The following is a 57,671-nucleotide window of genomic DNA, read 5'->3' as shown; positions in this document are numbered from 1 at the left end:
GTCATTTTCTTGAGCAATTCAGTGACAAACGCGTCCCGTGCTTCAGGCGTGAGCGGGTGATTACCAAACAAATCCTCTGCCAGCGCAGGTTGCAGCGCCAGGCTGACGGCGACACCTACAGAACATAGCCATTTCATGTCGTTTTACTCTCTCATCAATAACCGCCGGACGATCTCGGCCATACCGTGCGAAAAGCGCAGTGTGCCACAAACCCTCGAAACGTTGCAGGGTTATTCTCTGATTTTTCTCGTGAATACTCGACCGCTTAACAGTTAATCGCGCTATGCTTTACAGCGAGAAATTTGCCCCACCACAAGGAGTGGAAGATGACTTCTGTTCGAAGAAACGATAACACGGCTTTTATTAACGAACTGTCGCGCCTGGTTGGCTCCTCTCACCTGCTTACCGACCCGGCCAAAACCGCCCGCTACCGCAAAGGTTTCCGCTCCGGTCAGGGTGAGGCGCTGGCGGTGGTCTTCCCCGGCACGCTGCTGGAGCTGTGGCGCGTGCTGAGCGCCTGCGTCGCCGCCGACAAGATTATTTTAATGCAGGCCGCCAATACCGGCCTGACCGAAGGCTCCACGCCGAACGGCAACGATTACGATCGCGACATCGTGATTATCAGCACCCTGCGCCTCGACAAGCTGCACCTGCTGGATAAAGGCGAGCAGGTGCTCGCGTTCCCCGGCACGACGCTCTACTCCCTGGAAAAAGCGCTTAAGCCGCTGGGCCGTGAGCCGCACTCGGTGATTGGCTCCTCCTGCATTGGCGCCTCGGTGGTCGGTGGGATCTGCAACAACTCCGGCGGCTCGCTGGTGCAGCGCGGCCCGGCCTACACCGAGATGTCGCTGTTTGCCCGTATTGACGAAAACGGCAAGCTGACGCTGGTGAACCATCTGGGAATCGATCTCGGCGTGACGCCAGAGCAGATCCTCAGCAAGCTTGACGACGATCGCGTGAAGGACGAAGACGTGCAGCACGACGGCCGCCACGCGCACGATCACGACTACGTGACCCGCGTGCGGGATATCGACGCCGATACGCCGGCGCGCTACAACGCCGACCCGGACCGCCTGTTTGAATCCTCCGGCTGCGCCGGGAAGCTGGCCGTGTTTGCCGTGCGTCTGGATACCTTCCCGGCGGAGAAAAAGCAGCAGGTGTTCTACATCGGTACCAATCAGCCTGAGGTTCTGACCGAAATTCGTCGTCATATTCTGGGCGAATTCACCCATCTGCCGGTGGCGGGCGAGTACATGCACCGGGACATTTACGACATCGCCGAGCGTTACGGCAAAGATACGTTCCTGATGATCGACAAGCTCGGCACCGACAAAATGCCGTTCTTCTTCACCATGAAGGGACGCACCGACGCGATGCTGGAGAAAGTGTCGCTGTTCAAACCCCACTTCACCGACCGCTTTATGCAGAAGCTGGGCAACGTTTTCCCGGCGCATCTGCCGGAGCGAATGAAAACCTGGCGCGATAAGTACGAGCATCACCTGCTGCTGAAAATGGCCGGAGACGGAATTACCGAAGCGCAGTCCTGGCTGACCGAATTCTTCAAAACCGCCGAAGGGGATTTCTTTGCCTGCACGCCTGAAGAGGGCAGCAAAGCGTTCCTGCACCGTTTTGCCGCCGCAGGTGCCGCCATTCGTTATCAGGCGGTGCATTCCGAAGAGGTGGAAGATATTCTGGCGCTGGATATCGCCCTGCGACGTAACGACACCGAGTGGTTTGAGCACCTCCCGCCGGAAATCGACAGCAAGCTGGTGCATAAGCTCTATTACGGCCACTTTATGTGTTATGTCTTCCATCAGGATTACATCGTCAAAAAAGGGGTCGATGCGCACGAACTGAAGGAGCAGATGCTCGCCCTGCTGCGTGAACGCGGCGCACAATATCCTGCGGAACATAACGTCGGGCATCTTTATAAAGCCCCTGACGCACTTAAGCAGTTTTATCGCGAGAATGACCCTACAAACAGCATGAACCCCGGCATTGGTAAAACAACGCGGAAGAAATACTGGAAAGAAGAGGCAGATGCGGAGCAGCGCGTAACGCAAGCGTCTGATTAATTCCTACAGCCAAATTTGAGAGATTGTTTAGCGTGCCTTAATCGTAATAGAGTAACCGTCTGACGCCGGAGGAACGTTTCTCCGGTTTTCTATAACGAGGAGCAGGCACATCATGTCGGCTATTGATGTTTTATCCGAGACCGAACTGGAAGTGCGCGATGCCCTTCCCGATGATGTGCATGCCATCGCCGCCATCTATGCCTGGCATGTGCTGCACGGGCGCGCGTCATTTGAAGAAGTCCCCCCTACCATCGACGAAATGCGTCAGCGTATGAAAAGCGTGGCTGAGAGCGGTTTGCCGTGGCTTATCGCGCTGTATCGCGGCATCGTGGTGGGCTACTGCTACGCCACGCCCTACCGCCCGCGACACGCCTACCGCTATACCCTGGAAGAGTCGATTTACGTGGATGCCAGCATCACCGGGCGCGGTTTTGGTTCGGCATTAATGGATGCGCTAATCGCCCGCTGCGAGCAAGGCCCGTGGCGGCAGATGATTGCCGTTGTGGGAGATGGCAACAATAATGCCGGCTCATTGCGGCTGCATAAAAAGCATGGCTTCGTGATTGTCGGTCAGCTGCGCAGCGTAGGCTATAAGAAAGGTGACTGGCGGGATACGGTGATTATGCAGCGCTCGCTCAACGATGGGGACTGGACACTACCGGAATAAACGCAAAACGGTAACCTGGGTTACCGTTTTTAGTGTTTTCTCCCTCTCCCTGTGGGAGAGGGTCGGGGTGAGGGCATCAGCGCACACAAACGGCTCAGTCGTTCTGCGCCGTCGCCATCTGTTCCGCTTTCTGCTTTTTATACGTCAATGCTGCGGCCGGAACGGGCTGCACTTTCCCGGTTTCAATCCAGGTACGCAGGCGGCTCGCGTCCGCGAAGTGGGTATATTTGCCGAAGGCATCCATCACCACCAGCGCCACCGGTTTACCGTTAAACACGGTGCGCATCACCAGGCAGTGTCCTGCCGCGTTGGTAAAGCCGGTTTTGGTTAACTGAATATTCCAGTTATCGCGGTATACCAGATGGTTAGTGTTGCGGAACGGCAGCGTATAGGCCGGGTTCGCAAAGGTCGCCATCTCTTCACGGGTGGTGCTGAGCTGACCAATCAGCGGATACTGTTTGCTGGCAATCAGCAGTTTCGTCAGATCGCGGGCCGTGGAGACGTTGTTGATCGACAGTCCCGTCGGTTCAACATAATGCGTATTGGTCATCCCCAGCGCTTTGGCTTTTGCGTTCATCGCGCGGATAAAGGCGTCGTAGCCGCCCGGATAGTGGTGCGCCAGGCTCGCCGCCGTACGGTTTTCAGACGACATCAGCGCCAGCAGCAGCATATTTTTACGGCTGATTTCACTGTTCAGACGCACGCGAGAGTAGATCCCCTTCATCTCCGGCGTATGGCTGATATCCACTTTCAATTTTTCGTCCAGCGGCAGATGTGCATCAAGCACCACCATCGCGGTCATTAATTTGGTAATCGAGGCTATCGGGCGCACCAGGTCCGGATGGCTGGCGTAGATCACCTTATTGGTGTTGAGATCGACAATCATCGCGCTGCCGGACGCAATTTGCGGCTGAGCGGCAGCGGCGGTCACCGCAGGCGTTTTAGCGACGGCCGGCACGGCAGCGGACGCGCCCAGCAGCAGCGCCAGGCTAAGTAAAGAGACTCGGAATTTCAGCATGGTGAGACTTCTGATAATTATTCACGCACGTCATGACGTACACCGCCTGTATCAACGGATAAACACAGGCTGGCTTCGGCATCATAGCGGTCACCGGGCGTTGTCGCCAGCGGATAATCGTGAACAGATGCTGCATTGCTGGCATTTACGCCAGCAATGCAGTGAACTCAGAAGAGACGGTATCCGTAACCCCAAAGAATAACCGTCAGCGCCAGTAGCGCCTCCAGTACCAGCACCCCAATAGCGAGTGTTGAACTGGAAAAACTCAGGCCTTCTTCTTTATTGATATTCAGGAAGGTTGGAACCCCCAGATACAGCAGATACCCGGTGTAAAAGAGGGCAATAGTACCGATCAGCGCGCACAGCCAGACCAGTGGATAGAGCGCAACAATACCGCTTAAGAACAGCGGGGTCGCGACATATCCGGCAAAGACCATACAGTGCGCCAGCGATGGACGTTGCGGGTAGTTACGCGCCATCCAGTGAATGACACGCCCCATTACCGCCACACCCGCCAGCATCAGGCCATAAAAAACGATGGCCAGATAGAGCCCGGTAAACCAAGAAAGCTGAACAACGGTGCCGTCACCGAAGTTCCAGCCGATTTGTGTTGTTCCGATAAAGGCGCATATTACCGGCACCGCAGCCATCAGCAGCACGTGGTGCGTGTAATGATGCGAGACCGTTTCGTTCTCACTTTTAATGACATGCATCTCACGATCGGGATGGGAGAAAAGTCCCCAGACATGGTTCATAGCGCCCCCTTGTTGTCGGCCCGTCAGCGATACCTTAAGTATAATGCAGGCTTTAGATTATTTTCTGTACAGTGGGAAATTTCCGTTGATTTCCCCGCTGTTGATTCATGGGGTATATGATTAAACGAGGTAAGCAGAGGGAGATTACATTTACGTAATGGATATTAACGCACTCATTGAACAATATGGATATGCCGCGCTGGTCGTCGGTAGCGTGGCAGAAGGTGAAACCATCACGCTGTTAGGCGGCGTCGCCGCGCATCAGGGATTGCTGAAATTCCCGCTGGTCGTCGCAGCGGTCGCGCTCGGTGGAATGATTGGCGATCAGCTGCTCTACTTTCTCGGGCTGCGCTTCGGGCCCACGCTGCTTAAGCGTTTCGCAAAGCATCAGAAGAAAATTCGTCGCGCTCAACGGCTCATTCAACGTCATCCCTATCTGTTCGTCATCGGCACGCGCTTTATGTATGGCTTTCGCATTATCGGGCCGATACTGATTGGCGCCAGCCATCTGCCGCCAAAAATTTTCCTGCCGCTCAATGTTCTTGGTGCGATTGCCTGGGCGATGATCTTTACGACGCTCGGCTACGTAGGGGGCGAAGTGATTGGCCCGTGGCTGCATAATCTCGACCAGCATCTGAAGCACTGGGCGTGGCTGATTCTGGTGGTGGTGGCGGTGATTGGGGTCAGGCTGTGGCTGAAGCATCGGGAAAAGACGCGGAATGAGGAGTAGCCGGGTGCGGCCTGATGCCCTCACCCTCTCCCACAGGGAGAGGGGAAAACTACCCCTCCTGCTTAAACTGCGGGTTCGCCAGCATAAAGCCCCCGTCAACAATAAACGATTGCCCCGTCGTGTAGCTGGCGTCGCTGTCGCACAGCCATGCCACCAGGCTGGCTATCTCTTTGGTGTGGCCCGGCCGCGCCAGCGGGATTTCCGGCATTGAACCCTCCTTCACTTCGCTGTCGTCCATGTCGTTCATCGGTGTGGCAATGGCGCCCGGCGCGACGGCGTTCACCAGAATGTTGTGCTTAACCAGTTCCATCGCCATGGATTTGGTTAACCCGCCGAGCGCGTGTTTTGCCGCCGTGTAGGCGCTCGCCTCTGGCAGCGGCGTGTGCTCATGCACCGAGGTAATGTTCACAATCCGCCCCCCTTCCCCTTGCTTCACCATCTGGCGGGCGGCAATTTGTGAACAGAGAAACGCGCCGTCCACGTCGACGGTGAAAATGTTCCGCCAGTCGTCAAACGGCATCTCAAGGAACGGCGCTTTGGTCATCGCACCCGCATTGTTGACCAGCACGTCCAGCCGACCAAAACGCGCAATCAGCGTTTCAATACCCTCTGCGCCTTCCGGCAGCGTGCTTAAATCAAGATGGATAGCCTCTGCGCGCTGCCCCTGCGCTTCAACTTCGCGGCAGGTTTCCAGCGCTCCTTTTTCATCCGAGTGCCAGGTGACGCCAATATCAAACCCGCGCTCTGCGAGCATCAGCGCCGTGGTTTTACCAATCCCGGAATCCGATGCGGTCACTATCGCTACTCTGGTCATACTCACCTCCTGAAAAACTGCAAAGAGGTAAGTATAGATAATGACCATTTTTAGCCATGATGATAACCGCCGCCCAGCGCCGAGGTGAGCTGCAGCGTGGCGTCGACATACTGGCCTTTCAGCATCAATCCGGCGAGGTCTTCCCTGAGGGCCGGGATCCTGGCTTCACTGACCCGCGAGCCCGCAACGATCCCCGCGCTGAAACGCGCCTGCGCCAGCGCCACAACCCGCGCCGCATCTTTTTCAACCTGCTGCTGATGGCGGTTCTTCGCCGTCAGCGTTTCGACTTCGCTGGCCGTGCGCGCCACCTGATTGACCGCTTCGACCACCGCTTTGTTGTAGTTTGCCACCGAGAGATTATTTTGCGCCTGGGCGATATCCAGACTGGCGTTCAGCCTGCCGCTGTCGAAGATCGGCAGCGTCAGCCCGGCGGTCACGCCCATCTGCTGCGCTGAAGCGCGAAACAGATCGCTCAGATGGAGGGCATCCTGCTGTAGGAACGCCATCAGGTTCACGTCAGGATAGAAAGCCGCTCTCGCGGCCTCCACCTCGCTCATAGAGGCTTCGATATACCAGTGTGCCTCCTGAAGATCCGGGCGGCGTGCCAGCAGTTCATAACCGAGCGTCGACGGTAGCGCGGCGTCGACCGTCGGCAGCGCATGCCGCGTAAGCGTTACGGAGGAAGAATTCGTCAGCGCGACCAGACGCGCCTCGACGGCTTTCATCTTCCCGTTGACTTCTGCCAGCTGCTCTTCGGTTTTGTTGGCGTTGATATCAGTTTCCACCCCCTCCACGGAGGAGGTGATCCCATGCTGATACAGTTCGCGATCGGCACCAATGATGTTGTCCTGCTCATGTTTGATCTGCGCGAGAACCTCCCCCGCGGCGGCCTGAGTTTGCCACTCCCAGTAGAGCCGCGCCACGCTGCTGGCCAGCAGCTGGCGGGTTTGCTCCAGCTCCGCTTTTTGCGCATTCACTTTGCCAATCCGGGCCTCGACCCGGGCGCGATTTTTTCCCCACAGATCGAGTTCCCAGCCTGCGGTCAGGCCAAAGGTGCCGTTGGTGTACCACGGCCCGGTGGTGCCTGCAGCCGGGTCGGTAAAGGCAAAAGGCCCCATCAGCCCTTCGGCGGACATTTTCTGGCGTTCCGCATCGGCGGAAAAATCAATCTGCGGACCGTCAGCGGCCATTGCGGCTTTGGCCTGGGCTTCGGCAAGCGTAATGCGCTGACGGGCAATCTGCATATCCGGTGCATCGCTCAACGCTTTCGCAATCAGCCCGTTAAGCTGGGGATCGTTATACGCTTTCCACCACTCATTTTTCGGCCAGTCCTGATGATTCAGAACCGTATTCACCGACGCCGCCGCGGTTTGCGTTTTAAGGGGAGATACCGTGGCATGTTCAGGCGCACAGGCTGCCAGAATAAAAGCGAAGGGAGCACTCAGAGATAAAATAAGAGAACGTTTCATTACGCCATAAACTCAAAAAATAAAGGCGCACGTTACGCTCGATATCGTTCATTTTTTTAGTAACGCGTGGCAATCCGCAAATTGTCATACATTTTAATACCCGGAAATTTATTCCCAAAGAGAATGATTAAATCCAATGCATTCACGCCAAATATAAATACGCTGCTACACTTATTCAGGACATCCATGAGCGGGAGAAAGGAATGAAAATATTACTGTGGGTTATTTTAATTATATTTCTGATAGGGCTCTTAGTGGTCACCGGCGTATTCAAGATGATTTTCTGATCTATTTGCCCGGCTCTGCGCCGGGCAACGTTCCTGATATCAAACTTTCAGCGAAGCCCCTTTCGTAGCAATAACCTCTTTATACCAGTAGAAACTTTTCTTACGGCTGCGCGCCAGCGTGCCCTTTCCGCTGTCATCGCGATCGACGTAAATAAAGCCGTAGCGCTTAGAGAGTTCAGCTTTAGACGCGCTCACCAGGTCGATTGGCCCCCAGCTGGTATAGCCCATCACCTCAACGCCGTCTTCAATCGCTTCACGCACCTGCACCAGGTGGTCGTTAAGGTAGCTGATGCGATAGTCATCCTGCACCACGCCGTTCGCATCCGGTTTATCCTTCGCCCCCAGGCCATTTTCCACGATAAACAACGGCTTCTGATAGCGATCCCAGAGCACGTTTAGCAGGGTACGCAGGCCGATGGGGTCAATCTGCCAGCCCCATTCGGAACTTGCCAGATGCGGGTTAGGCACCATGCTCAGGATGTTGCCGCGTGCCTGCTGGTTGAGGGCCTCATCCGCGGTGACGCAGCCCGTCATGTAGTAGCTGAAGGAGATAAAATCGACGGTCGATTTCAGCGCCTCGCGGTCGGCATCCGTTACCTCAAGCTGAATACCGTTGTCGCGGAAGAAGCGCTGCATATACCCCGGATAGGCGCCACGGCACTGCACGTCGCCAAAGAATTGCCACGCGCGGTTTTCCTGCAGCGTCTCCAGAACATCTTCCGGCTTGCAGGTCAGCGGATACATCAGGCCGCCCAGCAGCATGTTACCGATTCTGGCATCCGGGATAATCTCGTGGCAGGCCTTCACGGCCAGCGCGCTGGCCACCAGCTGATGGTGGATCGCCTGATACACCTCCCCTTTGCTGCTGGTTTCCGGCAGGCCCACGCCGGTCATCGGCGCGTGCAGAGACATATTGATCTCATTGAAGGTCAGCCAGAGCTTCACCTTCTCCTTGTAGCGCGCAAACACGGTGCGGGCGTAGCGCTCGAAGAACCCAATGGTCTGGCGGCTGCCCCACCCGCCGTACTGCTTCACCAGCCCCCACGGCATTTCGTAATGCGAGAGCGTCACCAGCGGGGTAATGTTGTGCGCGGCCAGCTCGTCAAACAGCCGGTCGTAAAACGCCAGCCCCGCTTCGTTAGGCTGCTGCTCGTCGCCGTTCGGAAAAATACGGGTCCAGGCAATGGAGACGCGCAGGCAGCTAAAGCCCATCTCAGCGAACAGTTTGATGTCTTCCGGGTAGCGGTGATAGAAGTCGATGGCGACGTCCTTGATGCCGCTGTCGCCCGCCACGCGCTCAACCACCGGGCCGAAGACACCCTGCGGCTGAACGTCTGAGGTGGACAGCCCTTTCCCCTCCTCCAGATACGCGCCTTCTACCTGATTCGCGGCAACCGCGCCGCCCCATAAAAAATCGTCCGGGAAAGTTTTCATCACGTTCTCCTGTTATTGATGGCTTACGCTGAGTAACGGCGCACCGGCACTGACGGACGTTGCCGCCACGGTCACCACGTCACGATACTCATCGCTGTTACTGATAATGATCGGGGTCGCCAGGTCGTATCCGGCATCGATAATCGCCTGTCGGTCAAACTCCAGCAGCAGATCGCCGGGCTGCACCCTGTCGCCCACCTTCACGTGGGCGGTAAACGGCCTGCCGTCGAGCTTCACGGTGTCGATCCCCACGTGGATTAACACTTCAATACCGCTGTCGCTGAGCAGGCCGATGGCGTGTTTGGTCTGAAACAGCGAGGCCACCACGCCGGCAAACGGGGCCACCACTTTGTTATCGGAGGGAATAATCGCGGCACCGCTGCCCAGCAGGCCGCTGGCAAACGTGGTATCCGGCACCTGGTCGAGTGCCAGAACGGTGCCGGTCATCGGTGCCAGCACATCGTTTTCACCCGCTGGCACAACCGCCTCGGGCGCTGCGCGTCCCGGCATGCCCGCCACCAGCGTCAGGCCGCAGCTCAGCACCAGCGCTACCGCGGTGCCGATCACGCCGCCCCACAGCGTGGCGTTTACCCCGCCCGGCGGAATCATCTGGGCGATGGTAAAGATATTGGCGAAGCCGAAGGAGTAAACGTGGGTATCGCTGAAGCCGACAATCGCGCCGCCGATAGCTCCCGCCACGCAGCCAAAGATAAACGGGCGGCGCAGCGGCAGGTTTACCCCATAAACGGCCGGCTCGGTAATACCAAATATCCCTGCCGTTACCGATGAACCCGCCAGCATTTTCTGACGGGCATCGCGGGTACGCAGGAAGATCCCCAGCGCCGCCCCCACCTGACCAAACACCGCGGGCAACAGCATCGGCAGCATGGAGTCATGCCCAAGCACCGCCAGGTTGTTAATCATCAGCGGCACCAGCCCCCAGTGCAGGCCAAAAATAACGCAGACCTGCCACAGCGCGCCCATCGCCGCGCCCGCCAGCCACGGTGCCAGAACGTAAATACTCTGATAGCCGTTCGCCAGCATCTGGCTCAGCCAGGTCGCCAGCGGCCCGATAACGAGGAAAGTCAGCGGCACGGTCACGCCCAGACAGATCAGCGGCGCGAAGAAGTTTTTCATCGAGGAAGGCAGCAGCCTGGTGCTCTGTTTTTCCAGCCAGCAGCTCACCCACGAGGCGAGAATAATCGGGATCACCGACGAGCTGTAGTTAAACCAGGTGACAGGAATGCCCAAAAAGGCGTCTGATACCGCGCCCGGCTGCTGGCTGGCGTTAAACGCCGCAATCATCATCGGATGAGTGAGCGCCCCGCCGATCACCATGGTAATAAACGGGTTGCCGCCGAATTTTTTCCCGGCGGTATAGCCCAGCACCAGCGGGAAGAAGAAGAACAGCGCGTCGCTGGCGGCGAACCAGATTTTATAGGTGCCGCTTTCGGTGGTGAGCCAGCCGCAGACAACCGCCAGCGCAAGCAGCCCTTTCAGAATACCGGAGGCCGCGAGAATGCCGATAAACGGGGTGAAGATCCCGGAGACGATGTCAATCAGGCGGCCCAGCAGATTCCCTTTTTCTCCCTTCTCTTCCACGACGGGCGCGTCATCGGTAAGACCTGCCTCATTGCGCACCGCCTGCCAGACGTCGTGGACGTGGTTGCCAATCACTACCTGGAACTGGCCGCCGCTTTCCACCACCATGATCACGCCGGGGTTTTTCTTGAGCCCTTCCGCATCCGCCCGTTGATTCTCTTTTAGTTTGAAGCGAAGCCGGGTGGCGCAGTGCACAAGACTGACGATGTTCTCTTTTCCGCCAACGTGGCCGAGAATATCCTTCGCTAAAGCCTGGTATTCCATCTCGATTTCCTTACATCCGATGCCTGCAGGCACCTGTTGACTGAGTACAAAAAATAAAAAAACCCGAGAACGTCCTTCTTACGAAGGCCGCGCTCAGGTTTTGCCTGCTTGATGCAGTAACAATCCTGTTTTGAGGCTTAACGCCCCTCTTTTCTCACCCGCTCGATATGAATGGCGAGGAACATAATTTCTTCGGTCGTCAGCTCACGCTGATAGCTTTTGTTCAGGTGCTGGGCGATTTTCTCGGCGCATTTCCACGCTTTCGCGTAGTTGTCTTTTACCGCCGTATGCAGCGAGACGTCGTCATCTTCCACCACGGTGCGGGTGAGCATCCGCTGGGCAAAAAACTTCAGGTGGGTGACGAAACGCTGATAGCTGAGCGAGTCTTCATCGTACTCAAGCTGCAGCTGATACTTCACCAGCTGCAGGATCTCCTGCATCACCCGCGTAACGTGCATCACTTCCGGCATTTCGCTGTTCAGCTGCGCGGTGACCAGATGCAGCGCGATAAACCCGGCCTCATCCTCCTCCAGCTCGACGTTCAGGCGTCTGGCGATAATGGCCCGCGCCTCCTGCCCTAATTCGAACTCCTTCGGATACAGCCGTTTAATATCCCACAGCAGCACGTTTTTGATGGCCAGCCCGTTCTTCTGCCGCTCAATCGCAAAGTAGCAGTGGTCGGTGAGGGTGATATACAAACTCTCCTGCAGCTTGCCCAGCCGCTGCGCCGCCAGCGCGATGATGCGGTCGCAGGTGGTCATTACCTCCAGCGGAATTTGACTCAGCAACTCCCCGAGTCGACGCACCAGTTCATCGCTTTGTAACGCAAACACCTTTTCAACCAACGCGGTATCCAGCGCTTCACCGACGCGCTTCTGAAAGGCCAGCCCACGACCCATCACCACCTGTTCGCGCCCGCGCTCATCCTGAACAACCACCACGTTATTATTGAGTATCTTGGCGATTTTCATCTGAACCCCAGAAACAAAAAAACCTGACCTCCGGCAGATGCCAGAAAATCAGGTTTTGCCTGCCTAAGCAGTAACAATCCAGTTCTGGCACTCTATCAGTTTCATTCATAGCCTCAATGCATCACGCGTCAGAAACGTGACGCGGATCGACATTGCTAGAACGTCACGACAGTTTTCAGCTCCGTCACCCAGGCATCCTGCGTCCGGGATACGCCGCCGGGATGGTGCCAGTACTGAATGCCCGGCTGCAGCTCCAGCCACGACACCGGACGGAAGCGATAATAAAACTCACCGTTCAGGGAGTGGCCCGGCACCGGGTGATACGCCGGATCGTTATAGTCCGACACGCCGCTCAGGCTGTTCATATAGCGCTGGTTGCGGGCGTACTGGCTGCTCATATCAATCCAGGTCAAGCCAAAGCCAATCCAGTCTTCCGGTCGCGCGTCAAACATCCCGCGGTAGCGCAGCGAGGCGGCGTAAACCTGGTGCATGTAGTTGGTACTCTGATCCGCAAGGCTCATGCTGAAAGAGGTGCTCAACCCGCGATTCGGATCATCCTGATGCTGCGTAAGCTGCTGGTTCAGCCCGGCGTACATGAACCAGGTCCGGCTGTGGGTATCAAAGCCGTTCGGGTCCGTCGCGCCCGCACCGCCGGATTTGCCGCGATAGAGATCGGTTTGCGGCGCGTTGGTAAACACCACGCCCAGGTTGTACGCGCCCGGCAGGCCGTTAATCAGCGGGCGCGCTTCGATTTCAACCGGCAGTAAAACCCCTTTGCTGCCCTTCGTCGACCAGCTCCAGGCGTGGCTGCGGCTGGAGGCCTCGGGATTTTGCTCCATCACGCCACCTTTTAAGGTCAGCGTCGGCGTTAATTTATACGCAAGCGTGGTGCCCCAGGTGTGAACGTTCCAGTTGTTCCACGTCAGCGAGTTGGCTGACTTGCCGCCGCACTGCGAAAGCAGCTGGAAATCACAGGGGATGATTTGATCGAAGGTTTGCACCTTGTTCATCATCCCGATGCGCCAGGTCAGACGCCGGTCGTCAAAGCTGCGGGCAAAGGTCAGCCAGCCCAGGCGGGTAATGGACTGTCCGCCCCAGCTCTCCTGGGTCAGATCGTTAAAGTTAACGCGCGGGTCCTGCACGCGTTTGGTGGTGAGGTCGTCATTGTGGTTACGGTTGACGATGTTCCCTTCGATACGCGCGTCCGGGATACCGGTCCAGCGCTCAAGATCCTGGTTGAAGGTCAGCGCAAACTGGTCAATATAGGCCACGTGGGAGTCGTGGTTATAGCCACCGCCTCCGTTCCAGCCAATTTCATTCAGATATCCGAGATTCCAGGTAAAACCGTTATCGTTGAGGATTTTACGTATGCCGAGCATATCGCCCAGAACAGGCTCCGGAGGAGCCTCAAAACCTAATACCGTTCCATTCCAGTCCTGCGCCACCGACAGCGGGGATATCGTCAATAAGGCGAGCGCATAGAGTTTATTTTTATATGCCATGATAACAACCTGTGATTGAGTATTTTGTGCGTAACCGGCCGCAGGAAATTTTTCTATTTCCTGTCGATATTTCATTTTTTAAAATCAGTAAAAAGCGCTAAGCCAAATTTCTCTCCTGAGTAAACGAGAGGCAAAAAAAAACCTAAGCGCTCCACAGCGAAAATGCTGTGAAACGCTTAGGTTTTGCCTGTTAGCCAGTAACAATCCTGCGTTGAAAACAGTGGCACCTTAACACCGTCGCGCCACGTTGAAAACCAGAACTGTTTTCTGCTTTAAAAAAGTGTGAGCAATTTAACGCTTATTATTTTGACTGAATCACCCGGGCAATATCAGACGAAGTCTGTAATGTCCGAATCTCCTGAAATAATCCCAGCGCTTCATCGTACTCTTTGCGTAAATAACTCAGCCACTGTTTAATTCGCGCGACGTGATACAAACCGGTATCGCCCTGCTTTTCCAGTCGGCTGTATTTTTGCAGCAGCGTAACGACGTCTGCCCACGGCATTCGCGGCTCGTTATATTTCACCACCCGGCTGAGGTTCGGCACATTCAGGGCGCCGCGACCGATCATCACCGCATCGCAGCCGGTGGCCTGCAGACAGGCCTGCGCGCTCGCGTAGTCCCAGATTTCACCGTTGGCGATCACCGGAATGGAGAGGCGCTTGCGGATCTCGCCGATCGCCTGCCAGTTAATGCGCTCGGCCTTGTAGCCATCTTCTTTGGTGCGGCCATGCACCACCAGCTCGGTGGCCCCGGCCTGCTGCACCGCATCGGCGATTTCAAACTGCCGCGCGTCGCTGTCCCACCCCAGGCGCACCTTCACCGTCACCGGCAAATGCGAAGGCACGGCCTCACGCATGGCCTTCGCGCCGCGGTAAATCAGCTCAGGATCTTTCAACAGGGTCGCCCCGCCGCCGCTGCCGTTAACCAGCTTCGACGGACAGCCGCAGTTGAGATCCACCCCGTAAGAGCCCAGCTCAACCGCGCGGGCGGCGTTCTCCGCCAGCCATTCGGGATACTGGCCGAGCAGCTGAATACGCACCAGCGTACCGGAAGAGGTCCGGCTCTGGTTGTGCAGCTCGGGGCACAGGCGGAAGAAGGATTTTACTGGCAACAACATATCGACCACGCGCAGAAATTCCGTCACGCAGAGATCGTAATCGTTCACCTCGGTCAGAAGCTCGCGCACGAGGGAGTCGAGCACGCCTTCCATTGGGGCCAGTAAAACACGCATAGCAGTACCTGTGGAAAAAGACGCGCTATAGTATCTGCTCTGTATGTATGTGGAAAGCGCGACTTTCCATTCTGGAATGTCTGGTATGCTCAAATTTCATGATGTGATCCGTGGCACATTTTTGAGTTTAATTGTATGATGAATGCGTTTCAGCAAGGACTATCACCATGAGCAAATCATTGAACATTATCTGGCAATATCTGCGCGCATTCGTCCTGATTTACGCCTGCCTGTATGCCGGGATTTTCATCGCGTCGCTGCTGCCGATCGTCATTCCCGGCAGCATTATCGGTATGATGATCCTCTTTGTTTTGCTGGCGCTGCAAATCCTGCCCGCAAAATGGGTCAATCCCGGCTGCTTCGTCCTTATTCGCTATATGGCGCTGCTTTTCGTGCCTATCGGCGTCGGGGTCATGCAGTATTTTGATTTGCTCAAGGCCCAGTTCGGCCCGATTGTGGTCTCCTGCGCGGTCAGTACGCTGGTGGTTTTCCTGGTTGTGAGCTGGAGTTCGCATCTGGTGCATGGCGAACGTAACGTGGTCGGGGAGAAAACAAAAAAATGATGGCCAATATCTGGTGGTCGCTGCCGTTAACCCTGGCGGTGTTCTTCGCCGCGCGCAAGCTTGCCGCACGTTTTAAAATGCCATTGCTGAACCCACTTCTGGTGGCAATGGTGGTGATTATTCCGTTCCTGCTGCTCACCGGCATTCCCTACGAACGCTACTTTGCCGGCAGCAAAATTTTAAACGACCTGCTGCAGCCTGCCGTTGTGGCGCTCGCCTTTCCTTTATATGAACAGCTCCACCAGATCCGCGCCCGCTGGAAATCCATCATTACCATCTGTTTTGTGGGCAGCCTGGTGGCGATGATCACCGGCACGTCGGTAGCGCTGTTGATGGGGGCCTCTCCGCAGATTGCGGCGTCGATCCTGCCTAAATCGGTAACCACGCCTATCGCGATGGCGGTCGGTGGCAGCCTTGGCGGGATCCCGGCCATCAGCGCGATGTGCGTCATTTTCGTCGGTATTCTCGGGGCGGTGTTTGGTCACACCCTGCTGAACGGGATGCGTATTCATACTAAAGCGGCACGGGGGCTGTCGATGGGGACCGCCTCCCACGCCCTGGGCACCGCCCGCTGTGCGGAGCTGGATTATCAGGAAGGGGCGTTTAGCTCCCTGGCGCTGGTGATCTGCGGGATTATCACCTCCCTGCTGGCCCCGTTCATTTTCCCGCTGATTCTGGCGGTGATGGGCTAAAATTTGCGATGCGTCGCGCAAATTTCATTTTGATTTCATAAGTTGCATACATAATGAGAAGTGGATCACATATAAAGCCCTGGCGGCTCCGTAAACTACCGATCCATTAACCTTTATGAGGCATACGCCATGCACCCACGTTTTCAAGCTGCTTTCGCCCAGCTTGCAGAGAATTTGCAGTCAGCCCTGGCTCCCGTTCTGGCAGATGCACACTTCCCCGCCCTGCTGACCGCGGAGCAGGTCACGATGCTGAAACAAGCAACGGGACTGGACGAAGACGCGCTGGCTTTCGCACTGCTTCCCCTGGCTGCCGCCTGCGCGCGGGCCGATCTCTCCCACTTTAACGTCGGGGCCATTGCGCGCGGCGTCAGCGGAACCTGGTACTTCGGTGGCAATATGGAGTTCCTGGGCGCGACCATGCAGCAAACGGTTCACGCCGAGCAGAGCGCCATCAGCCACGCCTGGCTGCGCGGTGAAAAAGCCCTGAGCGCCATTACCGTTAACTACACCCCCTGCGGCCACTGCCGTCAGTTTATGAACGAGCTGAACAGCGGGCTGCAGCTGCGCATCAATCTGCCAGGCCGCGCGCCGCATACGCTGGGGGACTATCTTCCTGACGCGTTTGGCCCGAAAGATCTGGAGATCAAAACGCTGCTGATGGACGAGCAGGACCACGGTTACGCCCTGTCCGGCGATGACCTGAGCCAGGCGGCCATTCGCGCGGCGAACAAAAGCCACACGCCGTACAGCAAGTCCCCGAGCGGCGTGGCGCTACAGTGCCGCGATGGCCGGATCTTTAGCGGCAGCTACGCGGAAAACGCCGCGTTTAACCCAACTCTGCCACCGCTGCAGGGCGCGCTTAACCTGCTGAGCCTGAACGGCTATGACTATCCGGACATTCAGCGCGCTATTCTGGCAGAAATTGCCGATGCGCCGCTGATTCAGTGGGATGCGACCGCCGCGACGCTTAAAGCGCTGGGCTGCACGACGATTGACCGCGTACTGCTTGCGTAATCCTTCCGGCGGGCAGAAATGCCCGCCAGTTTGCTGAAAAACCCCTCAGTTGAGTCGCTGTTTCTTGCGCTAACCAGGCGGGTAAAGTAGCCTGAGTTAAATTTCATCCACGAACGAGCCATCTCCATGTTAAAGCGCGTTTTTTACAGCCTGTCTGTCCTGGTCGGCATACTGCTGTTGATCGTGCTGGGTCTTGACCGCTGGATGAGCTGGAAAACCGCCCCCTACATCTTTGATGACCTGCAGGACCTGCCCTATCGTCAGGTTGGCGTGGTGCTCGGCACCGCCAAGTATTACCGCACCGGCGTGATCAACCAGTATTACCGTTACCGCATTCAGGGCGCGCTGAACGCCTACAACAGCGGCAAGGTGAACTACCTGCTGCTGAGCGGCGATAACGCTCTGCAAAGCTACAATGAACCGGTGACGATGCGGAAGGACCTGATTGCGGCGGGCGTGGACCCTGCCGATATCGTGCTCGACTACGCCGGATTCCGCACCCTGGACTCCATCGTGCGCACGCGTAAAGTCTTCGACACCAACGACTTCATCATCATCACCCAGCGCTTCCACTGCGAGCGCGCGCTGTTTATCGCGCTGCATATGGGGATTCAGGCGCAGTGTTACGCGGTGCCGTCGCCAAAGGACATGCTGAGCGTGCGCGTCCGTGAGTTCGGCGCGCGCTTTGGCGCCCTGGCCGATCTGTATATCTTCAAACGCGAACCGCGCTTTTTAGGCCCGCTGGTGCCGATTCCGGCGATGCACGAAGTGCCGGAAGACGCGCAGGGTTACCCGGCCGTCACGCCCGAGCAGCTGCTGGATATGCAGAAAAAAGAGAAATAACAGGGCCGCCTTTATACTTTCTTTACGCCGGGCCTGACGCTTTTTACCTCCCCTTTACGTCGGCTCTTTTAAGCTGAGTTCACTGCCGCTACGGCTTCATTGAAGAATGACTATGAACTCAATAATGAATGCGTTTTTCCTCAAAAGTCTCCGTCCGTATTTTAACTTTCCCGGTTTATCACTTCCTGGCGCACTCAATTCCGGTCTTTGGCTTGATGAAAAAATTGACGCCCTGCAGCACAACATTTCAGTGGAAGTGGCAGATTATCTGGAACGTTACCCGCAGACGAAACATGTAGACGTTTACCTGAACGATATCAACGGCACGATGCGCGGCAAGCGTCTGTCGGTGGAGAGCATGCTGAGCCTGGAAAAAGGCTGTTATTTTCCCCTTTCGGTCTACTCGATGGATCAGAAAGGAAAAATCGCCGCCCCGCTTCATGATGAGCCGGACCGACTCTGCGTTCCTGTCGCCGGCTCCCTGCGCCCCTGCCCGCAGGATCCGCAGCACAACGCGCAGATCCTGCTGACGATGAAAGACAGCGACGATACCCCCTGCCCGCTTGAGCCTCGCGTGATACTGCAGAACGTGCTGGCCCGCTTCCACCAGCACGGCCTCTTCCCGGTGATTGCCCCGGAAATCGAGTTCTATCTGACGGGGCATGACGATCGGGATCCGCAAAATCAGGGCTGTTTTCATATGGATACTACGACGGCCCATGCGGCACTGTTTGACGAGCTGGAACAGCTGGCGCACCTGCAGCGCATCCCGCTGTCCGGGATCGTGGCGGAAGCCGAGTCCGGTCAGTACGAATTAAACCTGAAGCACAGCCATCGCGTGGTTGAGGTCTGCGATAACGTGCTGGCGCTTCGTCGCCTGACCCGTTACGTTGCCGAGAAGCACGGCCTGCAGGCCAACTTTATGGCTAAACCTTTCAGCCAGCTGTCCGGCAGCGGTTTGCACTTCCATTTCAGCCTGAACAATCGTCACGGCGAAAACGTCTTTGCTTCCCCGGTGAACGCGCTTAACAGCATGATGCGTATGTGCATCGCGGGGCAGCTGGCGCTGATGCCCGCCTCTGTCGCCATTCTTGCGCCGGGCGTTAACGCGTTTCGTCGCCTGCGTAAAAACCTGACGGAGCCCGTATTTAACTCCTGGGGCTATAACACCCGCTCCGCCGCCCTGCGTATTCCCTGCTCGGATGACCACAACCGTCGTATCGAGTACCGGCTGGCCGGGGCCGATGCCAATCCGTATCTGGTGGCAGCCACTGTCCTGACCGGTATGCTGTACGGGCTGGAAAACACCGACGACGAGGATTTGCCCGAACCGCAGCACGATCGTCCCGAGCTGCCGCTGTTTCAGCAGGAGGCGATTGAGACCTTTGCCCGCTGTCAGTACCTCACCGACAGCCTGGGCGACGCCTTTTCTGAACAGTGGGTCGCCTGCAAACTCTCTGAACTCGACTGGTTTGAGCGCATTGTGACCCGAGAGGAGTCACAGCTGGCATAAGGCATAAAAAAGCCCGCTCGGTGAGCGGGCTGGATAACGCGAGGAGCAATTACTTCTTACGCGCGTACTTCAGTGAATCCAGCGCAACCGCGAAGATAATGATGGCGCCTTTGATGATGTACTGCCAGTACGGGTTCACGCCGATATAGGTCAAGCCGTAGTTGATGACGGTGAAGATGATCACACCGGTCACCACGCCCAGTACCGTACCCACGCCGCCGCTGAAGGAGACGCCGCCCACCACGCAGGCTGCGATCGCATCCAGCTCGTACATGAAGCCAAGGTTGTTGGTTGCAGAGCCGATACGACCCGCTTCCAGCATCCCGCCGAAGGCGTAGAACACGCCGGACAGGGCATAAATGATGAGCAGGTTCAGGGCAACGTTCACGCCGGAGACTTTCGCCGCTTCCGGGTTACCGCCGATTGCGAAGATGTTTTTACCGAAGCGCGTTTTGTTCCACAGGATCCAGACGAAGGCCACCGCAATCAGCGCATAGAAGGTGATATACGACAGGCGGAAGCTGCCCAGCGCGATGAACCCTTGCGTAAAGGTCGAGAAGCCGCTGTCAAAACCCGAGATTGGGGAAGCACCGACAAAGTCGTAGTACAGGGAGTTGATACCGTAAACGATGATCATCGTACCCAGCGTGGTGATAAACGGCGTCACGTTCAGGTAGGCGATGATAATACCGTTGATCAGACCAATCACCGCACCGATGGCGCAGACAATCAGGATCACCACGAAAATCGGCATGGTGGCCATTTCCGGGAAGACCTTGTTGGCGTTTTCCATCGACTGCAGCAGGGTTGCCGCGATAACCGCCGCCAGCCCCACCTGACGACCAGCAGAAAGGTCGGTCCCCTGGGTTACGATCAGGCCCGCCACGCCCAGCGCAATGATAATACGCACGGAGGACTGGGTCAGAATGTTACTCAGGTTCAGCAGGCTTAAGAACGTAGGGTCCTGGAAAATGATGATAGCCAGCAGTACTAAAAGAACAACGTAAATACCGCCTTCTTTCAGGTAAGTGAGAAAACTTTTTTTATTTAACGCACTCATGAGGAGCCCCTGATCTTAAAGGTGCAAAGACGCAAGACGCAAAATTTCGTTTTGCGTTGTCGTTTTGGTGTCAACAATACCGGCAACGAGACCATTGCTCATAACCAGAATACGATCCGTGATCCCTAACAATTCCGGCATTTCGGAAGAAATAATAATGATCCCTTTATTCTTTTTCGCCAGCTCGGCAATCAGCTGATAAATTTCAAACTTCGCGCCGACGTCAATACCGCGGGTCGGTTCATCCAGCATCAGAATTTCTGGCTGGGTTAATAACCAACGTCCGATAATGACTTTCTGCTGGTTACCGCCTGACAGCGAACCAATTTGGGTGCGGTGCCCTGGCGTTTTCACGCGCATGGAGTCAATAACCCATTGGGTATCGCTCTTCATGCGGGAGTTATCCAGCAGTCCGACTTTGTTTTTGTAATTGCGAATGTTAGAAATTAACGAGTTAAAGTTAATATCCAGATAGGCATAAATACCGGTCGAACGACGCTCTTCCGTCACCAGCGCAAAACCATTATTAATGGCTTCGTTGGCGTTGTGGTTGTTAATTTTCTTACCGTGCAGCGTAATAGTGCCTTCGGCTTTCTCACGGATACCGAACAGGGTTTCCACGATGTCGGTACGTTTTGCCCCGACCAGACCGGCAATCCCCAGGATTTCACCTTTATGCAGGTCGAAGGAGACATCGCGTATAGACGGCTGACGTAACGAGGTCAGGTTGCGCACTTCCAGAATCACTTCACCCGGCTTGTTTTCTTTGTCAGGGAAGCGCTGGTTCAGGGAACGGCCGACCATCATGGCGATGATCTTGTCCATGTCCAGCCCTTCCAGCGGCTGCGTGGCAATCCACTGACCGTCGCGCAGGATGGTGATCTCATCGCACAGCTGGAAGATCTCTTCCATTTTGTGGGAGATGTACACAATACCGCAGCCGCGATCTTTTAGCTTACGAATAATGGTAAAAAGGTGGTTAACCTCTTTTTCCGTTAATGACGATGTCGGTTCGTCCATGATGACGATTTTCGCATCATAGGAGAACGCTTTGGCGATTTCGATCATCTGCATCTGGGAGACGGATAATGTTCCCACGCGGGCACGCGGATCGATATCAATATCCAGCTCGTCGAAAATCGCTTTGGTGTCGCGATACATTTTGTCCTGATCGACAAAGACACCCTTGGTTGGATAACGCCCCAACCACATGTTATCCATGACTGAACGCTGCAGCACCAGGTTTAATTCCTGGTGAACCATCGAGATACCGTTTTCCAGTGCTTCTTTCGCTGAATGGAAATCGATCTCTTTCCCCTGAAAAAGAATGCTGCCAGAATCTTTTTGATAGATCCCAAAAAGACATTTTAATAATGTTGATTTACCCGCACCGTTCTCCCCCATCAGGGCATGAATAGAGTGAGGACGAACTTTTAAATTAACATTATCGAGTGCCTTAACGCCGGGAAATGACTTGTTGATACCGCTCATTTCCAACAGGTATTCACCGGATGACTGAGTTGTTGTGCTGACCATAATTATACCTTGTTGGCCTCGCATATCGCGTTATAAAAGGGCGCAACGAATTGCGCCCAGTGGAGACAGTACCGCTAAACTTATTTACCGATAAACTCAGCCAGGTTGGACTGGTCTACGCCCACGTAAGGTACGCGAACGATTTTGTTGTCAATTTTCCAGTTGGTGCCATCTGCCGCGCCTTTGCCATCGGCGAGGTTTTTCGCCAGATCGAAGGTGGCTTTCGCCTGGTTGTTGGCATCGTTCAGCACGGTACCGGCCATCGCACCGGATTTAACCAGCGCCAGCGCTTCTGGCAGTGCATCCACGCCGAATACCGGGATTGAGGATTTGTTGTGTGCTTTCAGCGCTTCTACCGCACCCATTGCCATCGCATCGTTGTTGGCGATAACGACTTCGATTTTGTTGGCATTAGGACCGGACAGCCATGCGTCCATCTTATCTTTCGCCTGAGCGGTATCCCACATCGCGGTATCTAACGCCAGCTGCTGGGTTTTCAGGCCCTTGTCGTTCAGCTCTTTGATAACGTAGGTAGTACGCGCTTCAGCATCCGGGTGGCCTGGCTCGCCTTTCAGCAGCACGAACTGAATCTGACCGTCTTTATTCAGGTCCCAGTTCGGGTTCGCCGCCCAGTGTTTCGCGATCAAATCGCCCTGAATAATACCGGACTCTTTGGAGTCAGTACCGACGTAATACGCTTTGTCGTAGCTATCCAGCGCCTTACGGGAAGGTTCTTTGTTGAAGAAGACGATCGGCACGTTCTGACCGCGCGCTTTTTCAATGACCGTGCCTGCTGCAGCCGGGTCAACCAGGTTGATGGCCAGGGCTTTCACGCCTTTCGCCAGCAGAACGTCGATCTGGTCGTTCTGTTTGGACTGGTCATTCTGGGAGTCGTTCATCAGCAGCTGAACGTCTGGCGCTGCTTTCGCATCTTTCTCAATCGCTTTACGCACAACAGACATGAAGTTGTCGTCGTATTTATAGATGGTCACACCAATACGGGTATCCGCAGCGTGCGCTGCTGCACCAAAAAGCATGCTTGCCATTACAGCAGACAGGGTCAACACCTTCTTATTCATGGTATCTCCGGTTTTTTTATGCAGGGTAGTTCTTGTGAATAACGATCGGCGGGCAGGTGTTAATAAAACGTTACTGACAGCCGAAGTTCACTTATAAAATTTCTATCTTCCGTGTTCGGTAACGCTCCAGAAATGCGTTTTATTCGTTGTTTGCGGCACATTGGCTATAGTGAAAGTGAATAATCACTGTTACATAGCGTTTCAGCCCCTAAAACGCTGACATCATAGTCAGCACCTTGTTAAGATACTGTGAATTTACTCACAGATTGAAAACGGTTACATCACCTGATCTAATCAGTTAGTGATCGGAACCACAATTTGCCGGGCCGCGACGGAGTGGCGACGTACTAAAGTCGGCATGAAACAGTGCGTTGCGCCCGGATCCAGCAGCCCTGCCGCTCCCTGTAATGCCAGCTCAGTCGCCAGTTTCGCCATAGAGGCAATGGGGTAGCGCACCGTTGTCAGCTGCGGGTCGGTGTAACGGGCAATCGGGATATCATCAAAACCAATGAGTGACAAATGCTGTGGCACCGCAATGCCGTTATCTTTCAGCGCCGCCAGGGCGCCTGCCGCCATGCTGTCGTTATAGGCAAACACCGCAGTAAGCTGCAGATTGCGGCCCAGCAGCTCCACCATTGCCGCCTCGCCGCCCTGCATGTCCGGCGTACCGGTGCCCGTCCAGCTTTCTGACGGCGTAATGCCGTGCTCTTTCAGGGCGTTTTGCCACCCCTCGCGCCGCAGGTCGTCATCTTCAATATGATGGCTGGAGGCCAGATAACCGATCCGCTGATGCCCGTTGTTGATGAGCATTTTCGTCGCCATCATGGCGCCGCTGACGTTATCCAGCCCGACGCAGCGGTGGGCATAGCCGGGGACGATGCGGTTGATCAGCACCATGCCCGGGATCTGATCCATAAAGCCGGTTAGCTCTTCATCGCTCAAAGCTTTTGAGTGGACAATCAAGGCGTTACAGCGCTGACGGATCAGCACTTCAATGGCATGTCGCTCCTTTTCCGCCTCATGATAGCTATTGCCGATCAGGACATATTTCTGATGCTGCTGGGCCACCACGTCGACCGCTTTGACCAGCGCGCCGAAAAAGGCATCCGAGACGTCCATCACCACCACGCCGATGGTGTCGCTGACCTGCGTCGCAAGCGCCTGGGCATTGGCATTTGGCCGGTACCCGAGCTGGGTCACGGCTTTCATTACGATTTCACGGGTTTCAGGGCTGACCAGCGCGCTATTGTTCAGCACGCGTGAGACGGTAGCCACAGAAACGCCCGCCTGACGGGCGACGTCACGAATGGTGATCATATTCACCATCCTTCAAAGGATTGCAGCAACTCACAGACACCCCCTGTGTTTAGCAAGGTGGCTATTTTGGCAGCGAGAGAGAGGGGACTACGTGAAGAAGCTCACACTCATGAAAACGCTTACATCCGTTTTGTTAATGATTGTGATCCAGATCGTTATCTGGATGTGTTCCTCAATGATACCCCTGAAGCATGTGCGGTTAACTGACGCCACACCCACTCCAGCGGTCCCTGGCGGAAATAGCGTAGCCAGAGAACAGAAAACGCCAGGTTAATCACCCAGACCGGAATAACAAACGCCAGCAGCGTGAGGCGGTCGAATTTCATAAACAGGCCAAATCGATAGAAAAGCGTGGTGCAGAGAAGCGTTTGCAGGAGGTAATTGCTCAACGCCATGCGGCCCACGCAGGCGATAGCGCTGACGATCCACAGGCGGGAAAGCGTTGGCCAGAAGCCATAGATCAGCGCCGCGTAGCCGATGGTCTGGAACGGCGCGCTCAGTTCGCGCGGCACCTGGAGCAGGAACGCGCACCAGCGGTAATCCCAGTGGATGTGCCACTGCGTGATTATCGCCGGGAGGTTAATCAGCACGCCGATCAGTACCAGCCCGACACCCGTTCGCCGATAGTGACGCAGGCTGAACTCCCCTTTCAGCCAGCCGGTGCGCATCAGTGACGCGCCCATCAGCATCATGCCCGCCAGCTGCCAGCCGTATTGCGCCCCCAGCGCAAGGAGGTTATCCCCCAGCATATCCGCGCGGTTGCTTATCGCTTCCGTACCGCCCTTCAGCTTCCAGTACTGTTCGTACTGCAGGTTAGCGGCATCCGGGATCCAGGAACGGTTCGTCGCTTCGCCGGAGATCATCCCCAGCAGCAGCAGGACCCCAAGCCCCATGACGTAGAGCATCACGCCGGTGTTAAACAGGCTTTTTACGCTGTGCGCATCGCGAATCAGACGCCAGCAGATGAGCCCGACTAACCCATACGCGAGAAGAATATCGCCGTCCCAGAAGAACAGGCCGTGGATAAAGCCGAGGAGAACCAGCAGCGTCAGGCGCGACTGGATCCAGCGCGTACCGCGTTTGAGGAGGAGTTGCAGACCTGCACCAAACAGCAGGGCAAACAGCGTGAGGAATTTAACCTGCGCGAAGAGATCGAGGACAGCCCAGGTCCAGGCATCGCTGCGCGTGATGTCGCCATACCAGGCAGGATTGAGGTAAGCCGCCTTCGGCAGGCCGAAGGCGCTGATATTAAGCAGCAGGATACCGAGAATGGCGACGCCGCGAACAAAATCGAGCGTGACGTTTCGCTCCATGGTTCCTGCCCTGTAAGACTTAGTTGTGGTGACGTACGGCGCGCAGGAACTCCTGGCGGGTATTCTGGCTAGATTTAAACAGGCCGCCCAGCGACGTCGTGGTCGTTGCACTGGTCGCATCACGCACGCCGCGCGCCTTCACGCAGTAGTGAACCGCATCGATAGAAACGGCCACGTTATTGGTGCCCAGCAGCGTTTGCAGCGCGGTCAGGATCTGCTGCGTCAGACGCTCCTGCACCTGCGGACGCTGGGCAAAGAACTGCACGATGCGGTTGATCTTCGACAGGCCAATCACCGTATCTTTTGGGATATACGCCACGGTCGCTTTACCGTCGATGGTCACGAAGTGGTGTTCGCAGGTGCTGGTCAGCGTGATATCGCGTACCGTCACCATCTCGTCCACTTTCATCTTGTTTTCAATGACGGTGATTTTCGGGAAGTTGGCGTAATCCAGCCCGGAGAAAATTTCGTCGACGTACATTTTCGCGATGCGGTGCGGCGTCTCCATCAGACTGTCGTCACTCAGATCGAGATTCAGCAGCTCCATGATCTCGGTCATATGACCGGCAATCAGACGCTTGCGGGTTTCATTGTCCAAATCCTGTACGGGCGGACGCAGTGGCGTTTCAAGACCGCGCGCAACCAGGGCTTCGTGGACCAGGGCAGCTTCTTTACTGAGTGATGACATTTTGTTCTCCTGCAGGTGTGGCGTCTTTTGCCCTCGTTGTGGCAAAAGTATGCGCTCATTGTGCGTGAGGCGGCGCACATAATCCAGTATTCACGACGATAATTATTGCAATTGCTGTTGCCTTTCAACGTGACGATTCCAGACCAGCGCTCCGCCGACGAACAGCGCAACACCTGCCAGCCCCAGCGCGGGCTCCAGCCGGTGGGTAAGCCAGGTTGATAACGCCGAGGTCATCGGGCCAATCAATTGACCAATCGCATACCCGGTGGTGAGCAGGCCTGCCATATAGCGCGTGTGGTTTGGCGCCAGCTCGCGGCCGTATAAAAGAGAGAGCTGCACGGCACACAAAAAACCGCCGCCCACCAGCAGTCCGCCCGTCAGCAAACCGCCAATCCCCGGCAGCAGCCAGGCCGCCAGCACGCCAGCCCCCTGTAACCACAGCACGATAGCCAGCCTGCGGTTAGCCGTTGAGGTGTGGCGTAAAAGAATACTGAGCGCAATGCCCACCACGGCGGCGATACCAAAAATCGGCCAGACAAACTGGGCAAACAGGCTGCCGGGAAAACGCACCGCCGCCATTTGTGACAGGAATGTCGCCGGGAGGATATAGCCAAACCCGGCCAGGCTGTAGCTCCAGACCAGGCGCTTTAAATCCGCCGTCAGCACCAGCGGCTCTGGTGCGGTGCCCGGTCGATGGAGCTGCCCGGATCGCGGCAGGTAGCGCGCCACCAGCGCAATCAGCACCAGCGCCAGCACGCCGTAGATTTGCCATGCCGCCCCGGCCGAAAGGGATTTCGCCTGGATATAGACGGCGAGCAGCCCGCTCAGGGCAATGCCCGCCCCCGGTCCGGCAAACACGGCAGCGCTCAGGCCCGGTTTACCCAGCTGCCCCAGCCGCTCGTTGGTCCAGGCGGCAATGAGTACCATCGACCAGCCGCTCATGCAGCCAATCACGAAGCGCAGCAGGCCGTGCACAACGGCGTTATCCGCCGCCGCGGAGAGCAGCGTCAGCGCAACCGCGCCGGTGATGCCAAGCCAGAGGCGCGTTTCCACAAAGCGGTGCGCGCGCATTGCATCCCATGCGCCCACCAGATAGCCCAGATAGTTCATCGCCGCCACCAGACCCGCGCTGGTCAGCGTAAGCTGTCCGGCAGCAATCATGAGCGGTACCTGAGGCGTAAAGGCAAAGCGCCCTATCCCCATCGCCACCACCAGAACGACAAACCCACTGAGCGCAATACGCAGCGCCATGACCGCTCCAATTGTTAAAGAAAAGTAAATTTATGATGCAGCATCTGGGCGTCAGGCGAAAGTGAAAGTTACTCACAGGTCAATGAAAAGGCTGTATTATGGTTTTTATGAATACGCATTCTCATTAAGGAGCCCTGCATGGAACTGCTCGAAGAGCACCGTTGTTTTGAAGGTCGACAGCAGCGCTGGCGGCACGACTCCACCGTCCTGAACTGTGCGATGACGTTCAGCATTTTCCTGCCGCCGACGGAAAATCCGCCGGTTCTGTTCTGGCTTTCAGGCCTGACCTGCAACGACGAAAACTTCACCACCAAAGCGGGCGCGCAGCGTATTGCCGCCGAGCTGGGTATTGCGCTGGTGATGCCTGATACCAGCCCGCGTGGCGATGATGTAGCCGACGATGCAGGATACGACCTGGGTAAAGGCGCCGGGTTTTATCTCAATGCGACCGAGCAGCCCTGGGCGCACCATTACCGCATGTATGACTACATTCGCGACGAGCTGCCCGCGCTGATTCAGTCCGGGTTTGCGGTAAGCGACCGCTGTGCCATCAGCGGACATTCTATGGGCGGTCACGGGGCGCTGATCATGGCGTTAAAAAATCCGGGAAAATACGTCAGCGTGTCGGCATTTTCGCCAATTGTGAACCCAACGCAGGTGCCGTGGGGGCAGAAAGCCTTCGCGCACTATCTGGGTGAAGATGAAGCAAAATGGCAGGAATGGGACAGCTGTGCGCTGATGCTGGCCAGCAGCTCGGCAAATGCGATCCCGATGCTTATCGATCAGGGCGATGCGGACCAGTTCCTCGCCGGACAGCTGCAGCCTGCGGTGCTGGCAGAAGCGGCACGCCAGAAGGACTGGCCGCTGACGCTGCGCATTCAGCCGGGGTATGACCACAGCTATTACTTCATCGCATCCTTTATTGAGGATCATCTCCGCTTTCATGCGGAGCATTTGTTTGGGTAAGTGCGGCTGCGTGCGCTCTGATGCCCTCACTCTGGCCCTCTCCCAAAGGGAGAGGGAACAAACACTAAAAACGGCAACTTACGTTGCCGTTTTGCTTTTACCCTGGCCGCATCAGAACTTATAATCCACGCCCACAAAGTAGCGACGGCCGTCTTCCGTATAGCTGTAATCGTCGCGGCTCAGATCTTTATCCAGCAGGTTCTGCACGCCAGCACGCAGCTTCACGCTTTTCGTCGCCTGCCACGCGGCGCCGGTATTCCAGATGACATAGCCACCCGGCGTTGGTGCACTGCTGGTCAGCGCGCGTTTCTCACCGGTGTAGTTGCCCTGAACGTAGAACGACCAGTCCTGCGTTGCCTTCCAGTCAACGGTACCGTTGGCGGTGTGGAACGGCAGATCCGACAACGGCTTGTTGCCGCCGTTGCTGATATCACGACCGTCGTTATAGGTATAGTTAAGGGTCAGTTTCCAGTCGTCCGCCAGCGGGAATTTCAGCTCGGTTTCCACCCCGCGGATGCGCGCCTTGTTAACGTTGTAGTAGCGGAAAATTGGTTCTCCGTCCGCATTCAGTCCAACGTAGTTAGGGTAGCCCTGGGCCTGTTTTGCATTGGCCGTACGGCTGATGCTGATGCGGTCATCCACGTTATTCTGGAAGGTGGTGACGCTGGCCTGCACGCCCTCTAACCAGCCCTCTTCCCCGCTGTAGTACAGTCCGAATTCGAAGCTCTCGCTGGTTTCCGGTTTCAGATCCGGGTTACCGACTATCTCACAGGCACCGCGACACGAGCCGGTGACCCAGTCCGGGCTAAGCTGGAGCAGCGACGGCGCTTTAAACGCGGTGGCCCAGCCCCCTTTCACCGTTACGGTATCGGTCGCGTTGTAAACCAGATAGGCGCGCGGGCTCCAGTGATCGCCGTAGGTATCATGGTCATCCATACGGATGCCGGTGGTCAGCGCCAGAGGTTCAAAGATACGCCACTCATCTTCAAGGAACAGGGCATACTGGCTTGTCGACGTACTGCTGCTGGAACCGCCCGTCAGGTTGACAGGATCCTTCAGCTTATCGTGACGCCATTCGCCGCCGAAGGTCATCAGCTGGTTGATTTCGCCCAGCGGCAGCACGTATTTTCCGTCCACCGCGTTGCTCTCGGAGGTGATAGGATTGCTGTTGCCGGGGTTTTTGTTATCCACCTTTTCGCCGTAAACCTTCAGCTCGCTGTTGCCGACGCCCCAACGACCGTTGTGGCTGAGAGAGTAGTTCTGACGCTCAAGGCGGTTTTTGTCGAGGGAATCCGAGTCGCGATCCTGACGGTCGAAACCGTAGCCCGCCGTAAAGTCGTGATTTTCAGACGGCGTCCAGGCGAATTCCACATTCGCATCGCGGCTGGTGAAGCCTTCAATGCGCGGCGTTTCACCGCTCGCCGTGGTGGAGGACTTCTGCTGACCGTCTTTCTCACGCTTCGCGAGGCTACCGTAGGCTTTCAGCCCCAGCAGGCCGTCAACCAGCGGACCGCTGGTATAGAACTGGCCGTTGTACGTGTCTCCACGGTCGCGGTGTTCCTGAATCGTGGAATCGGCGCTCAGGGTGCCCGTCCATTTCTGGCCGATTTTTTTGGTGATAATGTTCACCACCCCGCCCAGCGCATCGGAACCGTACAGAGAAGACATAGGTCCGCGCACCACTTCGATGCGTTCGATGGCGTCAACCGGCACCCAGTTGAGGTCGAAATCATTATGGCGGAATACCGCGTTACGCGAGTTAACGCGCTTGCCGTCGATCAGGATCAGCGTATAGCTGCTGTCCAGTCCACGAATACTTACCCCTTTACGGTTGTCCCCTTCGCTCGTGAGCTGAACGCCCGGCACCTCCCGTAACACATCTTTCATATTCTGAACGGGTTTGCGCTGCAAATCTTCCTGGGTAATTACGCTGATGCTTGCCGGTGCGTCTTTCAGGTTTTGCTCGGTCGCGGAGGCCGTTACAACCATTGTGTCGCCGGATTCCGCTGCGATAACAGGCAGGGCCAGGGACATTGCGGACGCACAAAGTCCTCCCCTGATGAAGGGATTCAACCTAAACATTCCATATCTCCATGAGGTAAATACAACTAAATCAAATCATCATTGCTCACAGCGTCTTCCTTTCCGCCCACGTCTGCGGTGGGTCGGTGACACGCTTGTTTTTTGATAACGATAAAGCAAACGATAATTGTTATCAATTAAATTGTTAAGAAATATATCTTTGTTTCAGGATGCGGGCATAAAAAAACCCGCTCGAATGAGCGGGTTAAAAGAGAGGAAGTGCGATTATTGTTTAAACCGTTCCGGGAATTCCATTTCACTGTAGCGAACGAATTTTGTTCCTTTCGTCAGCTTGTAGCCAAACCAGATGACGAGGAAAAGCGGAATACCAATGTAGGTCGCCGTCACGGCGCCCCAGTCAATGGTGTCCGCCAGGAACGCTTCATAGTTCTGTCCCAGCGTAATGATCAGGCACAGAATGAAGGCGAAAATAGGACCCAGCGGGAAGAAGCCGGAGCGATACGGCAGCGAGTTAACATCGTGACCCTGCTTGACGAAGCCGCGGCGGAAACGGTAGTGGCTAATAGCAATCCCCAGCCAGGCAATAAAGCCCGTCATCCCGGACGTGTTAAGCAGCCACAGGTACACCGTCTGGTTGCCAAACATAGAGGTCAGGAAGCACAGACCGGCAATCACCGTTGTGGCATACAGCGCGTTACGCGGTACGCCGCCACGAGACAGCTTCGCGAAGATACGCGGGGCTTTACCGTCGCATGCCAGCGTGTAGAGCATACGGGTGGACGCGTACATCCCGGAGTTACCGGCTGAAAGCACAGCGGTCAGGATAACGGCGTTCATCACTGCCGCAGCTGAAAGCAGACCGGCGTGCTGGAAGACCAGCGTGAACGGGCTGACGCTAATGTCTTTTACGTCATTACGCAGCAGGCTTGGATCGGTGTACGGGATGATCAGGCTGATAATCAGGATCGCGAACACATAGAACAGCAGGATACGCCAGAATACCTGACGGACCGCACGCGGAATATTTTTCTCCGGGTTCTCTGACTCACCGGCGGCGATACCAATCAGCTCAGTCCCCTGGAAGGAGAAGCCGACAATCATCGCCACGCCAATCATCGCCGAAAGGCCACCGGCAAACGGCGCATCGCCTGTTGTCCAGTTACTCCAGCCCGCAGGTTCTGCACCTTTGAAAATACCAACGATCATCGCCACACCGACGACGATAAAGATGATGACGGTTGCCACTTTGATCAAAGAGAACCAGTATTCCGCCTCGCCGAAACCGCGCACGGAGATGTAGTTCAGCAGGAAGATGACGGCCAGGAACAGGGCGCTCCAGATCCAGCCCGGCGTATCCGGGAACCACCAGTTCATCACCAGCTGTGCGGCGACAAGGTCAACGGCGATAGTGACCGCCCAGTTGTACCAGTAGTTCCAGCCCAGCGCGAAGCCGAAGCCTTCTTCAACGTATTTTTGACCGTAGGTCGAGAACGAACCGGATACCGGCATGTACGCGGCCAGTTCGCCGAGACTGGTCATCAGGAAGTACACCATCAGGCCAATCAGGATATAAGAGAAGAGCGCCCCACCCGGGCCTGCTGCCGAAATCGTTGCGCCAGAGGCAACGAAAAGACCTGTACCGATTGAGCCGCCAATGGCGATCATCGTCAGGTGACGCGCCTTGAGTTCACGACGTAGCGTGGGCGCTTCTGTGGTTTTAATTTCTGAAACCATATGAAAATGCTGTCCATTTAATAAATGAGGCGCGATTGTAGCAGACGATCCGCGTTCCTTCCGGCAGAAATACTCAGTTATAAGAGAGCTTCATGACTCGGCCAGGATTATAAGTAAAGCATAAAAATGTGGGGTGACAGGCGCGCGTAGCCCCGGTAAGCGAAGCGCCACCGGGGAACGTTAAATGGTGCAGTAGCGCAGAAAACGCTGCAGAGAGCTGGAAAGGTGTTTCTGACGATGATGGATGCACCATAGCGTGCGCACTAGCTTCGGCAATGGAACCGGAATTTCAACCAGCGACCCCGTTTCAAGCTGTTCGGCAATGACGCGCCGGGAAAGACAGCTGATTCCCAGGCCGTGACGCACCGCGTGCTTGATGGCCTCAGAGTTCCCCAGCTCCATCCCTAGCTGGAAATGCGGCAGATGGGAAAGCAGCAAATAATCGACAATTTCACGCGTGCCGGAGCCCTGCTCGCGCAGGATCCACTGCGCCTGTGCCAGGCGCTCCAGCGTCACCTCGCCCTGCAATAACGATGAGGCCGGGGATGCAAACACCACAAGTTCATCCTCCAGCCAGGGCTCGGCAATGATATCGACGTTATGGCAGGGCCCTTCAATGAGGCCGATATCCACGCGGAAATCGATCACCGCGTTGATAACGTCCTGGCTGTTACCCACGCTCATCTCCAGCGGCAGGGTCGGGAAATCCCGGCGGTAGCGGGCAATCACTTCCGGCAGGATGTAGTTCCCAATGGTGCTGCTGGCGTAGACGCGGATCGCGCCGTTGTCTTCGCGGAACAGCTGTTCGATTTCGATAGCCTGCTCCAGCAGCGCCAGCGCGCGTGGATAAAGAAGACGACCGTGCTCGTTGACCACCAGACGCTTCCCTACCCTGTCGAACAGCTGCACGCCCAGCTGCCCTTCAAGATCGGTCAGCGCCGCGCTGACCGCAGACTGCGAGAGCGCCAGCATTTGTGACGCCTGGGTCGTCGAGCCGCTTTTCAGCACCTCGGCAAACACTTCCAGCTGACGCAATGTAATGTGCATGGTTGTTTACCACTTATATAGATTGATTATAAGTATATAATCAATTTTATTTTTAAGCCAGAGCGCCGTAACCTTTAGCCAGACAAAGGAGAAGGTTATGTCAGAAATCACCTTACAACATCATCGTACAGTGTGGCACTTCGTGCCGGGCCTCGCGCTTAGCGCAGCAGTGACCGCCGTAGCATTATGGGGCGGCAGCATCCCGGCTATCGCAGGCGCAGGTTTTAGCGCGTTGACGCTGGCTATTTTGCTGGGCATGGTCGTGGGAAATACCGTTTACCCACATATCTGGAAATCCTGCGACGGCGGCGTGATCTTTGCCAAACAGCACCTGCTGCGTCTCGGGATCATCCTTTACGGCTTCCGTCTCACCTTTTCGCAGATTGCGGACGTGGGCGTGAGCGGAATTGCCATCGACGTCCTGACCCTGACCAGCACCTTTTTGCTGGCCTGCTTTATCGGCCAGAAAGTCTTTGGCCTGGATAAGCAAACCAGCTGGCTGATCGGTGCCGGGAGCAGTATCTGCGGGGCCGCGGCGGTGCTGGCAACGGAACCCGTCGTTAAAGCCGAAGCCAGCAAGGTGACCGTGGCGGTGGCGACGGTGGTGATCTTCGGTACTCTGGCGATCTTCCTCTACCCGGCCATGTATCCGCTGGTTGCCCACTGGTTTAGCCCGGAAACCTACGGCATCTATATCGGTTCGACCATGCACGAAGTGGCCCAGGTGGTGGCGGCAGGACATGCTATTAACCCTGAAGCCGAAAACGCGGCGGTGATTGCCAAAATGCTGCGCGTAATGATGCTGGCACCGTTCCTGATTTTCCTTGCTGCGCGGGTTAAACAGCTTGCACCGGCGGACAGTAATCAGAAAAGTAAAATCACCATTCCGTGGTTTGCGATCCTGTTTATCGTGGTCGCTATCTTTAACTCCTTCCACCTGCTGCCGAAAGCGGTGGTGGATATGCTGGTGACGCTGGATACCGTGCTGCTGGCGATGGCCATGGCGGCCCTGGGGGTGACTACACACGTCAGCGCGCTGAAAAAAGCCGGTGCGAAGCCGCTGCTGATGGCGCTGGTACTCTTCATCTGGCTGATTGTCGGGGGCGGTGCGATTAACCTCGCGGTCCATAGCCTGATGGCATAAACCATCTCGTCCTTCTCCTGCTAACCCGCTATCATAAGCGTTTCGGGTTAGCAGGAGTTTTTTTATGAAATATGTTGGAGCGCACGTCAGCGCTGCAGGTGGCCTTGCGAATGCCGCCATTCGCGCCGCCGAAATCGAGGCGACCGCTTTCGCCCTGTTCACCAAAAACCAGCGCCAGTGGCGCGCCGCGCCGCTCACCGCTGACGTGATTGATGATTTTAAAGCCGCCTGTGAGAAGTATCACTATGGGCCAGGCCAGATCCTTCCCCACGACAGCTACCTGATCAACCTCGGTCACCCGGTTGAAGAGGCGCTGGAAAAATCCCGCGAGGCGTTTCTTGATGAAGTACAGCGCTGCGAACAGCTGGGGCTGACGCTGCTGAACTTCCATCCGGGCAGCCATCTGATGCAAATCGATGAAGATGCCTGCCTGGCTCGCATTGCCGAGTCCATCAACATCACGCTGGACAAGACCAAAGGCGTCACCGCGGTAATTGAGAATACCGCCGGTCAGGGCAGCAACCTCGGCTTTAGGTTTGAACATCTGGCGGCGATTATCGACGGCGTGGAGGACAAATCCCGCGTTGGCGTATGCATTGATACCTGCCACGCGTTTGCCGCCGGATATGACCTGCGCACCACCGAAGCAACGAAAAACACGTTCGATGAGTTCGAGCGCATCGTGGGCTTTAAGTACCTGTGCGGAATGCACCTGAACGATGCGAAAAGCGCGTTCGGCAGCCGCGTTGACCGCCACCACAGCCTGGGCGAAGGTAACATCGGCCACGATGCGTTTCGGTTTATTATGCAGGACGCCCGCTTCGACGGTATTCCGATGGTGCTGGAAACCATCAATCCGGATATCTGGGCAGAAGAGATAGCCTGGCTGAAGGCACAGCAAACCGCTGAACAGGCGGCATAAAAAAAGCCGGGTGCATAATGCAACCCGGCTTTTTTATAGGTCGGGTAAGGCGAAGCCGCCACCCGACACCTTGTTTACGCTGCTTTCGCCACAACTTCCGCTTCCGGACGTTTCAGTACTGCGTATGACAGACCCGCCACCAGCGTACCGGCAACGATGGCCAGCAGGTAGCCGAGTACCGGCGTGATCGCGCCAGGGATCAGCAGGACAAACAGACCGCCGTGTGGTGCCATCAGCTTCGCGCCAATCGCCATGGAGATTGCCCCTGTCACTGCACCACCCGCGATACAGCACGGCAGTACACGCATTGGGTCACGAGCCGCGAACGGAATCGCCCCTTCGGTGATAAAGCACAGCCCCAGCACCAGCGCCGCTTTACCGCCTTCCTGCTGCGCTTTATCGAACTTACGACGGGCAATAATCGTCGCCAGGCCGAGCGCCAGAGGAGGTACCATACCTGCCGCCATGATGGCTGCCATTGGCGCGTAGGTCTGGGTACTCAGCAGGCCAACACCAAAGGCGTACGCCGCTTTGTTCACCGGACCACCCATGTCGGTACACATCATGCCGCCGAGGATTGCACCCAGCAGAACCGCGTTCGCGGTACCCATGGTTTGCAGCCAGTGGGTCAGACCCGCCAGAATGCCCGCAACCGGCTTACCAATCAGGTAAATCATCGCCAGACCGACCACCAGGCTGGAAATCAGCGGGATAATCAGAATAGGTTTCAGCGCTTCCATACTCTGAGGCAGCTTGAGCTTCGAGCTGATGAGCTTCGCGACGTAACCGGCCAGGAAGCCCGCGATAATACCGCCGATAAAGCCAGAACCGGTGCTCACGGCCAGCATACCGCCGATAAGGCCCGGCGTCAGGCCAGGACGGTCAGCAATGGAGAAGGCAATAAAGCCTGCCAGTACCGGTACCATCAGCGCGAACGCGGAACCGCCGCCAATCTGCATTAACGCAGCGGCCAGCGTGCCTTGCTCTTTAAACGCAGTAATACCAAATGCGAACGAAAGGGCGATACACAGACCACCCGCAACCACCATCGGCAGCATGTAAGACACGCCGGTCAACAGATGGCGATAGGCGCCTGCAGACTCTTTCTTACCTTCCGTCGCGGTTTGACGCGCGCCGGTTGCCTGATACGGCTTCGCTTCTACCAGCGCTTTATCAAACTCCTGCGCGGTCTTTTTCAGCGCCAGGCCGGTAGACGTGCGGTACATTGGCTTACCGGCAAATTTTGCCAGGTCCACTTCGATATCCGCCGCCACGATAACCAGATCGGCTTCAGCCACTTCTTCAGGGGTGATCGCGTTGCCGGCACCGACGGAGCCGCGCGTTTCAACTTTTACCCACCAGCCGCGTTTTTTCGCTTCGGTTTCAATGGCTTCTGCCGCCATAAAGGTGTGAGCCACGCCCGTCGGGCAGGCCGTCACCGCAACAACGCGTTTCGGACCCGTGGCCGCAGCCGGTGCCGTCGCGACAGGCGCGCTGTAGACAGACGCGTGCCCTTTCGCTTCGCTCAGGAAAAGTTCCGGGTGTGCCACCGCGCGATTAATATCGCCCAGCCACACTTTCTTGCCGTTCAGCGCACTGTCAGCCGGGATTTTGTCGCCCAGTACAATGGCCAGTTCTGCATCGCCTGGATTATCGATAATGTCCAGATGTGCTTTTTGTGCCGCCGCGCCCAGCAAGGTCTTCGCCATATAGGCGCGGGCCTGTCCGAGACCGGAGTCAATGATCAGCAGCGTTTTCATTATTCCTCTCCTGCTGTTAGTTAAAAGGTTTTAAGTCAACGCGCGCCATCATCGCGGCTAACTGGGTACGATCGCTAATACCGACATTGCTCTGGCTTACGGCCAGGGCAGCAACGGCGGTGGCAAGACGTAAAGTATGTTCACTGGATTCACGCATCAGCAGACCATAAATCAGGCCGCCAACCATGGAATCCCCTGCGCCAACGGTGCTGACAACTTCCATTGACGGCGGTTTGGCGATCCATTCGCCAGACGCGTTAACCCACAGCGCGCCTTCTGCACCAAGAGAGATCACCACGTGAGCGATACCCTGCTCGCGCAGCGCATGGGCAGCGTCAATCACATCTTTTAATTCTGGCAGCTTACGACCCGCCCAGATCTCCAGCTCGCGGCGATTCGGCTTCACCAGCCACGGAGAGGCTTTCAGACCCGCAACCAGCGCGTCGCGGCTGCTGTCAAAAATGATGCACGGGCACTGGCTGCGCAGGCGCGTCATCCAGTCGGTAAACGCTTCCGGGCTGACGCCGGACGGCAGGCTGCCGCTGACGCAAACCATGTCAAACTGACCGAGCCAGGTCAGAGAGTCGTTAACAAAACGCTCCCAGTCCGACGGCGTCACTTCGAAGCCAGAGAAGTTCAGATCGGTCACTTCACCGTCTTTCTCCGTCAGCTTGACGTTGATGCGGGTACGGCCCTGAACAATCTGAAAACGGTTGGCAATGCCCAGCTCGCTGAACAGCTGCTGGAAACCATCCTGGTTATCTTTACCGAGGAATCCACCCACGGTGACGTCGATACCGAGATCCTTGAGCACTTTCGCGACGTTAATCCCTTTACCCGCAGCATGCAGGCCAGTGGTACGCACGAGGTTGACTTCGCCGCGCTCAATTTCCGGGCAAAATCCTACCAGGTCATAAGCCGGGTTCAGCGTAATAGTCGCAACACGTCTGCTCATTATGCGCCCTCCCCCAGACCCGCCGCGATGGCGTCGCCAATCGCTTTCAGCGCCTGTTCAGCATCGGCACCCTGCGCGGTGAAACGCAGACGATGTCCTTTCTTCACGCCCAGCGCGACAACTTTCATCAGACTACGGCCGTTGGCCGGTTTGCCCGTGCCATCAAGATTCGCCACGGTGATCTCACTCTCGAATTGTTTAATGGTATTCACCAGCATGGTGCCCGGACGGGCATGCAGGCCGTGCTCGTTGCGTACCACGAACTCAGCGGTCTGCACGTCTTCGGTCGGCGCATCATCACTGGTCAGAAGTGCCAGCACGGTGGAGGCATCAGCGTTCAGCAGTTTTTCAGCTTTGTTGTTCAGCAGCAGATCGCCCAGACGCTTCAGCACGGAAACCGGCTGATCGTCGTTCATCGCCACGGTCACCAGCATGGCCGCACGCTCGCCTTCCACGTCAAACGCATTGGCCGCGCGGCTCACGGCGATAGCGCTGCGCAGGTTGCCTTCAGCACTGTCGTTCAGCCAGATACCCTGACCCAGATTCAACGGCTTATCGTTAATCACGCGCGTCACAAACGTGGCATCCGCCGCGCCGGCTTCTTTCAGACGACCCGCGTTCAGCGCCTGCAGCGTCACCAGATCGGAGGCAATCACGTCCAGCGTCAGCGTTTCATTATCCAGTTTCAGCGCTTCGCTCTGTTTTTCGCCCATTAGCAGGGCGCGCAGCTCTTCAGCTGTGGTAGCGGACTTGAGCTGCTCAGCCACGTCGTCATCGCTCAGGACATGCGTCAGCTGACGCAGCAGGCCTAAGTGTTCGTCGCTGCTGGCCGAGATACCGATAGCCACATACGCCACCTGACCGTCGCCCCAGAGCACGCCCTGCGGGAACTGATAAACCTGAACGCCGGTTTTCAGCACCTGATCGCGGGTGTCGGTTGTACCGTGCGGAATGGCAATGCCATTGCCGAGGAAGGTTGAGGTCTGCTGCTCGCGGGCCAGCATGCCGTTTACATAGCCGTCCGCGACGTTACCCGCCTGCACAAGCGCAGCGGCAACCTGGCGAATAGCCTCTTCTTTATCCCCGGCCTGAGCGCCCGGGTGGATATCCTGAACAGATAACTGGAACATGGTTCTCCACTCCTGCTGAACTTGAATCGTTTCAGCTTTAATGAGAAAAAATGCGCTAGCCTGCTCCGTTTGTTAAAACAAGATAGCGCTGAAACGTTTCAAAAAGTCTTGCGCTTTCTGCAATGTCTTGCAAGTAAACTCGTATTTCTGATATCAGAATTTAGAGATACAGCACATTTCTTCTTCATTGAGCTGAATTTTGCTGAAGTTCAGCAAGTCAGTTTCAGCTAAGGTCAGCCGACGAGGATGCAAGATGAAATGCCATTTTGATTTTTCGTGGCATCATTGACCGCACCCACTGTTTATTTTTTAGCTGACGGCGTACACTCCGCCCCTCTCTGCTACTCGCTAATTATAAAACATGCATAACACCCCTGCGGCCGTCTCGCCGAAGCCCTTTGACTTGACCTCAGCGGCCTTCCTGATTGTTGCCTTTTTCATGGGCATTGCCGGCGCGTTACAGACGCCGACGCTGAGCTTATTTCTGACCAATGAGGTTCATGTTCGTCCGGCAATGGTCGGCTTCTTTTTTACCGGAAGCGCCATCATCGGCATCCTGGTCAGCCAGTTTCTGGCGGGACGATCCGACAGAAAAGGCGATCGTAAAAGCCTGATCGTTTTCTGCTGTCTGCTGGGGGTCATGGCCTGCGTTCTGTTCGCCTGGAACCGCAACTATTTCATTCTGCTCTTCGTCGGGGTATTCCTGAGCAGCTTTGGCTCAACGGCGAACCCTCAGCTGTTCGCCCTTGCCCGCGAACACGCCGACCATACTGGGCGTGAAGCGGTGATGTTCAGCTCTGTCCTGCGTGCTCAGGTGTCGCTGGCGTGGGTGATTGGTCCGCCGCTGGCCTACGCGCTGGCGATGGGTTTTGGCTTTACGGTGATGTACCTGAGCGCGGCAGTCGCGTTTGTGGCGTGCGGCGCGCTGGTGTGGTTCTTCCTGCCGTCCATGCGCAAAGAGCCGAAGGTGGCAACGGGCGTGCTGGAAGCGCCGCGCCGTAACCGCCGCGATGCCTTGCTCCTGTTCGCGATCTGCACGCTGATGTGGGGCACCAACAGCCTGTATATCATCAATATGCCGCTGTTTATTATTAATGAACTGCACCTGTCGGAGAAGCTGGCGGGCATCATGATGGGCACCGCGGCCGGGCTTGAGATCCCGACGATGCTCATTGCGGGCTATTACGCAAAGCGCTTCGGAAAGCGTTTTTTAATGCGCATCGCCGCCGTCGCCGGTCTGCTGTTCTATATCGGTATGCTGACGGTAAATACGCCGGGGCTGTTGCTGGCTTTACAGCTGCTGAACGCCATCTATATTGGCATTCTCGCCGGGATAGGTATGCTCTATTTTCAGGATCTGATGCCGGGCCAGGCAGGCTCTGCCACCACGCTTTATACTAATACCACCCGCGTGGGCTGGATTATCGCGGGCTCAATGGCCGGTATCGTTGCAGAAATCTGGAACTATCACACGGTGTTCTGGGTTGCGCTGTTGATGTGTACCCTGACGATCGGTTGTCTGGCGAGAATTAAAGACGTTTAGGGCGCGGTGAGCGCTTCCAGCTCAAGAAGGTACGTCATCGCCTGCCCTCGCGTGCTGCCACACATTTCGGCAGTGGGTTGAAGCCCGGAGCACACTTTCGGGCGCAACGGTGAGCCAAAGATCATGCACAGGTTCGTTTCCGAGAGCTGAACGCAGCGGGTATTGGCAGGCTTGCCCTCCGGCATTCCTGGAATGGGGCTTGAAATGGACGGTGCAGTACAGCACGCGCCACAATCGGGACGGCAATCCATAAATGCTCTCTTTCGCTGACGATCGCCCGCGCAGTCGGGCATCGCGCGCACAGTAACACCTTTTGCGTATTGATAGCAAAAGCCACGAATTCCTCTTGCCTGAAAGGCCGCGCGCGAGTAATTTGGCGCGATATTTTTTACCTACCGTAAACAGGATTACTGCAATGCCAAGAGCGAACGAAATAAAGAAAGGTATGGTGCTGAATTACAACGGCAAACTGCTGATTGTGAAAGATATCGACATTCAGGCACCCAGCGCCCGTGGTGCAGCAACGCTGTACAAAATGCGTTTCGCCGATGTGCGTACCGGCCTGAAGGTGGAAGAGCGCTTTAAAGGTGACGATATCGTCGATACCGTGACCCTGACCCGTCGCTACGTTGATTTCTCCTACATTGACGGCAACGAATACGTGTTCATGGATAAAGAAGACTACACCCCGTACATCTTCACCAAAGATCAGATTGAAGAAGAGCTGCTGTTCATCCCTGAAGGCGGCATGCCTGACATGCAGGTCCTGACCTGGGACGGCGTGCTGCTGGCGCTGGAGCTGCCCCAGACCGTCGATCTGGAAATCGTTGAAACCGCACCTGGCATCAAAGGCGCATCCGCAAGTGCCCGCAACAAACCGGCTACCCTGACGACCGGCCTGGTTGTGCAGGTGCCGGAATACCTCTCCGCTGGCGAGAAAATCCGCATCCATATCGAAGAAAAACGCTATATGGGTCGCGCCGACTGATTGCGGCGTTTTTCGGGTGGCGGCTTCGCCTTGCCCGACCAACAAAAACACAAAAACCGGCTTTCAGGCCGGTTTTTTTTTGTAGGCCCGGTAAGCTTAGCGCCACCGGGCAACAGAGCTTACAGAAGCTCCGGATACTTCGTCATCTTCAGCGCCAGCTCGACGCCGCGCACTTCCGCCATCCCTTTAAGACGGCCAATCGCCGAATAGCCTGGGTTGGTTTTCTTACGCAGATCGTCCAGCATCTGGTGGCCGTGGTCAGGACGGAACGGAATAGGACGCACATCGCCAATCTGCTTGCGACGCGCCTCTTCCGCCAGAATGGCGTCTACCACCGCCACCATATTCACATCGCCGCCCAGGTGCGCCGCCTCGTGGAAGGTTTTTGGGTTCTCCTCGCGGCAGGTCGCGCGCAGATGCGTGAAGTGGATACGATCGCCAAAGGTTTCAATCATCCGCACCAGATCGTTATCCGCCCGCACGCCGTAGGAGCCGGTACACATGGTGAAGCCGTTATAGATGCTGTTTACCGTATCCTTCAGCCACTGCATATCTTCAATTGTGGAAACAATGCGCGGCAGGCCGAGGATAGGACGCGGCGGATCGTCCGGGTGCACGGCGAGGCGTACCCCTGCTTCTTCAGCAACCGGCACGATAGCGCGCAGGAAATACGCCATGTTTTCACGCAGCTGCTGCTTATCAATATCGCCGTATTCCGCCAGGCGCGCGCGAAACTGATCCAGGGTATACCCCTCTTCAGCTCCCGGCAGGCCCGCAATGATATTACGGGTCAGCTTTTCGATGTCTGCGTCACTGGCGGCGTTAAACCACACAAGCGCCTGCTGCTGCTCTTCCGCGGTGTAATCCGCTTCCGCACCGGGACGTTTCAGAATGTGCAGCTCAAACGCCGCGAAGGCGATCTGGTCGAAACGCAGCGCTTTCGAGCCGTCCGGCATCTGATATTCAAGATCGGTACGCGTCCAGTCGAGGATGGGCATGAAGTTATAGCAAACCGTATCAATGCCGCAGGCCGCCAGGTTGCGAATGCTCTGCTGATAGTTAGCAATCCAGGTCTGGTACTCCCCGGAATGGGTTTTGATGTCTTCGTGAACCGGGATGCTCTCTACCACAGACCAGGTTAACCCCTTCTCCGCCAGCAGCGCCTGACGCTGTTGAATTTCTTCAACCGGCCATACCTGACCGTTAGGAATATGATGCAGCGCCGTGACGACACCCGTTGCGCCAGCCTGGCGCACATCATCAAGAGAAACCGGATCGTTCGGCCCGTACCAACGCCAGGTTTGTTCCATTGCCTCACCCTCTAAAGTTGTTATACCAATATGCGTTACTGCAATGACGACTACCATACATGTTTGCCGCCAGGGGTCAATATACCGTCTCACATTGATTGATCAAACTCACAGAACGGGGATATTTACGGCTCACCAATTTTATTTGCTGTCATATAACTTTACACTGGCATTGTTAATTAATGGTTAATCAGGTGTGTATCTCATGAAGACAATTGCCTCCACCGCCCTTCCTGCCCGGGTTCAGCAACCTCGCTACGATCGCGCGCAATTACGCTCACGCATCGTCCATTTTGGCTTTGGCGCGTTCCACCGTGCGCACCAGGCATTGTTAACAAATCGGGTGCTGAATGAAAAAGGCGGCGACTGGGGTATTTGTGAGATTAGCCTCTTCAGCGGCGACGTGCTGATGAGCCAGCTGCGCGCGCAGGATCACCTGTTCACCGTGCTGGAGAAAGGGGCAGAAGGCAATGAGGCGATTATCGTCGGTGCCGTCCATGAATGCCTGAACGCAAAGCTGGACTCTCTGCCCGCCATTATTGAGAAATTTTGCGAGCCTCAGGTCGCTATTGTGTCGCTCACCATCACGGAGAAAGGCTATTGCATCGATCCCGCGACCGGGAAACTCGATCTGCACAACGCCCGGATAATCCATGACCTAGAAAACCCCTCAGAGCCACATTCCGCCCCCGGGATCCTGGTCGAAGCGCTCCACCGCCGCCGCGAGCGCGGCTTGCCTGCGTTTACCGTGCTCTCCTGCGACAATATCCCTGATAACGGGCACGTGGTGAAAAACGCGGTGCTGGGCATGGCGCAAAAGCGTTCCGCAGCGCTTTCTGAATGGATTGACAGCCACGTGAGCTTTCCGGGGACGATGGTCGACAGAATTGTGCCCGCCGCGACGGAGGCCTCGCTGGCGGAAATCACCGACGCGCTCGGCGTTGAAGATCCGTGCGCCATCAGCTGTGAACCATTTATTCAGTGGGTGGTGGAAGATAATTTTGTCGCCGGCCGTCCGGAGTGGGAAGTAGCGGGCGTTCAGATGGTGCCGGATGTTCTGCCCTGGGAGCAGATGAAATTGCGCATGCTAAACGGCAGCCACTCTTTCCTGGCGTATCTGGGGTATCTCGCGGGCTACGCCCATATTAATGAATGCATGGAGGACGCTGCGTTCCGCGAAGCCGCCCGTCGACTGATGCTGGACGAGCAGGCGCCCACGTTACGCATTAAGGATGTCGACCTCACTGCCTACGCAGATAGCCTGCTGGAGCGCTTTGCCAACCCGGCACTCCAGCATCGGACCTGGCAAATCGCGATGGACGGTAGCCAGAAGCTTCCGCAAAGAATGCTGGACGGGATCCGCGTTCATCTTGAGCGAAATACACCGTGGTCGCTGCTGGCCCTGGGCGTGGCCGGCTGGATACGCTACGTCAGCGGTACCGACGACCATGGCAATGCGATTGACGTTCGCGATCCCCTCAGCGATAAAATTCGCACGATGGTCAATGCCAGCAGCGACGCCGGTCGCGTTAACGCCCTGCTGGGGCTCAGCGAGGTCTTTGGTCACGATCTCGCACAAAACAGCGTCTTTGTGGAGGCTGTCAGCCAGGCATACCAGCGCATCACCCGCCACGGCGCGCGTCAGGCTGTTATCGAAACGTTAAATGTTTAACGATTATTGCGCTTAACGCGAACGGATGAGATCTCCGTTCGCCCTTCCCCTTCTCACCGGTCACGTTTTTCGCCAGGATAGAGAGAATAGTGTTATAGCATCACCATTCTCATCTGGAGCGCATGTGACCAAAACCAACCTCATCACCGGTTTTCTCGGCAGCGGTAAAACCACCTCAATTCTCCACCTGCTGGCAAATAAAGATCCGGCCGAGAAATGGGCCGTGCTGGTCAATGAATTTGGCGAGGTGGGCATTGACGGCGCGTTGCTGTCATCCAGCGGCGCGATGATTAAAGAGATCCCCGGCGGATGCATGTGCTGCGTCAATGGCCTGCCGATGCAGGTCGGGCTCAATACGCTGCTGCGTCAGGGCAAACCCGACCGCCTGCTGATTGAACCCACCGGGCTGGGCCATCCGAAGCAGATCCTCGATTTACTCACCGCCCCGGTTTACGAGCCGTGGATCGATCTGCGCGCCACCCTGTGCCTGCTCGATCCGCGTCAGCTTCTGGATGACAAGGCGGTGGTCAATGAGAATTTCCGCGATCAGCTCGCCTCGGCTGACGTTATTGTCGCGAATAAAGCAGATCGCGCCACGCCTGAAAGCCAGGCCGCGCTGGACGCATGGTGGCAACATTTCGGCGGCAACCGCACGCGGGTGCAGGCCACACAGGGGAATATTGATAGCGCCCTGCTTGACCTTCCTCGTCTGAATCTCACCGAGCTGCCTGCCAGCGCGGATCATTCGCACAGTCATCCGGTTAAGCAGGGTTTAGCCGCTCTCAGCCTGCCGGAACATCAGCGCTGGCGTCGTAACCTGAACAGCGGCCAGGGATATCAGGCCTGCGGATGGATATTTGATGCTGAAACCGTTTTTGACACCATTGGGATCCTGGAGTGGGCCCGACTTGCTCCCGTCGATCGCGTGAAAGGGATCATGCGCACCCCAGACGGGCTGGTAAGGATCAACCGTCAGGGTGACGATTTCTTTATTGAAACACAGAATGTGGCGCCGCCTGACAGCCGAATAGAGTTAATTAGTGCGGTTAACGCCGACTGGAATGCCCTCCAGTCCAGCCTGTTGAGGATTCGTTTAAGTTCGGGCGGCTAACGTTGCCCCAGTTTTCACTCTATGCAGAACGTTATGACAACTCGATTTCCCCTGATATTACTGCTTAATGTCGCCGGTCTGGCGCTTTTCTTCTCCTGGTATATCCCGGCGGATCATGGTTTCTGGTTCCCGCTGGATTCTGCCATTTTTCACTTCTTCAATCAGGAGCTGGTGAAGAGCAACGCGTTCCTGTGGCTGGTGGCAATTACCAACAACCGCGCCTTTGACGGCTTCTCGCTGCTGGCGATGGGCTGCCTGATGCTCTCTTTCTGGCTGAAAGAGGACAAAGCCGGGCGTCGGCGTATTCTGATTATCGGTCTGGTGATGCTGCTGTTTGCTGTCGTCATTAACCAGCTGGCCACCGCGATTATTCCGGTTAAGCGTTCCAGCCCAACGCTCTTTTTCACCGATATCTATCGCGTCAGTGAGCTGCTGCATATTCCAACAAAAGATGCGTCGAAGGACAGTTTCCCTGGCGATCACGGCATGATGCTGCTTATTTTTTCCGCAATTATGCTTCGCTATTTCGGCAGAAAAGCGTTTGCCATAGCCCTGATTATTTTTGTGGTTTTTGCCTTCCCGCGCGTAATGATTGGCGCTCACTGGTTCACCGATATTGCCGTCGGTTCGCTTTCCGTGGCGCTGATTGCGCTGCCGTGGTGTTTGATGACCCCGCTGAGCGACAGGATAATAGCGCTGTTCGATCGCTACCTTCCCGGTAAAACGCAACAATAATTGAACAAATAACTAACCTAAATTAACGTGAGCTATCAGGGATCGACATGATCCCTGATAGCGTTCTCGCCGCGATCTTTCTCCACTGTCATATTCTCGTCATCATATTCATGATAAAAATGAAGCAATTGCATACTGGCGCAGCGGATCCATTGCTATTTTGAGCAATTCTATGTTTTTACTTTCTGTATCACATTTTCTTATAAAAAAAAGGCTTTTTTTACTCGCAATACCCCAGGCAATCGGTTAATCTCGAACTCGTTTTGCCCCATAGAGATAATTATTTCGCTGGCGAATAATTTTGTGCGCTGTGCCACAAATGTGACCAGAAAGAATTGTCTCAATGTGAACAGATAATTAGTCTCGTCACGTTTGGCATTTTTATAACGATATTTGTCGTTAAGGACTTCAAGGGAAAATAAACAAAATGGTCAAATCTCAACCGTTTCTGAGATATATCTTACGGGGGATCCCGGCGATAGCAGTCGCGGTACTGTTGTCTGCATGTAGTACATCGAACACCGCAAAGAATATGCATCCTGAGACGCGTGTTGTGGGAATGGAAGATTCCTCGTCACTGCAAGCCTCTCAGGATGAATTTGAAAATATGGTACGTAATCTGGACGTGAAGTCCCGCATTATGGACCAGTATGCTGACTGGAAAGGCGTGCGCTATCGTCTTGGCGGCAGCACAAAAACAGGTATCGATTGTTCCGGTTTTGTACAGCGTACGTTCCGCGAGCAATTTGGGTTAGATCTTCCGCGTTCAACCTATGAACAGCAGGAGATGGGCAAGTCGATTTCACGTACCAAACTGCGCACCGGTGATCTAGTCCTGTTCCGTGCCGGTTCTACAGGTCGACATGTTGGCATCTACATTGGTAATGACCAGTTCGTACATGCCTCCACCAGCAGCGGTGTGACCATTTCCAGCATGAATGAACCGTACTGGAAGAAGCGCTACAACGAAGCACGCCGCGTACTGACCCGCAGTTAATATGACTATTGTATCGTTGGTTATCCCTTGGCTGGCGATATGATGAAAAAAAGCACTGCTTCGGCAGTGTTTTTTTTTGCCCGTTACACTGAATACATCCAGCGGCATTTCAGGAATCACGACGTCTATGTTCACCCGCTATTTCTCCAGCAATCGCAAAATACTGATCCTCAGCATCATCACAGGCCTGATCGCCGCCCTGCTCCTGGGTTCGTTGCAATTTTTCTGGAGCTACCACAAGCGGGAAGTCAAATTCGACACCCTGATCCACGATGTGAGCATCTATATGAAGAGCTATTTCGATGAGTTAAAAAATTCTATCGATGTGCTCCAGCCGCTCACGTTAAACAGCTGTCACGACGTCAATCAGGAACTTACCTCGCGCGCTGCCTTTAGCGTTAACGTTCGCGCATTCCTGCTGGTCAGAGACAAAATGGCGTTCTGCTCTTCTGCCACGGGGCCGATGAATTCCCCGATGGAGGAGCTGATACCCGAGCTGCACATCGACAAACAGATTGATATGGCGTTGCTTCCTGGCACCCCCATGTTGCCCAACAAGCCCGCGATTGCCATCTGGTACCGTAATCCGCTGGTGAAGGACGGCGGCGTGTTCACCTCGGTGAATCTCAATCTGACGCCTTACCTGCTCTACACCGCTCGCCAGGACGAATTTGCCGGCATCGCCATCATCATTGGCGATCACGCGCTGTCAACGCAGTCCGGCACGCTGGTCAACGCGCAAGATCTGCACGAAACGCCGACCCGAACCGCGACGCTGAAAGACGTCCCCTTGACCATAAACCTGTATGCGGACGCATGGACCAGCGATGAAATTCTCTATGCCCTGTTCTTCGGGCTGGTATGCGGCATTTGTGCCGGATCGCTCAATTACTATATCCTCAGCATTCGCCTCAACCCGGGTAAAGAGATTTTAAGCGCCATTAAGCGCGGTCAGTTTTATGTGGTTTATCAGCCCGTCGTCGATGCTAAATCGCTCCAGATGACCGGGCTTGAAGTGCTGATGCGCTGGAAACACCCGACGATGGGGGAAATTCCGCCGGACGCGTTTATCAACTTTGCCGAAGCGCAGAAGCTGATTGTCCCGCTGACGCTGCATCTCTTTGACCTTATCATTCACGATGCGCCCGTGTTACAAACGCTGTTACCTCCGGGAGCAAAGGTGGGCATCAACATTGCGCCGGGGCATCTGCATGCAGAAAGCTTCAAAGACGATATGCGCACCTTCAAAGCGCTACTGCCGCAGGATTACTTCCAGATCGTGCTGGAAATTACCGAACGCGACATGCTCAATCATCGGGAAGCCAACAGCCTCTTCGAATGGCTACACAACGAAGGGTTTGAGATAGCCATTGATGATTTTGGCACCGGCCACAGCGCGCTGATTTATCTTGAGCATTTCACCATGGACTATCTCAAGATCGACCGCGGCTTTGTTAATGCAATTGGCACTGAGACCGTGACGTCGCCGGTGCTGGATGCCGTCCTGACGCTGGCAAGACGACTGAATATGTCGACCGTCGCTGAAGGGGTGGAAACGCCGGAACAGGCCGCCTGGCTACGCGAACACGGCGTTAATTTCCTGCAGGGATACTGGATTAGCCGCCCGATGCCGCTGGCGCAGTTCCGCGAATGGCGGCCTGATATTTCGCCCGGGGGTGATTAATTTCACATTGCCCGTGACGTCACTTATTATTCAGCTTAACCGAGTCGGACTGTAAAAGAGGGAGCCGCCGCGAGATGCTTATGCGCTTCATGTTGCTGATGTTGGCACTAACGAGCCTGTCCAGCCAGGCGCAAGCCATCAAAGAAAATATCGCCTTCGCGGTGATTGGCGAGCCGAAATATGCGGTCAATTTTATGCACTTCGATTACGTTAACCCTGCCGCGCCGAAGGGCGGAAAGGTCACGCTTTCCGCCACGGGAACATTCGACAACTTCAACCGCTTCGCCCTGCGCGGCGTGGCGGCCGCGCGAACGGAATCGCTTTACGATACGCTCTTCGTCACGTCGGATGATGAGCCCGGCAGCTATTATCCTCTGATTGCCGACAACGTGCGTTACGCCGATAACTTCGCCTGGGCGGAAATCTCGCTGAATCCGCGAGCACGTTTTCACGACGGTACGCCGGTGAAGGCCAGCGACGTGGCGTTCACCTTCCATAAATTCATGACCGAAGGCGTCCCCCAGTTCCGCATCGTGTATAAAGGGGCCTCCGTCAGAGCCATCGCGCCGCTCACCGTGCGCATCGAACTGAGCGAACCGAACAAAGAGAACATGCTCAGCCTGTTCTCGCTGCCGGCGATGCCGGAATCGTTCTGGAAAAATCATAAGCTAAGCGACCCGCTTTCCACGCCGCCGCTGGCAGGCGGCCCATACCGAATCACCGACTGGCGAATGGGGCAATATGTCGTTTACTCTCGCGTGAAAGACTACTGGGCAGCAGACCTGCCGGTAAACCGCGGGCGCTGGAATTTCGACACCCTTCGCTATGATTACTACCTCGACGATAACGTGGCGTTTGAAGCGTTTAAAGCCGGTGCCTTCGATTTACGCGTAGAAAGCAGCGCCAAAAACTGGGCGACCCGCTATATCGGCAAAAATTTCGCAAAAGGCTATATCGTCAAAGACGAGCACAAAAATGAGTCTGCCCAGGACACCCGCTGGCTGGCGTTTAATATTCAGCGTCCGGTATTTAATGACCGCCGGGTGCGCGAAGCCATTTCCCTGGCCTTTGATTTTGAGTGGATGAACAAAGCGCTGTTTTACGGGGCTTACAGCCGCGCCAACAGCTATTTCCAGAACACCGAATATGCCGCGCGCGATTACCCGAAAGCCGACGAGCTGGCTCTGCTGGCGCCGCTGAAAGCGGAGCTGCCGCCGCAGGTGTTCACCACCGTGTTTCAGCCGCCCGCGTCGAACGGTGACGGTTACGACCGCGACAATCTGCTGAAAGCCAGCAAACTGCTGGATGACGCGGGCTGGCACCTGAAAAATCAAAAGCGTGTGGATGCCAAAACGGGCAAGCCTCTCAGCTTTGAGCTGCTGCTCTCGTCCGGGGGCAACGATCAGTGGGTACTGCCGTTTAAGCACAACCTTGAGCGGCTGGGCGTGACCATGAACATTCGCCAGGTTGATAACGCGCAGATCACCAGCCGCATGCGCAGCCGTGATTACGACATGATGCAGCGCCTGTGGCCCGCCCAGCCGTGGCCCAGCTCGGACCTGCAAATCTCCTGGGCCTCCAGCTACATCGACTCCTCATACAATGCGCCGGGGGTAAAAAGCCCGGCGATTGACGCGCTGATTGCCAAAATAGTGGCGGCGCAGGGGGATAAAGAAAAGCTCCTGCCTCTCGGACGCGCCCTCGACAGGGTCTTAACCTGGAACTACTACATGTTGCCGATGTGGTATATGGGCGAAGATCGCCTTGCGCGCTGGGACAAGTTCTCCGTGCCTGCCGTGCGCCCTGTCTACTCCCTGGGCTTTGATACCTGGTGGTATGACGTTAACAAAGCCGCCAGACTTCCCGCTGAGCGGCGATAAGGAATCATCATGGGTGCCTATCTTCTCCGTCGTCTCCTGCTGATTATCCCCACCCTGTGGGCCATCATCACGATTAACTTTTTTATCGTGCAAATCGCCCCCGGCGGCCCGGTCGATCAGGCGATTGCCGCCATTGAATTTGGCAACAGCGGCGGCATGCCCGGCGGGGGTGGTGAGGGGATGGGCGCGAGCCATGCGAGAACCGGCGTAGGGAATATCAGCGAAAGCCATTATCGCGGCGGACGTGGGCTGGATCCGGAGGTGATCGCCGAGATCACCCACCGCTACGGCTTTGACAAACCGATTCACGAGCGCTATTTCAAGATGCTCTGGGATTACATCCGCTTTGATTTTGGCGACAGCCTGTTTCGCAGTGCGTCAGTATTAACGTTGATTAAGCAAAGCCTGCCGGTTTCGATAACGCTGGGGCTGTGGGGAACGCTGATTATCTATCTGGTCTCTATACCGCTCGGGATCCGAAAAGCGGTGTATAACGGCAGCCGGTTTGATATCTGGAGCAGCACGTTCATCATTATCGGCTACGCCATCCCGGCGTTTCTGTTTGCCGTCCTGCTGATTGTCTTTTTTGCCGGGGGGAGTTATTTCGACCTCTTCCCGCTGCGGGGGCTGGTCTCCGCCGATTTCAGCTCCCTGCCGTGGTATCAGAAAATCACTGACTATCTCTGGCATATCACGCTGCCGGTGCTGGCCACGGTCATCGGCGGGTTCGCGGCCCTGACCATGTTGACCAAAAACGCCTTTCTCGATGAAATTCGTAAACAATACGTCGTCACGGCCCGCGCCAAGGGCGTGAGCGAGAAGCAGATCATGTGGAAACACGTGTTCCGCAACGCCATGCTGCTGGTGATCGCCGGGTTTCCGGCCACGTTCATCGGCATGTTTTTTACCGGCTCGCTGTTGATAGAGGTCATGTTCTCGCTCAACGGACTGGGGCTGCTGGGCTATGAGGCTACCGTATCGCGCGATTATCCGGTGATGTTTGGCACACTCTATATTTTCACCCTGATTGGCCTGCTGCTGAATATCATCAGTGATATCAGCTATACGCTGGTCGATCCCCGAATCGATTTTGAGGGCCGCTGATGCCGCGTTTAAGCCCCGTCAATCAGGCCCGCTGGGCCCGTTTTCGCCACAACCGCCGCGGCTACTGGTCGCTGTGGATTTTTGCCGTGCTGTTTGCCTTAAGCATGTGTTCGGAGCTGATCGCCAACGACAAGCCGCTGCTGGTGCATTTTAACGATCGCTGGTACGTGCCGGTCATCGCCAGCTACAGCGAAAGCGACTTTGGCGGCCCGTTCGCGACACGGGCGGAATATCAGGATCCGTGGCTTCGCCAGCAGATTAAGCAGCACGGCTGGGCGCTCTGGGCGCCGGTGCGCTTTGGCGCAAACAGTATAAACTTCGCTACCACGGCCCCCTTCCCTTCCCCGCCCTCCGCGCAAAACTGGCTGGGAACGGATGCTAACGGCGGCGACGTGCTGGCACGCATCCTGTACGGCACGCGAATATCGCTTCTCTTTGGGCTGATGCTGACGCTCTTCTCCAGCGTGATGGGCGTTGTGGCGGGCGCCGTTCAGGGTTACTACGGCGGGAAAATTGACCTGTGGGGCCAGCGTATCATCGAAGTCTGGTCTGGTATGCCAACGCTGTTTCTGATCATCCTGCTTTCCAGCGTCGTACAGCCCAACTTCTGGTGGCTATTAGGCATCACCGTCCTGTTCGGCTGGATGGCGCTGGTCGGCGTAGTGCGGGCGGAGTTTCTGCGCACCCGCAATTTCGACTATATCCGCGCCGCGCAGGCGCTTGGCGTGAGCGACCGGGGGATTATCTTCCGCCACATGCTGCCCAACGCGGTAGTGGCAACGCTCACCTTCCTGCCGTTTATTCTGTGCAGCTCGATCACCACCCTCACCTCGCTGGATTTTCTTGGTTTCGGGCTACCGCTGGGTTCCCCGTCGCTCGGCGAACTGCTGCTGCAGGGTAAAAACAACCTGCAGGCGCCGTGGTTAGGCATCGCCGCCTTTCTTTCCGTGGCCGTGCTGCTGTCGCTGCTGATTTTTATTGGCGAAGCCGTGCGCGATGCCTTCGATCCAAACAAGGCGGTATAAAATGACCCAGCCTCTTCTTAGTATTGATAACCTGTCGATTGTTTTTTCAAAGCAGGGCGAGACGCGCACCGTGGTCACCGACCTGTCGCTGCAGATCCAGACCGGTGAAACGCTGGCCCTGGTGGGCGAGTCGGGTTCAGGCAAGAGCGTTTCGGCACTCTCTATCCTGCGCCTGTTGCCGTCCCCGCCGGTGAGCTACCCGCAAGGGGATATTCTGTTTCACGGCAGCTCGCTGCTGCATGCCGACGAACATACCCTGCGCGGTATTCGCGGCAACAAAATCGCCATGATCTTCCAGGAGCCGATGGTTTCCCTCAACCCGCTGCACAGCCTGGAGAAACAGCTCTATGAAGTGCTCTCCCTGCACCGGGGGATGCGCAAAGAGGCCGCGCGGGGCGAAATTCTGGACTGTCTGGAACGAACAGGCATACGCAATGCGGCCAAACGGCTGAATGATTTTCCGCACCAGCTCTCCGGCGGCGAACGCCAGCGCGTGATGATCGCCATGGCCCTGCTCACGCGACCCGAGCTGTTGATTGCCGACGAGCCCACAACGGCGCTGGACGTGACGGTACAGGCGCAAATATTGACGCTGCTGCGGGAGCTGCGTGACGAGCTGAACATGAGCCTGCTGTTTATCACGCACAACCTGAGCATTGTGAGAAAGCTGGCCGACAGCGTCGCGGTGATGCAAAACGGACGATGCGTTGAACAGAATACCGCGTCCACGCTGCTGAGCGCGCCGCAGCACCCCTATACGCAGCGTTTGCTCGACAGCGAACCCTCCGGCGACCCGATTCCTCTCGATGCGGACAGCACGCCGCTGCTGCGCGTTGAGGATCTGTCCGTCTCGTTCCCGATCCGCAAAGGTATTTTGCGACGCATCGTCGACCAGAATCCGGTGCTGAAACACATCCGCTTCTCGCTGCGCCCGGGAGAATCTCTGGGGCTGGTGGGTGAATCCGGTTCGGGCAAAAGCACCACCGGTCTGGCGCTGCTGCGCTTAATTGCCTCGCAGGGCGAGATCCTCTTTGACGATATGCCGCTGCACCGCTGGAACCGCCGCCAGATGCTGCCCGTGCGGCCCCGCATGCAGGTGGTGTTTCAGGATCCCAACTCCTCGCTTAATCCACGGCTCAGCGTGTTACAGATTATCGAAGAGGGTCTGCGCGTACATCAACCCGGCCTGAACGCTCAGCAGCGAGAGCAGGAAGTTATGCGGGTGATGGCCGAAGTGGGCTTAGATGCCGGGACGCGCCACCGCTATCCGGCTGAATTCTCCGGCGGGCAGCGCCAGCGTATCGCCATTGCCCGCGCGCTGATCCTGAAGCCGGAGCTGATTATTCTGGATGAACCGACGTCGTCGCTGGACAGAACCGTTCAGGCGCAGATCCTGGCCCTGCTGAAAGGGCTGCAGGAAAAGCACAGGCTGGCCTATATCTTTATCAGCCACGATCTTCAGGTGGTGCGGGCGCTATGCCATCAGGTGATTGTGTTGCGACAGGGAGAAGTGGTCGAGCAGGGTGAGTGCCAGCGCGTATTTAGCGCGCCAACGCAGCGCTACACGCGCCAGCTGTTGTCGGCAGACTAGCGGTCAGAACGGGTACTGGCCGGAGAAAGGCTCCGCGATGGCAACGCCAAAATTCTTCAGACGGCAGGTGGCGGCAAACTCGTCCTGGCTCTTCACAAACAGGCACGGCTCACCTTCACACTCCAGCACGGAGCTGTCCACTTCGATATCCGTCAGGGCCTGACTGAGACGCTCCATCACCCGCCATGCATTTTCGTCGCTCGGGCTCAGCAGCTTGAGTGCCACAAGGCAGTTTTCACAGCCCGCGACGTTTTGCGGAATCGGTTCAACTTTCGAACCTGCAAAACCCGTCGACCAGCGATAGCTCTGGGGCAAGCGATGGACAATGGAGAGTTGTAATGTATTCACGTTCGTTCCCCGGAAGCAAAATTTACTTCACAATTTATTTACATTTATAGTAACACATCATCGCCAGCCTGCACTATTCAGCGCTTTTTTATCCGTTTCCTGGCTCGCGTCGGCGCTATATGTACCCGTTTCTGCGATCTAACTCAACCTTTTTGAATACAATGATGTGACTTTTTACACAAATAGATTTTACATAAAATAAACAAACACGGAATAAACGAACGGGGGTTTGGTTGATATGCATCAACAAAAAAGGCCCTGCCGGGCCTTCTCTGTGTTTTAGTGGGCCGCTTTTCGCGGTCGACTGGCGTAAAGATAGAAGAGTATCGAGCTGGTTGCGCAAAAAGCCATCGCCCACAGCATGGGCCATGCCGTCGTAAAGGTGGCCATTGAAAGCAACGCGCCAACGATAGCGCCGATGCCGAAGCGGAACGTCCCCGCCAGGGAAGAGGCGGTGCCCGCCATATGCGGAAACTCATCCAGGATCACCGCCATCGCATTAGATGACACCATCGACACGCAGCCGACAAAGGCCGCTACGCCGACCACCAGCGCCCAGAAGCCCACGCCCAGAAACGCGCTAACCACCAGCCAGATAGCCATCACAAACTGGATCCACAGCCCGGCGCGGAACATGTTCAGCGCCCCCACCCGCCGGACAAAACGGCTGTTGATGATGGTCATGATGAACAGGAAGACGATGTTAAGCGCGAAATAGTAGCCAAAGTGCTGCGGCGAAACGTGGTTCAGCTCGATGTAGACAAACGGCCCGGCGCTCAGGAAGGAGAACATCCCGGCGAAGCTGAACCCGCTTGCCAGCATATAGCTGAGCACGCGCTTGTGGCGAAACAGCGAGGCAAAGTTGCCGATTGTGGTTCGGATGTGGAATTTCTGACGGCGCTCGACGGGAAGCGTTTCATCAATAAAGAAGAAAATCATCGCCGAGGCCAGCAGCGCGGCCAGGGCCAGTATCCAGAAAATCACATGCCAGCTAAACCACACCAGCACCGCACCACCGGCCATCGGGGCCACCAGCGGCGCAATCGTCGTCACCAGCATAACGAACGACATCATGCGGGAGAACTCTTCCTTCGGGTAGATATCGCGCATCAGGGCGTTAATCACCACGCTTGCCGCTGCCGCCGCCAGACCGTGGAAGAAACGCATGATAATCAGATGATCGATAGTCTGCGCCAGCGCGCAGGCAACCGCTGCGGCGGCAAAGACCAGCGTCCCGCCCAGAATGACCGACTTGCGTCCAAGGCTGTCGGCCATCGGGCCATAAAACAGCTGGCCGAGGGCAAAGCCGAGAATATAGGTGCTGAGCGTCATCTGCGCGCTGCCCGCCGGTACGCCAAACTGCGCGGAAATGACCGGCAGCGCGGGCAGGTACATATCGATAGACAGCGGCATCAGCATGGCCAGCAGGCCAAGAATGAAGACGATTTTGAACGACGAGTGTGGCCTGGTGGTCACAGAGTTCTCCTGAAATTAGTGCGAAGGCAGACCGACGCTGGCGATCTCTTCTTCCGTTAACGGGCGATATTCGCCAGGCGCCAGGTCGGGATCGAGTTCAATCGCACCAATCCGTTCGCGATGCAGGCCAACAACGTGGTTCCCCACCGCGGCAAACATACGTTTCACCTGATGGTAGCGCCCTTCGCTGATAGTCAGGCGGACCTCCGTCGGGGTGATGACTTCGAGCACCGCCGGTTTGGTCAGATCTTTTTCATTATGCAGCTGAACGCCTTTCGCGAAGTGCTCTGCCGTGTCATCCGACACCGGTGACTCCAGCGTCACGAGATAGGTTTTCTCGCAGTGGTGGCGTGGAGAGGTGATGCGATGCGACCACTGACCGTCGTCGGTCATCAGCACCAGCCCGGTGGTGTCGATATCGAGTCGACCTGCGGCGTGCAGCTTGTGCGCCACCGGCTCGTCGAGGAAATAGAGCACCGTCGGGTGATCCGGATCGTCCGTTGAGCAGACGTAGCCTTCCGGCTTATTGAGCATGAAGTAGCGCGGACCGTGCTGCTGGGTCAGCGGATTGCCGTCATACTCCACCTGATGGTCAGGTTGCAGTTTGAACGCGCTGTCTCTCACAATGTCGCCATCCACGGTAACGCGGCTGGCGCGAATTTCGCGCCCGGCAATAGCGCGGCTTACGCCGAGTTGCTGAGCGATAAACTTATCAAGTCGCATGAAATCTTTTTAGCCTTAATGGTGCAGGAAGTCGGACAACAGGTCCGAAAAAAGAAGCAGTCTGGAACGTTTCAGTATAATGGTCTGGTTGC

At 56.2% G+C, this 57,671-nt stretch carries 49 protein-coding genes and 1 pseudogene (1 of these 50 running past the window's edge); 22 read left to right on the top strand and 28 right to left on the bottom strand.

Features of this window, described 5'->3' with window-relative positions:
• A protein-coding gene (gene bglX / locus ACOTZC_RS12870) for a beta-glucosidase BglX (RefSeq protein WP_126303460.1) crosses the window boundary here: on the bottom strand, window positions 1-137 show its 5' portion. The gene continues 2,161 nt to the left of window position 1, outside the view; the window shows 137 of its 2,298 coding nt (coding positions 1-137); the start codon lies at window positions 135-137; its stop codon lies beyond the left edge, outside the window.
• 189 nt (window positions 138-326) lie between these two features.
• Here bglX and dld point away from each other — a divergent pair, with 189 nt between their 5' ends.
• Together dld and ACOTZC_RS12860 are read left to right on the top strand one after the other, a co-directional pair.
• On the top strand, window positions 327-2,075 hold the full coding sequence (dld, locus tag ACOTZC_RS12865) for a D-lactate dehydrogenase (RefSeq protein WP_322408121.1): 1,749 nt from the start codon (window positions 327-329) through the stop codon (window positions 2,073-2,075).
• A gap of 112 nt (window positions 2,076-2,187) precedes the next feature.
• The gene (locus ACOTZC_RS12860; RefSeq protein ID WP_032658926.1) at window positions 2,188-2,742 is read left to right on the top strand and encodes a GNAT family N-acetyltransferase; all 555 of its coding nucleotides are present in this window, start codon (window positions 2,188-2,190) and stop codon (window positions 2,740-2,742) included.
• A gap of 94 nt (window positions 2,743-2,836) precedes the next feature.
• On the opposite strand, the gene pbpG is transcribed toward ACOTZC_RS12860, so the two are convergent.
• A complete protein-coding gene (gene pbpG / locus ACOTZC_RS12855; RefSeq protein WP_421635800.1) occupies window positions 2,837-3,760 on the bottom strand; it encodes a D-alanyl-D-alanine endopeptidase in 924 nt (307 codons plus the stop codon).
• A gap of 167 nt (window positions 3,761-3,927) precedes the next feature.
• Window positions 3,928-4,515, bottom strand: a complete 588-nt coding sequence (locus ACOTZC_RS12850) for a Yip1 family protein (protein WP_023312454.1) — start codon at window positions 4,513-4,515, stop codon at window positions 3,928-3,930.
• A 157-nt stretch (window positions 4,516-4,672) separates the two neighbouring features.
• Here ACOTZC_RS12850 and ACOTZC_RS12845 point away from each other — a divergent pair, with 157 nt between their 5' ends.
• On the top strand, window positions 4,673-5,245 hold the full coding sequence (locus ACOTZC_RS12845; protein WP_045402886.1) for a DedA family protein: 573 nt from the start codon (window positions 4,673-4,675) through the stop codon (window positions 5,243-5,245).
• A gap of 49 nt (window positions 5,246-5,294) precedes the next feature.
• Here the strand turns inward: ACOTZC_RS12845 and ACOTZC_RS12840 are convergent, their stop codons facing one another.
• From ACOTZC_RS12840 to dusC, 7 genes and pseudogenes are all read right to left on the bottom strand, one after another.
• Window positions 5,295-6,059 (bottom strand): SDR family oxidoreductase, encoded by a 765-nt coding sequence (locus ACOTZC_RS12840; protein WP_072254611.1) that lies wholly within the window; start codon window positions 6,057-6,059, stop codon window positions 5,295-5,297.
• A 50-nt stretch (window positions 6,060-6,109) separates the two neighbouring features.
• Complete coding sequence (mdtQ, locus tag ACOTZC_RS12835) at window positions 6,110-7,528, bottom strand: multidrug resistance outer membrane protein MdtQ (RefSeq protein ID WP_248193809.1); 1,419 nt, start codon at window positions 7,526-7,528, stop codon at window positions 6,110-6,112.
• A 326-nt stretch (window positions 7,529-7,854) separates the two neighbouring features.
• A complete protein-coding gene (locus tag ACOTZC_RS12830) occupies window positions 7,855-9,249 on the bottom strand; it encodes a glycoside hydrolase family 1 protein (RefSeq protein ID WP_023312458.1) in 1,395 nt (464 codons plus the stop codon).
• Between the two features lie 12 nt (window positions 9,250-9,261).
• Window positions 9,262-11,228 (bottom strand): annotated as a pseudogene (gene bglF / locus ACOTZC_RS12825) (PTS beta-glucoside transporter subunit IIABC).
• A 24-nt stretch (window positions 11,229-11,252) separates the two neighbouring features.
• Window positions 11,253-12,086, bottom strand: a complete 834-nt coding sequence (gene licT / locus ACOTZC_RS12820; protein ID WP_045402873.1) for a BglG family transcription antiterminator LicT — start codon at window positions 12,084-12,086, stop codon at window positions 11,253-11,255.
• A gap of 155 nt (window positions 12,087-12,241) precedes the next feature.
• Complete coding sequence (locus ACOTZC_RS12815; protein ID WP_045402869.1) at window positions 12,242-13,588, bottom strand: carbohydrate porin; 1,347 nt, start codon at window positions 13,586-13,588, stop codon at window positions 12,242-12,244.
• A 301-nt stretch (window positions 13,589-13,889) separates the two neighbouring features.
• Window positions 13,890-14,822, bottom strand: coding sequence for a tRNA dihydrouridine(16) synthase DusC (dusC, locus tag ACOTZC_RS12810; protein WP_045402866.1), 933 nt, complete (start codon window positions 14,820-14,822; stop codon window positions 13,890-13,892).
• A gap of 167 nt (window positions 14,823-14,989) precedes the next feature.
• Between dusC and ACOTZC_RS12805 the strand changes: the two genes are divergently transcribed.
• From ACOTZC_RS12805 to ACOTZC_RS12785, 5 genes are all read left to right on the top strand, one after another.
• Complete coding sequence (locus ACOTZC_RS12805; protein ID WP_045402863.1) at window positions 14,990-15,385, top strand: CidA/LrgA family protein; 396 nt, start codon at window positions 14,990-14,992, stop codon at window positions 15,383-15,385.
• A complete protein-coding gene (locus ACOTZC_RS12800; protein WP_029740398.1) occupies window positions 15,382-16,077 on the top strand; it encodes a CidB/LrgB family autolysis modulator in 696 nt (231 codons plus the stop codon). Before ACOTZC_RS12805 ends, ACOTZC_RS12800 begins: the two co-directional genes overlap by 4 nt.
• Before the next feature lie 129 nt (window positions 16,078-16,206).
• A complete protein-coding gene (gene cdd, locus ACOTZC_RS12795; RefSeq protein ID WP_029740399.1) occupies window positions 16,207-17,091 on the top strand; it encodes a cytidine deaminase in 885 nt (294 codons plus the stop codon).
• Window positions 17,092-17,217: 126 nt separating this feature from the next.
• On the top strand, window positions 17,218-17,934 hold the full coding sequence (sanA, locus tag ACOTZC_RS12790) for an outer membrane permeability protein SanA (protein WP_008500918.1): 717 nt from the start codon (window positions 17,218-17,220) through the stop codon (window positions 17,932-17,934).
• 124 nt (window positions 17,935-18,058) lie between these two features.
• Window positions 18,059-19,447 carry a glutamine synthetase family protein gene (locus ACOTZC_RS12785; protein ID WP_421635808.1) on the top strand — a complete coding sequence of 463 codons (1,389 nt, stop codon included), beginning with the start codon at window positions 18,059-18,061 and terminating at the stop codon, window positions 19,445-19,447.
• 49 nt (window positions 19,448-19,496) lie between these two features.
• Here ACOTZC_RS12785 and mglC read toward each other — a convergent pair whose 3' ends face one another.
• The 7 genes from mglC to ACOTZC_RS12750 all read right to left on the bottom strand — a co-directional run bounded on the left by mglC (window position 19,497) and on the right by ACOTZC_RS12750 (window position 27,691).
• Window positions 19,497-20,507: a galactose/methyl galactoside ABC transporter permease MglC gene (mglC, locus tag ACOTZC_RS12780; protein WP_008500921.1), complete on the bottom strand. Its 1,011-nt coding sequence runs from the start codon at window positions 20,505-20,507 to the stop codon at window positions 19,497-19,499.
• Window positions 20,508-20,522: 15 nt separating this feature from the next.
• Window positions 20,523-22,043, bottom strand: a complete 1,521-nt coding sequence (gene mglA / locus ACOTZC_RS12775; RefSeq protein WP_008500922.1) for a galactose/methyl galactoside ABC transporter ATP-binding protein MglA — start codon at window positions 22,041-22,043, stop codon at window positions 20,523-20,525.
• A gap of 80 nt (window positions 22,044-22,123) precedes the next feature.
• Window positions 22,124-23,122 (bottom strand): galactose/glucose ABC transporter substrate-binding protein MglB, encoded by a 999-nt coding sequence (mglB, locus tag ACOTZC_RS12770; protein ID WP_008500923.1) that lies wholly within the window; start codon window positions 23,120-23,122, stop codon window positions 22,124-22,126.
• A gap of 294 nt (window positions 23,123-23,416) precedes the next feature.
• Complete coding sequence (galS, locus tag ACOTZC_RS12765; RefSeq protein WP_045402849.1) at window positions 23,417-24,439, bottom strand: HTH-type transcriptional regulator GalS; 1,023 nt, start codon at window positions 24,437-24,439, stop codon at window positions 23,417-23,419.
• A 155-nt stretch (window positions 24,440-24,594) separates the two neighbouring features.
• Complete coding sequence (gene yeiB, locus ACOTZC_RS12760) at window positions 24,595-25,752, bottom strand: DUF418 domain-containing protein YeiB (RefSeq protein ID WP_045402848.1); 1,158 nt, start codon at window positions 25,750-25,752, stop codon at window positions 24,595-24,597.
• Window positions 25,753-25,771: 19 nt separating this feature from the next.
• Window positions 25,772-26,440, bottom strand: a complete 669-nt coding sequence (folE, locus tag ACOTZC_RS12755; protein WP_023312471.1) for a GTP cyclohydrolase I FolE — start codon at window positions 26,438-26,440, stop codon at window positions 25,772-25,774.
• Between the two features lie 102 nt (window positions 26,441-26,542).
• A complete protein-coding gene (locus ACOTZC_RS12750; RefSeq protein ID WP_045402846.1) occupies window positions 26,543-27,691 on the bottom strand; it encodes a YbfB/YjiJ family MFS transporter in 1,149 nt (382 codons plus the stop codon).
• A 138-nt stretch (window positions 27,692-27,829) separates the two neighbouring features.
• Between ACOTZC_RS12750 and fghA the strand changes: the two genes are divergently transcribed.
• Window positions 27,830-28,657, top strand: coding sequence for an S-formylglutathione hydrolase (fghA, locus tag ACOTZC_RS12745; protein WP_318155098.1), 828 nt, complete (start codon window positions 27,830-27,832; stop codon window positions 28,655-28,657).
• A 111-nt stretch (window positions 28,658-28,768) separates the two neighbouring features.
• On the opposite strand, the gene cirA is transcribed toward fghA, so the two are convergent.
• The 3 genes from cirA to yieE form a co-directional block, all read right to left on the bottom strand.
• Complete coding sequence (cirA, locus tag ACOTZC_RS12740; protein WP_045402836.1) at window positions 28,769-30,739, bottom strand: catecholate siderophore receptor CirA; 1,971 nt, start codon at window positions 30,737-30,739, stop codon at window positions 28,769-28,771.
• Window positions 30,740-30,964: 225 nt separating this feature from the next.
• Complete coding sequence (locus ACOTZC_RS12735) at window positions 30,965-32,434, bottom strand: amino acid permease (protein ID WP_045402834.1); 1,470 nt, start codon at window positions 32,432-32,434, stop codon at window positions 30,965-30,967.
• Window positions 32,435-32,614: 180 nt separating this feature from the next.
• Window positions 32,615-33,481 (bottom strand): DNA-binding transcriptional regulator YeiE, encoded by an 867-nt coding sequence (yieE, locus tag ACOTZC_RS12730; RefSeq protein ID WP_045402831.1) that lies wholly within the window; start codon window positions 33,479-33,481, stop codon window positions 32,615-32,617.
• Between the two features lie 97 nt (window positions 33,482-33,578).
• Here yieE and ACOTZC_RS12725 point away from each other — a divergent pair, with 97 nt between their 5' ends.
• Window positions 33,579-34,625: a YeiH family protein gene (locus ACOTZC_RS12725; RefSeq protein ID WP_023312477.1), complete on the top strand. Its 1,047-nt coding sequence runs from the start codon at window positions 33,579-33,581 to the stop codon at window positions 34,623-34,625.
• A gap of 64 nt (window positions 34,626-34,689) precedes the next feature.
• On the top strand, window positions 34,690-35,547 hold the full coding sequence (nfo, locus tag ACOTZC_RS12720) for a deoxyribonuclease IV (protein ID WP_126303471.1): 858 nt from the start codon (window positions 34,690-34,692) through the stop codon (window positions 35,545-35,547).
• A gap of 74 nt (window positions 35,548-35,621) precedes the next feature.
• Here nfo and fruA read toward each other — a convergent pair whose 3' ends face one another.
• The 3 genes from fruA to fruB are packed head-to-tail and all read right to left on the bottom strand — an operon-like array spanning window position 35,622 to window position 39,392.
• Window positions 35,622-37,307 carry a PTS fructose transporter subunit IIBC gene (fruA, locus tag ACOTZC_RS12715; protein ID WP_045402826.1) on the bottom strand — a complete coding sequence of 562 codons (1,686 nt, stop codon included), beginning with the start codon at window positions 37,305-37,307 and terminating at the stop codon, window positions 35,622-35,624.
• A gap of 16 nt (window positions 37,308-37,323) precedes the next feature.
• The gene (gene fruK, locus ACOTZC_RS12710) at window positions 37,324-38,262 is read right to left on the bottom strand and encodes a 1-phosphofructokinase (protein ID WP_421635799.1); all 939 of its coding nucleotides are present in this window, start codon (window positions 38,260-38,262) and stop codon (window positions 37,324-37,326) included.
• Window positions 38,262-39,392, bottom strand: a complete 1,131-nt coding sequence (gene fruB / locus ACOTZC_RS12705) for a fused PTS fructose transporter subunit IIA/HPr protein (protein ID WP_421635798.1) — start codon at window positions 39,390-39,392, stop codon at window positions 38,262-38,264. Before fruB ends, fruK begins: the two co-directional genes overlap by 1 nt.
• 361 nt (window positions 39,393-39,753) lie before the next feature.
• On the opposite strand from fruB, the gene setB reads away from it, so the two are divergent.
• Window positions 39,754-40,935, top strand: coding sequence for a sugar efflux transporter SetB (setB, locus tag ACOTZC_RS12700; RefSeq protein WP_421635797.1), 1,182 nt, complete (start codon window positions 39,754-39,756; stop codon window positions 40,933-40,935).
• Here setB and ACOTZC_RS12695 read toward each other — a convergent pair.
• Window positions 40,932-41,186, bottom strand: coding sequence for a YkgJ family cysteine cluster protein (locus ACOTZC_RS12695; protein ID WP_023312483.1), 255 nt, complete (start codon window positions 41,184-41,186; stop codon window positions 40,932-40,934). The genes setB and ACOTZC_RS12695 overlap by 4 nt on opposite strands.
• 164 nt (window positions 41,187-41,350) lie before the next feature.
• Between ACOTZC_RS12695 and yeiP the strand changes: the two genes are divergently transcribed.
• Window positions 41,351-41,923, top strand: a complete 573-nt coding sequence (gene yeiP / locus ACOTZC_RS12690) for an elongation factor P-like protein YeiP (protein WP_008500940.1) — start codon at window positions 41,351-41,353, stop codon at window positions 41,921-41,923.
• Between the two features lie 119 nt (window positions 41,924-42,042).
• Here yeiP and uxuA read toward each other — a convergent pair whose 3' ends face one another.
• Window positions 42,043-43,233: a mannonate dehydratase gene (gene uxuA / locus ACOTZC_RS12685; protein WP_248169490.1), complete on the bottom strand. Its 1,191-nt coding sequence runs from the start codon at window positions 43,231-43,233 to the stop codon at window positions 42,043-42,045.
• 205 nt (window positions 43,234-43,438) lie between these two features.
• On the opposite strand from uxuA, the gene ACOTZC_RS12680 reads away from it, so the two are divergent.
• The 9 genes from ACOTZC_RS12680 (at window position 43,439) to yejF (ending at window position 55,032) form a co-directional block, all read left to right on the top strand.
• Entirely contained in the window at window positions 43,439-44,905 is a 1,467-nt protein-coding gene (locus tag ACOTZC_RS12680; protein WP_126303472.1) for a mannitol dehydrogenase family protein, read from the top strand.
• 124 nt (window positions 44,906-45,029) lie between these two features.
• Window positions 45,030-46,016: a CobW family GTP-binding protein gene (locus ACOTZC_RS12675; RefSeq protein ID WP_421635796.1), complete on the top strand. Its 987-nt coding sequence runs from the start codon at window positions 45,030-45,032 to the stop codon at window positions 46,014-46,016.
• Window positions 46,017-46,049: 33 nt separating this feature from the next.
• Entirely contained in the window at window positions 46,050-46,751 is a 702-nt protein-coding gene (locus ACOTZC_RS12670) for a phosphatase PAP2 family protein (RefSeq protein WP_032645294.1), read from the top strand.
• A gap of 427 nt (window positions 46,752-47,178) precedes the next feature.
• Complete coding sequence (gene mepS, locus ACOTZC_RS12665; protein ID WP_008500946.1) at window positions 47,179-47,748, top strand: bifunctional murein DD-endopeptidase/murein LD-carboxypeptidase; 570 nt, start codon at window positions 47,179-47,181, stop codon at window positions 47,746-47,748.
• 127 nt (window positions 47,749-47,875) lie between these two features.
• Window positions 47,876-49,432 carry a cyclic di-GMP phosphodiesterase gene (locus ACOTZC_RS12660; RefSeq protein WP_047744304.1) on the top strand — a complete coding sequence of 519 codons (1,557 nt, stop codon included), beginning with the start codon at window positions 47,876-47,878 and terminating at the stop codon, window positions 49,430-49,432.
• Window positions 49,433-49,506: 74 nt separating this feature from the next.
• The gene (locus tag ACOTZC_RS12655; protein ID WP_421635795.1) at window positions 49,507-51,312 is read left to right on the top strand and encodes an extracellular solute-binding protein; all 1,806 of its coding nucleotides are present in this window, start codon (window positions 49,507-49,509) and stop codon (window positions 51,310-51,312) included.
• A gap of 9 nt (window positions 51,313-51,321) precedes the next feature.
• Window positions 51,322-52,416 (top strand): microcin C ABC transporter permease YejB, encoded by a 1,095-nt coding sequence (locus ACOTZC_RS12650; RefSeq protein ID WP_045402802.1) that lies wholly within the window; start codon window positions 51,322-51,324, stop codon window positions 52,414-52,416.
• Window positions 52,416-53,441: an ABC transporter permease gene (locus tag ACOTZC_RS12645; RefSeq protein WP_421635794.1), complete on the top strand. Its 1,026-nt coding sequence runs from the start codon at window positions 52,416-52,418 to the stop codon at window positions 53,439-53,441. Before ACOTZC_RS12650 ends, ACOTZC_RS12645 begins: the two co-directional genes overlap by 1 nt.
• A gap of 1 nt (window position 53,442) precedes the next feature.
• On the top strand, window positions 53,443-55,032 hold the full coding sequence (gene yejF, locus ACOTZC_RS12640; protein WP_163354027.1) for a microcin C ABC transporter ATP-binding protein YejF: 1,590 nt from the start codon (window positions 53,443-53,445) through the stop codon (window positions 55,030-55,032).
• Window positions 55,033-55,035: 3 nt separating this feature from the next.
• Here yejF and ACOTZC_RS12635 read toward each other — a convergent pair whose 3' ends face one another.
• From ACOTZC_RS12635 to rsuA, 3 genes are all read right to left on the bottom strand, one after another.
• Window positions 55,036-55,380: a YejG family protein gene (locus tag ACOTZC_RS12635; protein ID WP_045334337.1), complete on the bottom strand. Its 345-nt coding sequence runs from the start codon at window positions 55,378-55,380 to the stop codon at window positions 55,036-55,038.
• A 279-nt stretch (window positions 55,381-55,659) separates the two neighbouring features.
• Complete coding sequence (locus ACOTZC_RS12630) at window positions 55,660-56,856, bottom strand: Bcr/CflA family multidrug efflux MFS transporter (protein ID WP_163354028.1); 1,197 nt, start codon at window positions 56,854-56,856, stop codon at window positions 55,660-55,662.
• A 15-nt stretch (window positions 56,857-56,871) separates the two neighbouring features.
• Window positions 56,872-57,579 (bottom strand): 16S rRNA pseudouridine(516) synthase RsuA, encoded by a 708-nt coding sequence (rsuA, locus tag ACOTZC_RS12625; protein WP_021241522.1) that lies wholly within the window; start codon window positions 57,577-57,579, stop codon window positions 56,872-56,874.
• Window positions 57,580-57,671 lie beyond the last annotated feature (92 nt).

The organism is Enterobacter cloacae complex sp. SHL009, assembly GCF_049237205.1.
GTDB classification, from domain to species: Bacteria; Pseudomonadota; Gammaproteobacteria; order Enterobacterales; family Enterobacteriaceae; genus Enterobacter; species Enterobacter cloacae_M.
This window is presented reverse-complemented; position numbering and strand designations above follow the sequence as displayed.

Excerpts from the sequence above, each read along its gene's own strand:
- fruA (WP_045402826.1), bottom strand. The coding sequence starts at position 37,307 with ATGAAAACGCTGCTGATCATTGACTCCGGTCTCGGACAGGCCCGCGCC.
- mepS (WP_008500946.1), top strand. The coding sequence starts at position 47,179 with ATGGTCAAATCTCAACCGTTTCTGAGATATATCTTACGGGGGATCCCG.
- galS (WP_045402849.1), bottom strand. The coding sequence starts at position 24,439 with ATGATCACCATTCGTGACGTCGCCCGTCAGGCGGGCGTTTCTGTGGCT.
- yeiP (WP_008500940.1), top strand. The coding sequence starts at position 41,351 with ATGCCAAGAGCGAACGAAATAAAGAAAGGTATGGTGCTGAATTACAAC.
- ACOTZC_RS12785 (WP_421635808.1), top strand. The coding sequence starts at position 18,059 with ATGAATGCGTTTTTCCTCAAAAGTCTCCGTCCGTATTTTAACTTTCCC.
- ACOTZC_RS12840 (WP_072254611.1), bottom strand. The coding sequence starts at position 6,059 with ATGACCAGAGTAGCGATAGTGACCGCATCGGATTCCGGGATTGGTAAA.
- mglB (WP_008500923.1), bottom strand. The coding sequence starts at position 23,122 with ATGAATAAGAAGGTGTTGACCCTGTCTGCTGTAATGGCAAGCATGCTT.
- cdd (WP_029740399.1), top strand. The coding sequence starts at position 16,207 with ATGCACCCACGTTTTCAAGCTGCTTTCGCCCAGCTTGCAGAGAATTTG.
- fruK (WP_421635799.1), bottom strand. The coding sequence starts at position 38,262 with ATGAGCAGACGTGTTGCGACTATTACGCTGAACCCGGCTTATGACCTG.
- yieE (WP_045402831.1), bottom strand. The coding sequence starts at position 33,481 with ATGCACATTACATTGCGTCAGCTGGAAGTGTTTGCCGAGGTGCTGAAA.
- pbpG (WP_421635800.1), bottom strand. The coding sequence starts at position 3,760 with ATGCTGAAATTCCGAGTCTCTTTACTTAGCCTGGCGCTGCTGCTGGGC.
- sanA (WP_008500918.1), top strand. The coding sequence starts at position 17,218 with ATGTTAAAGCGCGTTTTTTACAGCCTGTCTGTCCTGGTCGGCATACTG.
- ACOTZC_RS12845 (WP_045402886.1), top strand. The coding sequence starts at position 4,673 with ATGGATATTAACGCACTCATTGAACAATATGGATATGCCGCGCTGGTC.
- licT (WP_045402873.1), bottom strand. The coding sequence starts at position 12,086 with ATGAAAATCGCCAAGATACTCAATAATAACGTGGTGGTTGTTCAGGAT.
- ACOTZC_RS12670 (WP_032645294.1), top strand. The coding sequence starts at position 46,050 with ATGACAACTCGATTTCCCCTGATATTACTGCTTAATGTCGCCGGTCTG.
- ACOTZC_RS12805 (WP_045402863.1), top strand. The coding sequence starts at position 14,990 with ATGAGCAAATCATTGAACATTATCTGGCAATATCTGCGCGCATTCGTC.
- mglC (WP_008500921.1), bottom strand. The coding sequence starts at position 20,507 with ATGAGTGCGTTAAATAAAAAAAGTTTTCTCACTTACCTGAAAGAAGGC.
- cirA (WP_045402836.1), bottom strand. The coding sequence starts at position 30,739 with ATGTTTAGGTTGAATCCCTTCATCAGGGGAGGACTTTGTGCGTCCGCA.
- uxuA (WP_248169490.1), bottom strand. The coding sequence starts at position 43,233 with ATGGAACAAACCTGGCGTTGGTACGGGCCGAACGATCCGGTTTCTCTT.
- mdtQ (WP_248193809.1), bottom strand. The coding sequence starts at position 7,528 with ATGAAACGTTCTCTTATTTTATCTCTGAGTGCTCCCTTCGCTTTTATT.
- ACOTZC_RS12645 (WP_421635794.1), top strand. The coding sequence starts at position 52,416 with ATGCCGCGTTTAAGCCCCGTCAATCAGGCCCGCTGGGCCCGTTTTCGC.
- ACOTZC_RS12815 (WP_045402869.1), bottom strand. The coding sequence starts at position 13,588 with ATGGCATATAAAAATAAACTCTATGCGCTCGCCTTATTGACGATATCC.
- rsuA (WP_021241522.1), bottom strand. The coding sequence starts at position 57,579 with ATGCGACTTGATAAGTTTATCGCTCAGCAACTCGGCGTAAGCCGCGCT.
- ACOTZC_RS12695 (WP_023312483.1), bottom strand. The coding sequence starts at position 41,186 with ATGGATTGCCGTCCCGATTGTGGCGCGTGCTGTACTGCACCGTCCATT.
- setB (WP_421635797.1), top strand. The coding sequence starts at position 39,754 with ATGCATAACACCCCTGCGGCCGTCTCGCCGAAGCCCTTTGACTTGACC.
- ACOTZC_RS12800 (WP_029740398.1), top strand. The coding sequence starts at position 15,382 with ATGATGGCCAATATCTGGTGGTCGCTGCCGTTAACCCTGGCGGTGTTC.
- fruB (WP_421635798.1), bottom strand. The coding sequence starts at position 39,392 with ATGTTCCAGTTATCTGTTCAGGATATCCACCCGGGCGCTCAGGCCGGG.
- dusC (WP_045402866.1), bottom strand. The coding sequence starts at position 14,822 with ATGCGTGTTTTACTGGCCCCAATGGAAGGCGTGCTCGACTCCCTCGTG.
- folE (WP_023312471.1), bottom strand. The coding sequence starts at position 26,440 with ATGTCATCACTCAGTAAAGAAGCTGCCCTGGTCCACGAAGCCCTGGTT.
- ACOTZC_RS12680 (WP_126303472.1), top strand. The coding sequence starts at position 43,439 with ATGAAGACAATTGCCTCCACCGCCCTTCCTGCCCGGGTTCAGCAACCT.
- yeiB (WP_045402848.1), bottom strand. The coding sequence starts at position 25,752 with ATGGAGCGAAACGTCACGCTCGATTTTGTTCGCGGCGTCGCCATTCTC.
- ACOTZC_RS12850 (WP_023312454.1), bottom strand. The coding sequence starts at position 4,515 with ATGAACCATGTCTGGGGACTTTTCTCCCATCCCGATCGTGAGATGCAT.
- yejF (WP_163354027.1), top strand. The coding sequence starts at position 53,443 with ATGACCCAGCCTCTTCTTAGTATTGATAACCTGTCGATTGTTTTTTCA.
- mglA (WP_008500922.1), bottom strand. The coding sequence starts at position 22,043 with ATGGTCAGCACAACAACTCAGTCATCCGGTGAATACCTGTTGGAAATG.
- ACOTZC_RS12830 (WP_023312458.1), bottom strand. The coding sequence starts at position 9,249 with ATGAAAACTTTCCCGGACGATTTTTTATGGGGCGGCGCGGTTGCCGCG.
- ACOTZC_RS12860 (WP_032658926.1), top strand. The coding sequence starts at position 2,188 with ATGTCGGCTATTGATGTTTTATCCGAGACCGAACTGGAAGTGCGCGAT.
- dld (WP_322408121.1), top strand. The coding sequence starts at position 327 with ATGACTTCTGTTCGAAGAAACGATAACACGGCTTTTATTAACGAACTG.
- ACOTZC_RS12655 (WP_421635795.1), top strand. The coding sequence starts at position 49,507 with ATGCTTATGCGCTTCATGTTGCTGATGTTGGCACTAACGAGCCTGTCC.
- nfo (WP_126303471.1), top strand. The coding sequence starts at position 34,690 with ATGAAATATGTTGGAGCGCACGTCAGCGCTGCAGGTGGCCTTGCGAAT.
- ACOTZC_RS12735 (WP_045402834.1), bottom strand. The coding sequence starts at position 32,434 with ATGGTTTCAGAAATTAAAACCACAGAAGCGCCCACGCTACGTCGTGAA.
- ACOTZC_RS12660 (WP_047744304.1), top strand. The coding sequence starts at position 47,876 with ATGTTCACCCGCTATTTCTCCAGCAATCGCAAAATACTGATCCTCAGC.
- ACOTZC_RS12725 (WP_023312477.1), top strand. The coding sequence starts at position 33,579 with ATGTCAGAAATCACCTTACAACATCATCGTACAGTGTGGCACTTCGTG.
- fghA (WP_318155098.1), top strand. The coding sequence starts at position 27,830 with ATGGAACTGCTCGAAGAGCACCGTTGTTTTGAAGGTCGACAGCAGCGC.
- ACOTZC_RS12650 (WP_045402802.1), top strand. The coding sequence starts at position 51,322 with ATGGGTGCCTATCTTCTCCGTCGTCTCCTGCTGATTATCCCCACCCTG.
- ACOTZC_RS12750 (WP_045402846.1), bottom strand. The coding sequence starts at position 27,691 with ATGGCGCTGCGTATTGCGCTCAGTGGGTTTGTCGTTCTGGTGGTGGCG.